At 51.5% G+C, this 41,532-nt stretch carries 35 protein-coding genes; 18 read left to right on the top strand and 17 right to left on the bottom strand.

Annotation, left to right across the window (positions count from 1 at the left end):
* Positions 1-373: 373 nt before the first annotated feature.
* From dcd to IOQ59_RS20250, 3 genes are all read left to right on the top strand, one after another.
* Positions 374-940, top strand: a complete 567-nt coding sequence (gene dcd, locus IOQ59_RS20240) for a dCTP deaminase (RefSeq protein ID WP_193955296.1) — start codon at positions 374-376, stop codon at positions 938-940.
* Positions 941-960: 20 nt separating this feature from the next.
* Positions 961-1,605 (top strand): hypothetical protein, encoded by a 645-nt coding sequence (locus IOQ59_RS20245; protein WP_193955297.1) that lies wholly within the window; start codon positions 961-963, stop codon positions 1,603-1,605.
* A gap of 329 nt (positions 1,606-1,934) precedes the next feature.
* Positions 1,935-2,735, top strand: a complete 801-nt coding sequence (locus IOQ59_RS20250; protein WP_193955298.1) for a hypothetical protein — start codon at positions 1,935-1,937, stop codon at positions 2,733-2,735.
* 25 nt (positions 2,736-2,760) lie between these two features.
* Here IOQ59_RS20250 and IOQ59_RS20255 read toward each other — a convergent pair whose 3' ends face one another.
* From IOQ59_RS20255 to IOQ59_RS20290, 8 genes are all read right to left on the bottom strand, one after another.
* Positions 2,761-5,604, bottom strand: a complete 2,844-nt coding sequence (locus tag IOQ59_RS20255) for a sensor domain-containing protein (protein WP_193955299.1) — start codon at positions 5,602-5,604, stop codon at positions 2,761-2,763.
* 584 nt (positions 5,605-6,188) lie between these two features.
* Positions 6,189-9,245, bottom strand: a complete 3,057-nt coding sequence (locus IOQ59_RS20260; protein WP_193955300.1) for an efflux RND transporter permease subunit — start codon at positions 9,243-9,245, stop codon at positions 6,189-6,191.
* A gap of 21 nt (positions 9,246-9,266) precedes the next feature.
* Positions 9,267-10,379 (bottom strand): efflux RND transporter periplasmic adaptor subunit, encoded by a 1,113-nt coding sequence (locus tag IOQ59_RS20265; protein ID WP_193955301.1) that lies wholly within the window; start codon positions 10,377-10,379, stop codon positions 9,267-9,269.
* Between the two features lie 208 nt (positions 10,380-10,587).
* Positions 10,588-11,883, bottom strand: a complete 1,296-nt coding sequence (locus tag IOQ59_RS20270) for a TolC family outer membrane protein (protein WP_193955302.1) — start codon at positions 11,881-11,883, stop codon at positions 10,588-10,590.
* A 20-nt stretch (positions 11,884-11,903) separates the two neighbouring features.
* The gene (locus tag IOQ59_RS20275; protein WP_193955303.1) at positions 11,904-14,954 is read right to left on the bottom strand and encodes an efflux RND transporter permease subunit; all 3,051 of its coding nucleotides are present in this window, start codon (positions 14,952-14,954) and stop codon (positions 11,904-11,906) included.
* A 5-nt stretch (positions 14,955-14,959) separates the two neighbouring features.
* Positions 14,960-16,018 carry an efflux RND transporter periplasmic adaptor subunit gene (locus IOQ59_RS20280; RefSeq protein WP_193955304.1) on the bottom strand — a complete coding sequence of 353 codons (1,059 nt, stop codon included), beginning with the start codon at positions 16,016-16,018 and terminating at the stop codon, positions 14,960-14,962.
* Between the two features lie 8 nt (positions 16,019-16,026).
* Entirely contained in the window at positions 16,027-16,635 is a 609-nt protein-coding gene (locus IOQ59_RS20285; RefSeq protein ID WP_193955305.1) for a TetR/AcrR family transcriptional regulator, read from the bottom strand.
* Between the two features lie 210 nt (positions 16,636-16,845).
* Positions 16,846-17,532, bottom strand: coding sequence for an MBL fold metallo-hydrolase (locus IOQ59_RS20290; protein WP_193955306.1), 687 nt, complete (start codon positions 17,530-17,532; stop codon positions 16,846-16,848).
* A 126-nt stretch (positions 17,533-17,658) separates the two neighbouring features.
* Here IOQ59_RS20290 and soxR point away from each other — a divergent pair, with 126 nt between their 5' ends.
* On the top strand, positions 17,659-18,111 hold the full coding sequence (gene soxR / locus IOQ59_RS20295; RefSeq protein WP_228051055.1) for a redox-sensitive transcriptional activator SoxR: 453 nt from the start codon (positions 17,659-17,661) through the stop codon (positions 18,109-18,111).
* A 78-nt stretch (positions 18,112-18,189) separates the two neighbouring features.
* On the opposite strand, the gene IOQ59_RS20300 is transcribed toward soxR, so the two are convergent.
* Positions 18,190-18,693 (bottom strand): disulfide bond formation protein B, encoded by a 504-nt coding sequence (locus tag IOQ59_RS20300; RefSeq protein ID WP_193955308.1) that lies wholly within the window; start codon positions 18,691-18,693, stop codon positions 18,190-18,192.
* 371 nt (positions 18,694-19,064) lie between these two features.
* Here IOQ59_RS20300 and IOQ59_RS20305 point away from each other — a divergent pair, with 371 nt between their 5' ends.
* The gene (locus IOQ59_RS20305) at positions 19,065-19,256 is read left to right on the top strand and encodes an RSP_7527 family protein (RefSeq protein ID WP_193955309.1); all 192 of its coding nucleotides are present in this window, start codon (positions 19,065-19,067) and stop codon (positions 19,254-19,256) included.
* Positions 19,257-19,396: 140 nt separating this feature from the next.
* Here IOQ59_RS20305 and IOQ59_RS20310 read toward each other — a convergent pair whose 3' ends face one another.
* From IOQ59_RS20310 to IOQ59_RS20325, 4 genes are all read right to left on the bottom strand, one after another.
* Positions 19,397-20,425: a TRAP transporter substrate-binding protein gene (locus IOQ59_RS20310; RefSeq protein WP_193955310.1), complete on the bottom strand. Its 1,029-nt coding sequence runs from the start codon at positions 20,423-20,425 to the stop codon at positions 19,397-19,399.
* 71 nt (positions 20,426-20,496) lie between these two features.
* On the bottom strand, positions 20,497-21,717 hold the full coding sequence (gene glcF, locus IOQ59_RS20315) for a glycolate oxidase subunit GlcF (protein ID WP_193955311.1): 1,221 nt from the start codon (positions 21,715-21,717) through the stop codon (positions 20,497-20,499).
* A 42-nt stretch (positions 21,718-21,759) separates the two neighbouring features.
* Entirely contained in the window at positions 21,760-22,887 is a 1,128-nt protein-coding gene (gene glcE / locus IOQ59_RS20320) for a glycolate oxidase subunit GlcE (RefSeq protein ID WP_193955312.1), read from the bottom strand.
* Positions 22,888-22,890: 3 nt separating this feature from the next.
* A complete protein-coding gene (locus tag IOQ59_RS20325; RefSeq protein WP_193955313.1) occupies positions 22,891-24,378 on the bottom strand; it encodes an FAD-linked oxidase C-terminal domain-containing protein in 1,488 nt (495 codons plus the stop codon).
* 127 nt (positions 24,379-24,505) lie between these two features.
* On the opposite strand from IOQ59_RS20325, the gene IOQ59_RS20330 reads away from it, so the two are divergent.
* Positions 24,506-25,432, top strand: coding sequence for a LysR family transcriptional regulator (locus IOQ59_RS20330; RefSeq protein ID WP_193955314.1), 927 nt, complete (start codon positions 24,506-24,508; stop codon positions 25,430-25,432).
* A gap of 407 nt (positions 25,433-25,839) precedes the next feature.
* Positions 25,840-26,073: an HP1242/YdcH family protein gene (locus IOQ59_RS20335; protein ID WP_193955315.1), complete on the top strand. Its 234-nt coding sequence runs from the start codon at positions 25,840-25,842 to the stop codon at positions 26,071-26,073.
* Between the two features lie 87 nt (positions 26,074-26,160).
* Here the strand turns inward: IOQ59_RS20335 and IOQ59_RS20340 are convergent, their stop codons facing one another.
* A complete protein-coding gene (locus tag IOQ59_RS20340) occupies positions 26,161-26,823 on the bottom strand; it encodes a YceH family protein (protein WP_193955316.1) in 663 nt (220 codons plus the stop codon).
* 257 nt (positions 26,824-27,080) lie between these two features.
* Between IOQ59_RS20340 and IOQ59_RS20345 the strand changes: the two genes are divergently transcribed.
* Both IOQ59_RS20345 and IOQ59_RS20350 read left to right on the top strand, forming a co-directional pair.
* A complete protein-coding gene (locus IOQ59_RS20345) occupies positions 27,081-27,290 on the top strand; it encodes a hypothetical protein (RefSeq protein WP_193955317.1) in 210 nt (69 codons plus the stop codon).
* Positions 27,291-27,792: 502 nt separating this feature from the next.
* Positions 27,793-28,980, top strand: a complete 1,188-nt coding sequence (locus tag IOQ59_RS20350) for a calcium-binding protein (RefSeq protein ID WP_193955318.1) — start codon at positions 27,793-27,795, stop codon at positions 28,978-28,980.
* A gap of 121 nt (positions 28,981-29,101) precedes the next feature.
* Here IOQ59_RS20350 and IOQ59_RS20355 read toward each other — a convergent pair whose 3' ends face one another.
* Positions 29,102-29,425 (bottom strand): c-type cytochrome, encoded by a 324-nt coding sequence (locus tag IOQ59_RS20355; RefSeq protein WP_193955319.1) that lies wholly within the window; start codon positions 29,423-29,425, stop codon positions 29,102-29,104.
* 437 nt (positions 29,426-29,862) lie between these two features.
* On the opposite strand from IOQ59_RS20355, the gene IOQ59_RS20360 reads away from it, so the two are divergent.
* From IOQ59_RS20360 to IOQ59_RS20385, 6 genes are all read left to right on the top strand, one after another.
* Positions 29,863-30,840, top strand: coding sequence for a hypothetical protein (locus IOQ59_RS20360; RefSeq protein WP_193955320.1), 978 nt, complete (start codon positions 29,863-29,865; stop codon positions 30,838-30,840).
* A gap of 187 nt (positions 30,841-31,027) precedes the next feature.
* A complete protein-coding gene (locus IOQ59_RS20365) occupies positions 31,028-31,510 on the top strand; it encodes an FKBP-type peptidyl-prolyl cis-trans isomerase (protein WP_193955321.1) in 483 nt (160 codons plus the stop codon).
* A gap of 566 nt (positions 31,511-32,076) precedes the next feature.
* Complete coding sequence (locus IOQ59_RS20370) at positions 32,077-32,382, top strand: hypothetical protein (RefSeq protein ID WP_193955322.1); 306 nt, start codon at positions 32,077-32,079, stop codon at positions 32,380-32,382.
* A gap of 97 nt (positions 32,383-32,479) precedes the next feature.
* Positions 32,480-33,400, top strand: a complete 921-nt coding sequence (locus tag IOQ59_RS20375; protein WP_193955323.1) for an AAA family ATPase — start codon at positions 32,480-32,482, stop codon at positions 33,398-33,400.
* Between the two features lie 16 nt (positions 33,401-33,416).
* Positions 33,417-34,385: a DUF58 domain-containing protein gene (locus tag IOQ59_RS20380; protein WP_193955324.1), complete on the top strand. Its 969-nt coding sequence runs from the start codon at positions 33,417-33,419 to the stop codon at positions 34,383-34,385.
* Positions 34,382-36,355: a transglutaminase TgpA family protein gene (locus IOQ59_RS20385; RefSeq protein WP_193955325.1), complete on the top strand. Its 1,974-nt coding sequence runs from the start codon at positions 34,382-34,384 to the stop codon at positions 36,353-36,355. Before IOQ59_RS20380 ends, IOQ59_RS20385 begins: the two co-directional genes overlap by 4 nt.
* Before the next feature lie 18 nt (positions 36,356-36,373).
* On the opposite strand, the gene IOQ59_RS20390 is transcribed toward IOQ59_RS20385, so the two are convergent.
* Positions 36,374-36,961: a uracil-DNA glycosylase family protein gene (locus tag IOQ59_RS20390; protein WP_228051056.1), complete on the bottom strand. Its 588-nt coding sequence runs from the start codon at positions 36,959-36,961 to the stop codon at positions 36,374-36,376.
* Positions 36,962-37,058: 97 nt separating this feature from the next.
* Between IOQ59_RS20390 and IOQ59_RS20395 the strand changes: the two genes are divergently transcribed.
* Both IOQ59_RS20395 and IOQ59_RS20400 read left to right on the top strand, forming a co-directional pair.
* On the top strand, positions 37,059-37,754 hold the full coding sequence (locus tag IOQ59_RS20395) for a M48 family metallopeptidase (protein ID WP_193955326.1): 696 nt from the start codon (positions 37,059-37,061) through the stop codon (positions 37,752-37,754).
* Positions 37,755-37,916: 162 nt separating this feature from the next.
* Positions 37,917-39,710, top strand: a complete 1,794-nt coding sequence (locus IOQ59_RS20400; protein WP_193955327.1) for a methyl-accepting chemotaxis protein — start codon at positions 37,917-37,919, stop codon at positions 39,708-39,710.
* Between the two features lie 78 nt (positions 39,711-39,788).
* On the opposite strand, the gene IOQ59_RS20405 is transcribed toward IOQ59_RS20400, so the two are convergent.
* Positions 39,789-40,244, bottom strand: a complete 456-nt coding sequence (locus tag IOQ59_RS20405) for a hypothetical protein (RefSeq protein WP_193955328.1) — start codon at positions 40,242-40,244, stop codon at positions 39,789-39,791.
* 202 nt (positions 40,245-40,446) lie between these two features.
* Between IOQ59_RS20405 and IOQ59_RS20410 the strand changes: the two genes are divergently transcribed.
* Positions 40,447-41,421: an MBL fold metallo-hydrolase gene (locus IOQ59_RS20410; protein ID WP_193955329.1), complete on the top strand. Its 975-nt coding sequence runs from the start codon at positions 40,447-40,449 to the stop codon at positions 41,419-41,421.
* Positions 41,422-41,532 lie beyond the last annotated feature (111 nt).

The raw sequence follows: 41,532 nt of genomic DNA on the forward strand, positions 1-41,532 counted from the left end.
TAGGTTGGGTACAGCCTCACCTGACCGGGGAGCTCTATCTAATCAAACAGAGCAGATGGAGAGATACAAGGTTGGGTGGCAACGCGATACCCAACATCGAGATATGAGCGCAGGCTGTGTTGTTGGGAATCGCTGCGCTCGTCCCAACCTACAATATGTGGTTCCCGAATATCATCTATAGATGAGAATTGATCCGTAGGTTGGGTGGAGCAACGCGATACCCAACATGGTCGAAGTCGATTTATTTTTGCATTGATCAAAAAATGTTCACTTAAACGCCGTGTTTTCGTCATGAAAGTGCGGCTTTTTTCTGTGGAAAAAGGTAGAATACCGCCTCTTTTTTGTATGCAGACTTTGTAAGCGGAAACTCTACATGGGTATAAAATCAGATTCCTGGATTCGTAAGATGTCGCAGGAGCACGAAATGATCTCGCCTTTCGAGCCTCAGCAGGTTCGTCACACGGACGGCGGTCGTATCGTCTCTTATGGTACATCCAGCTACGGCTACGATGTGCGTTGTGCAGATGAGTTCAAGATCTTTACTAACATCAACTCCTCCGTGGTTGATCCAAAAGACTTCGACGAAAACAGCTTTGTTGATGTGAAGTCTGACGTCTGCATTATCCCGCCAAACTCGTTTGCGCTGGCACGTACGGTTGAGTATTTCAAAATCCCACGTGACGTGCTGACGATCTGCCTGGGTAAAAGCACGTATGCCCGCTGTGGCATCATCGTGAACGTCACCCCTCTGGAACCCGAGTGGGAAGGCCACGTGACACTGGAATTTTCCAACACTACGCCACTGCCCGCTAAAATCTACGCCAATGAAGGTGTAGCGCAGATGTTGTTCCTTGGCGCTGATGAAGTGTGCGAAACCTCTTACCGTGACCGCGACGGCAAATATCAGGGACAGACCGGCGTTGTAGTTCCTCGTACCTGATAACTCTTCTGTATTGATTGATGAAAGAAACACGTAAAGACATAGTCTCATTCTGGAAGCAGCTGGAACAAACTATTGACCAGCTGCTGGGCAGTCGCGCGGAAGATCGCTTTGAAGCCGATACATTGCTCAAAGATTACCGCGACCAGCTCCAGAAAATCGACCGTAACCTGACTTTCCACTTCGAGCGTGACGATGAGTCCGAAGGCCCGGTGGAGATGATTTTCGGCTGCGACGGATTTCCTGAATCCATCGCTAACGTCCTGAGCCTGATCGGTGCTGCACCGGATGTGCAGGGCATTCACTTTAAGGCGTTTAACCATCGCTATGATCCGGTGCCAACACATGTGCACGTGGGTGATGAGCTGTGCGAACTGCGTGATTTTTGGTTCAGCCTGCGTGAAGTACGCGGTCGTCTGCATCTGGAGATCTATATGCAGGACGCGCCAAAAGTGCTGGATATGGATCCACGCGTAGAAGCGGTGATGATCTTTTTGGATGCATTGATTGGTGAATACGAACTGATGACCCGAATCTGGGCGCTGGATTGGTTCGAGTTGCCGGTGGCACCGGAAGACTACGGTTTTATTCCGTTAGGACGTTTGCGTGAAGTTTTTGATGAGATCAAAGGCGAATCTGTACCAGTAGGTATCACCCTACATTAAACAAAGGTGAGCTTTCACTCGCCTGAATGATAAACGGCCATCACCCGCGCAAGTGCTGGCCGCTCTTCCTTCAATTATCCGACAGGATATAAATCGTCCCTTCGCCTTCTTGTACTTCAATGGTATCGGCTGATGAATTGCAGATCAGATCGTGCATTGAAACTCCCTCCGTGAAAAATTTTGTAATGTGCCACACTGAATTAATCGGCCATACTCAAAGAAAGATTAGGGCCAGATTACGACCTCTGTTAATCTGGCAGCATCTGTGGATAAGCGCCTTCGATCGGTAAGTGGGTGTATCTGCAGGTTTCGAAACCTGAGGAGCTACAATGAGCGGTTTGCTGACACAGATTCTGGATGATGTACGTGTGGAGTATCTGGAGCGGATGCGGGAAAACGGTTTTACCCAACCTTATTTGACTGCTGAGCAACTCTGTCATGAAAAGTTATTTCTGGACACCGATCTGCTGGCCAGAATTATCGATCAGGACCCAACCCTACTGGCGGCGCGTGCTGGTAACCTGATTTTGAATAAGCAGGAACGTGAGAACCCGTCCGTAGGCGTGATTATTTGCGGCAATATACTGGCAGCGGCGTTAGAGGGTTTGTTGTCGGTTGCGGTAGATCACGACTGGATTGAAGTGGATGAAAGCGAGAATCTTCTCGTTGATGAGGAAGAGCTGAATCAGGATACCCAGTACCCAATACTGGTGGATTTCAGCCAATCCGAAATTGCCCGCCAAAATCTTACCAAGCCGGGAATCAGCGAGCTGAGTAAGTTGTTTGGCAGCGCAGAAGAAGCCTATCTCCGAGCATTGAAGCAGTGTTCCAGTGATGCTTACCAGAAGGCCCTGCAGATCTCTTCGGATTACTCGGTGTTTGCCCCACAGGATATTGCTCCGTTAGTGATGGAAAATCCATTGCTGCTGGGTTTGCGTCCGGATGACCTGATCGATGAAGATCTGTTTGAGGGTGATCCGCCAGCAGGTCTGATTATCAGCAGTCACCTGACCCGTATGTTGCTCAGTGAGTTGCTGGAACTCGGTGCGAAAGAAGGGGTGTTGGCGGTAGATAGCCACGGAAATGTGATTATCCCTGCTGATCCTGACGAGAAAACCATTCTTCACTAATCGTTAGATACGCTGCCGAGCTTGATCATGGGACACTGATGTAATCCAGAATGGTGCTTGCAGGGGGGTTGGTATCTACTTCAAAGCTTCGCTCTCTAAGTGCCGGTATCTCACTCGCAGGTACCGGACGTGAGAAAAGATAGCCCTGATAAAGCTCGCAGCCGTAACTGCGCATCAGGGCCTGTTGTTCATTGGTTTCGACGCCTTCTGCGATCACTTTCAAATTGAGATTGTGGGCCATTGAGATAATGGTTCGACAGATCATGGCATCATCAGGATCATTGGTGATGTCATTCACAAACGAGCGATCAATCTTCAGCTTATCCAGTGGAAAACGTTTCAGATAACTCAGGCTGGAATAGCCGGTGCCAAAGTCATCGATGCTGATCTGCAGTCCCTGCTCAGACAGTTGCTTCAGGGTTTTGATCGTTTCCTCGGCATTGCGCATGATCATGCTTTCAGTCAACTCCAGGTCCAGTCGTTCTGGCTGGATGCCGCAGCGCTTTATGATCTGACAAACGTCGCTCACGAAATCAGGTTGTTGAACCTGAAGTGCTGAAAGGTTAACCGATACTACAAAGCCATCCATGCCCTGATCGGTCCAGGCTCTCAGTTGTTGGCAGGCGCTTTCTAGCACCCAGCGGCCGATGTCGACGATCAACCCTGTTTCCTCTGCAAGCGGAATGAATGCGTCTGGTGGAATGATCCCTTTTTCAGGATGTATCCAGCGAATCAGGGCTTCTGCCCCAATCATTTTGTTGCTGCTGACATCAACCTGAGGCTGATAGTACAGTTGGAACTGCTGTTGTTTGAGCGCGTGATGTAGGGCGTTTTCGAGTCCAATACGTTCCTGCAGAGTGTCGTCGATACCGCGGGTGAAAAACTGGGAGCAGTTCCGCCCGTTGTCTTTTGCATGGTACATGGCGGCATCGGCATTCTTCATCAGCTCAATCGCACTCTTACCGTCGTTGGGGTAAAGCGCAATGCCAATGCTGGGGGTGATGTACACGTCCTGCAGGGCAAGCTGAATTTCCTGCTGAAATTCGGTATGTATTCGGTCGATGATGTGATTCACATCGCTTACGTTCTGGATGTTGTCTAATATGATCACGAACTCATCGCCGCCTAAGCGTGCGACCGTATCTGAGTGTTTAATCACCTCATGCAACTTATTGGCGACCTGAATCAGGAGCTGATCACCCTCATGGTGACCCAGTGAGTCATTAATGTGTTTAAATCGATCGAGATCGATAAACAGAACAGCCAGCTGGCTGTCGTTCAGTGAGGCGTTTTTAACGGCTTGCTCCAGACGTTCCTCCAACAATGCGCGGTTGGGTAATCCGGTCAGAGAGTCGTGCAACGCCATGTGTTTAACCCGTTCCTCGGCGATTCTTCGTTCGCTTATCTCAAGGTGCAGGTTTTCCACCACAGCGGCCAGTGCTTCTGTGCGTTCTTCTACCCGTTGTTCCAGTTCCTCATGGGCTTTGGCTAACGCAGCATCGGCTTCCTTGCGTTCGGTGATATCCATGGTGATCCAGATTGAGCCCTGATCCAGATCGGATGGATTGATGGCTTTACTGCGTACGTCACACCAAAGTGGAGAACCATCTTTGCGGGACAGTAGCATTTCGCCTCTGAACACGTTGCCTTCCGAGAGTGGTTCGTAGCAGTCAGCGCCGGCTTTTAGCCAATCTGCCTCGGACAGGTACCATTGTCTGGAGCAGCTGCCTTTCAGCTCGCCTTCGTTGTAGCCAAAAATCTCTTCAAAGCGGCGATTGCAGTGAGTGACTTTACGGTTTTTGAGGAACACGATGCCAACCATCGCATGATCCAGAATCAGCTGATGTTCGTGCAGTAAGGTTTTCAGGGTGTGGTTGGCGTGTACGTAGTCATTGATATCTTCGACTATCCAGATATAGCCAAGGTCTGGGTTTTCAGGGGATATCATTTTTCCACGGATCTGAGACCAGAACAGAGAGCCGTTCTTACGCTTCATCCTCAAGCGGCGCTGGAACAATGTTCCTTCCTTCAATTGAGGATAAGCCGAGTTTCCGATGGCGTAATATTCTTGGGTATCGGGATACAACATAGCGCTGCTCTGTCCGATCAGTTCAGTCGCCTGATAGCCATAAATTTCCGCGAAGGTGCTGTTACAACGGACGATTTGGCGGGGGCTATTGGGAAAGTCTTTGGTAAAGCAGACCCCTGTGCCTGCGTGCTCAAAAAGGACCTGTTGTTCGAGTAGGGTGTCTCTATAGCGCTCGTTTGTGCGTGCAAGGGGATCGATATCCGTCTCACGCATCTGATACAGCCAGCGTGTTGCGGAAACGTAGAACTTAGTTATTTGAATGAGGTGCCAGCGCTCCCCCTGAACAGTATGGACGCGATAAACACCTTCGCTATAGTCGGTCAGGTCTACCTGCTCTAATGCGGAGTGAGCCTCTTCGACATCAACAAAGCGATCAGTGATGCGTGATTCGCTCGTATTAAAAGTGAGCTGAGCAAGGTCAGAACGCTCGATAAGATAACCGGATTGATCATAGGACGAGATCAGGTTGTTTTGGTCAAATACCGTCGGTGTTTCATGCGCTTTGCATTCAGTCGTATCACGGAGTTTTTCTGTGATGAGATACGTTGAATCAGATAGTCTTTCGGCTTGAAAACACCGAATTTCGTGGTTTTCGGTAGATAAGCTAAAAGGTTGGTCGAGGTCCAGCGCCTGCTGGAGTTTGCTTAATCGTTGGGGAGTAAGGTGACTGAAACAGGTTTTCTCATCAAGGTTCCAGAAGCGACGCGCAGCTCGGTTACCCCATTGAATTTCCAGTTTCTCGGTGCTGTAGGCCCAGATCGCGATATCAGTTGACTGCATATATCCCGTGGTGAGTTGCTCTACGGATAGAGCGTTTCACATGCTTTTTATTCTTATAGTTTAATGACCATGTTCTTACGGTGTAGGTACTCAAGTATATGATTCATTAGTCTATGGATGATTATTTAAAGTGTATCGTGATTGATTTTTGGCGGGCGTAATCGTGAAGCAGCTGAGTGGAGCAAAGTGCTGTGTGTTGCTATTAGATGGGTTTGTTGGGAATCGCTACGCTCGTCCCAACCTACGGGGATTTATCGAAATCGGTGGTAGGTTGGGTTGAGCAACGCGATACCCAACATAAGGTGTGCCGGAATCGGTGTGTGTAGGTTGGGACGAGCAACGCGATACCCCACATAAAGTGTGTCGAGATCGGTGTGTAGGTTGGGTTGAGCAGCGCAATCCCCAACATAAGGTGTTTCGAAATCGGTGTGTAGGTTGGGACGAGCAACGCGATTCCCAACGTAAGGTGTTTCGAAATCGGCGTGTAGGTTGGGACGAGCAACGCGATTCCCAACGCGTTGATACGATACACAATAAAAAATGGCCGGGGTTACCGGCCATTTTGAGTGTTTCTGGACATAAGGTCAGGCTTCAGCTTTCACCGCTTTAACCCGAAACATCACGGCATACAGCGCCGGTACAAACGCGAGGGTGAGAATCGAGCCAACCGCGAGGCCTGAGATCATCACAACACCCAGCGAGCGCCAGAGTTCGCCGCCAAAGACAGCCAGCGGGATCAGGCCCAGAATCGTCGTGAGGGTGGTGATCAGGATCGGACGCAGGCGTTCGGCGCAGGCGTTGACGATGGCATCAAATCCTTGCTCACCCTGGCCGTAGCCTAGCTCTATCCTATCGATCAACACGATGCCGTTATTGATGATGATCCCTGCCAGACTGAACACACCCAGCATGCCGTTAAAGTCGAACACCGTACCGCTGGCGAGCAGGCCAGCGCTGGCGCCGATCAGCACCAGCGGGATTGTCAGCATGATGATGGCCGGGCGGCGGAAGGAGTTAAACTGCCATACAAGTAACACCACGATCAATGCGAGGCAGTGCGGCATGTAAGCGAAGAGGGCGGAGTTCGCTTCCTCGGAACCCTTAATTTCCCCTGCCAGTTCAATCTCATACCCGGCCGGCAGATTGAGTCCGTCGAGCGTGCTTTGCATCTTCGCGTGAAGCTCTTTGGCGCTCAGCGATTCATGCTTGCCTGAGATCACCATCGTCCGTTTCTGATTCAGGTGTTTGATGCGGCTGGGTTGAACCTCGCCGAGAAAATCAGCCACCTGAATCAAAGGTACCGGCGTGCTTTGGCTGGTGGAGTAAAGCTCAAGTGTGCGTAGGCGGTCCAGGTCATTACGTTGCTGGTCACCACGCAGCAGGATTGGGATGCTCTGATCGCCTTCCCGATAGTCACTCACCTTCACGCCTTTGTAGTAGGCGTTCAGTGCGCGTGCGATCTCTTCCGAGGTAACGCCTGCACGGCGGGCGCGGGCCTGGTCGATCTCTACGCGAACTTTAATGGTGGGTGTTTCCCAGTCATTCTTGATGTTCTGACTGCCATCAATTGCCCTGAAACCAGACTCAATTTGACTGCCCAGTTGAGAAAGAGTGCCGATGTTGTCGCCTTTGATCCGATATTCCACCAGACCTTTCTCGGTAGTGGAGAGCCACATCTTCTTGGCAGTGCCGTCGGCTTCTGGCAGTTGCTGTTTGATATAGCGGTTGGTGCGCTCGACAACCGGATCGACTGGTTGGCCTTCCTCTATGTTCACGACCAAAAAGGCCTTGCTTGGATCGGGATCAACCGGTTCAAGCGCGAGGAAAAAGCGCGGTCCACCGCTGGCGATGTAGGCGATGTTGCTGCTGACTTCGGGGTTTTCCGTATCGTTGTCGAGCCACGTAGCGAGTCGGCGTGTCACTGCGAGTGTTTCGTCGGTGGTACTGCCAGCGGGTAGGTTTATGTAGATCAGGAACTGATTACGATCTGATCCGGCCATGAGTTGCTGGTCGATAAACTTAAAGCCATAGAGTGCAACAACCAGAATACCGACCATCAGGCCGATAAAGCTGAGGCGGAAGCGCAGTACGGTTTCAACCAGCTTGCGGTAACCGGTCACAAAGCCGTGTTCTGCTTTAGTGTCTTCCTGTTGTGCGGTGGCATCCTGTTCAGGCAGAAACCAGTAGCAGAGGCATGGGATGGCAAAGATCGCCAGGAACCATGACGAGAGCAGGGTGGTAATAATGACCTGGCTGAGTGAGCGCAGATACTCACCCATCACATCCTCGGCCAGCATCAGAGGCATAAAGGCCAGAATGGTGGTCAGAGATGAGGTGAGCAGAGGTACTCCCAGTGACTGTGAGGCGCTGATAGCAGCATCACGGCGGTTTTCGCCCAGTCCGAGCCGGCGCTTAATGTCTTCGGCGATCACGATACCGTTATCAACCAACAAGCCCAGCGAGATGATGATGGCGGCAATCGACATCCGTTGCAGCGGGATATTCAGCGCACCCATCGCCAGCAGCGACAGCAGAATCGCGAGCGGGACCAGTGAGCCGACGATCAAGCCGGTGCGCAGGCCAAGGAATATCATGACCACGGCCAGTACGATACCAATCGTCTGATAAAGGTTGCTGGTGGCACCGTCGATCGCCTTTTGCACCATCACCGGCTGGTAGGTCGCAAAGGACAGTTCAACACCTAGCGGAACCTGCTGCTGCATCTTTGTGGTGAGCTGTTGTACGGCCGTATCAAATTCGAAGATATTGGCGTTGGCAACCATCGCAACCGATAACACCACGGCTTCGCGATTGTTGTAATAAGCAGGCTGGCTGAGTGGTTCGACATATCCGCGACGAATGTTCACCAAATCCTGCAGGTAAACGAACTCGGTATCGCTGGTGGCAATGGTGAGTAGCTTAATATCGTCGATGGATTCGAAGTTACCGGATGGCTCAATCGTAATGGTCACACCATCGGCGTCGATATCGCCACCGGGCAGAATGATGTTCTGTTTGCTCAGCGCCTGCGTGATCTGTGACGGTGAAATTTTGTAGTGGCTGAGGCGAACCGGGTCCATCTCCAGCCAGACACGCTCTTCTTGCAGGCCGAGAATATCAACCCGCGACACGGCGTCCAGCGCGCTGTACTCATCCTGCAGATCTTCAGCGATGACCCGCATATCCGCCATGGTGAAGTGATCGCCAACAATCGCGACGGTAGCTGACGCGGTACGGCCAAAGTCATCGTTCACGTACGGACCTTGCGCATCGCTGGGCAGTTCGCGCTTGATGTCATTCATCTTGTTGCGCAGATCCTGCCAGATCGGATCCAGTTCAAAATACTGGTCATCCAGCTCCACGTTGATCACCGACTGACCGGTGGTGGAGGTACTGCGGATCTCCTTCACTTCCGGAATCTGTTTCAGCGAGCGTTCGAGCGGTTTGGTAATCAGGTTTTCGATGCGTTCTGGACTGAGACCGGGCATGCGAGTGGTGACCGCGGCCGTACGTATGGTGATCTCCGGGTCTTCCTGACTGGGGAAGTTGAGAAATGAGGTGATACCCGTGATGACGATAAATGCCAGCAGCAGGATCGTCAGGCGCGCGTTATCAATAGCGAATGCGGTTAAGCGTCCCATAGGTTTATTCTCCTTATCCGCTTAAGGCTGCCAGAGCTGAACTTTCTGGCCGTCTTGCAGGAAGGCGACCCCGGCGATAATGACTTTTTCACCCGCTTTCAGGCCTTCCACCACTTCCAGTTTGTTGTGGCGGATATCGCGGGTTTTCACCATGCGGCGTTCTGCGGTGGATGTTTCCGGGTTAAAGACAAAGATCGGGATAGGAGCGTGCTTAGCAGCGCCTTTCTTTTCGCTGCTGGCATTGCGAATATCGATCGCGGAAAGGGGGATCAGGTAGACGGGCTGTTCGCTTTGGGTATCGCCAAACAAAAAGCTGACTTTAGCGGTCATTCCCGGTAGCAGTTGGTCATTGTTTTCCAGCAGATCAATGCGAACCGGATAAGCGTTGCCGGTGGAGACCTGAAAGCCCACTTCACTGACCACGCCTTTCTGTAAGGTATCCGGGAGTGTTGGAAACTCAACGTCAACGGCCTGGCCGTAGCTCACTTCACGAATAAGGGTCTCAGGGACCAGTACGCGAGCCTTTAGACTGTTCTCGCCCTGCAGTTCAAATAGGGTCTGACCGGCTTTGATTTCGGTGAATGGCTCGACTTCGCGACTGGAAATTTTGCCATCAAAAGGTGACTTCAGCGTGGTGCGGCTCATATCCAGCTCGGCATTTCGCAGATCAGAGCGGGCAACATCCACGTCTGTGCGCGCTGCTGCCAGTGCTGTACGGGCCTGATCAACAACTGTGGCGCTGGTGAAGCCCTTTTTAAGCAGACTGTTTTTACGGTTGTAGTCTTCCTGCTTTTCGCTCAGGTTCGCGCGTGCATTGCGCAGTTTGGCCTGACGGGAGGACAGTGTCAGCTGATAATCTTTTGTCGACAGTGATGCGAGTATCTGGCCTTGTGTCACCCGATCACCGAGGTTGACCAATACTTCTTTAACCTGACCGGATACCTGAAAGCTCAGTTCAGAACGGTTGCTGGATTCCAGCACACCGGAGATCTGGCGAATTCGGCTACCGGACGTTGCGCCAACCTCTTCAAACTTTACGCTGGGTGTTACGGGAGGGGCCGTGGCTTCAGGTTCCTTGCAGCCAGTCAGCGCAATAGTGGTGACAAACAAAAGAGATACAAATGTCAGTCGCATGATATGCCATCCTGTCATAGCGAAATTAATAGACTTCAGCTTAGCTTAGAGTGGCCTGATTTTGATGACCAAAACCACGTTAATCCGCTGAATTTATTCCAGATTACATGTAAAAAAGGCAGTAACGGGTAGTTACTGCCTTTTCTCATACGAGCTGAATGAGGATCTGGCTCATTCAGCTCGTGTCAGATGTGTCGTTGGATCAGGATCAGGGTTTCGTCAGCCACTGATCCAGAGCGTTCAGGTCATCGGGACTCAGGCTGCCGACCTGTTGCTTGAAGCTGAACAGGTTGAAGACGTAGTCAAAGCGCGCATTGGCGTAATCGCGTTGTGCGCTGTAGAGCTGCTGCTCGGCGTTCAGAACATCAACGACGTTACGTGTACCGACATTGAAGCCTTCTTCGGTTGCCTTCAGTGCCGTTTCGCTGGATTTGATGCTCTGCTTACGCGCCTGTACTGACAGCACGTCGGTACGCAGATCACGCAACAAGCTACGGGTCGATTGAGTCACTGCACGCAATGTATCTTCGCGATCTTGTTGAACAGCGATCATCTGTTGAGTTGTCTGGCGGCTCTGAGAGCTGGTGGCACCACCGCTATAGAGCGGCAGGCTAAACGTCAGACCGATCGAGTTGGTATCGTTGATGTTGTCAGCCGTTGCTGTGCCGTTATCGTAGTCATAGCTGGCAGCCAGACTCAGTGTCGGCAAGTGGCCTGAACGTGCTGCCTGAGCCGTGCGGCGGGAGGCTTCAACCGCAGCGTCAGCAACACGCAGGTTCAGGTTGCCTTTCCATGCTTTATCCAACCAGCGATCCGGGGTATCCGGGGTCGGTGTCTGCACCGGGTAATCTTCGCGGAGCAGGTCGGCTTTGCCCACTTCCTGACCGGTCAGTCGTTCCAGCGCTTCATAACTGTTTTCCAGATCACCTTCAGCTTCAATACGGGCAACGCGGGCATTGTCGAACGATGCCTGAGCTTCCTGTACGTCAGTAATCGCGATCAAACCGACTTCGAACTGAGCGTTTACCTGATCCAGGCGACGTTTAATCGCACGTTCCTGAGCTTGAGTCGTTTCCAGCGTGTTCTGAGCACGGAGTACGTTCAGGTAGGCTTCTACAGAACGTAGAATCAGATTCTGCTGTGCCAGATCAAACTGCAGGCGCGCCTGTTCAGACTGGGCCTGTCCACGTTTGAAGCTGAACCATGCGTTGGCATCGAATAGCGGTTGGTTCAGCGCAACGGTATAGCCGTTGTTGTTGAACGCCGCGGTGTCGCTTTCTGTCCAGGTTGTATTGGCGGACAAGCTGACATTGGGCAGTAGCCCTGCACGTGCCTGAGGTACGGCTTCAGTCCCGGCCAGATAAGTCGCTTCGGCGGATTTAAGCTGAGGATCGTTGGCGAGTGCTTGCTGATAAATATCAGCAAGCGCCGCAGCATTGACCTGCGTGCTCTGGAGTGCCAGAGCCAGCAGGGCAGATGCGGAAAGTAACTGTGCTGTTTTCACGTGTGCTTCCTTATGCAACGTTAAACTTCTTCGGGCTGAACTTCTTTGAACGTTCTTTTGCCCAGATAACTATAGACCGTTGGAATAACAAACAAGGTGAGCACGGTACCAAAGGTCATGCCGCCCACAATTACCCAACCAATCTGCTGACGGGATTCAGCACCTGCGCCGAAGGCCATCGCCAGTGGTACTGCACCCAACACGGTGGCTGCGGTAGTCATCAGAATCGGACGCAGTCGCAGTGTGGCGGCTTCAACAATCGCCTCCCGCAGGTCTCGACCCTGATCCTGTAACTGGTTAGCAAATTCTACGATCAGAATACCATGTTTGGTAACCAGACCAACCAGCGTAATCAGGCCTATCTGGCTGTATACGCTAAAGGAGCCTCCGCTGTACTTCAAGGCAAGCAGGGCGCCGAAAATGGCCGGTGGTACCGACAGCATAATGATCAACGGATTCTTGAAGCTTTCGAACTGTGCAGCCAGTACCAGGAACACAAAGACGATGGCCAGTGCAAACGTGATCATCAGTGTGCTGCTGGAGTTTTTGAATTCACGGGATGGGCCGGTGAAGTCAAATGTTGCGTCCGGGGCGATCTCTTTCAGGCTCTGTTCCAGATAATCCAGTGCTTCACCCTGAGAGTATCCCGGAGCCAGCAAGGTCTGGAATTTAACCGCTTTCACTTTGTCGAAGTGGTTCAGTTCGCGTGGTGCAACGGACTCTGTAACTTCAACCAGATTGGAAAGCTGTACCATGTCACCTTCCGGTGTACGGACGTAAAGCTCGGTCAGGTCACTCGGATCACGGCGTGCGCTGTCGGCGACCTTAACAATCACCTCATATTGCTCACCATTGCGCTTAAAGCGGGTCACATCACGGCCAGCCATGTAGCTTTCCAGGGTGCGGCCCACGGTCGCGACATCGATACCGATCTCTGACAACTTGTCGCGCTTAACATCCATCTGCAGTTCGGGTTTATTCAGCTTGAGATCGCTGTCAGGCTGCATCAGGCCTTTGTTGGCCATGATCTTGCCCATCATCTGGTCGGCAATGCCTTTCAGGTCGTCATAGCTGCCGTTGTACTTCACAACGAACTCGATAGGACGGGAGATAAAGCTCTGGCCCAGTGACGGCAGATCCAGTGCAAAACTCATGATGCCGGTAATGCCGCCATAGAGCTGAGGCGTCAGCTGCTGAGAGATCTCCTGCTGCTTGCGCTCACGGTCTTCCCAGCGATCCAGACCCACAAAGGTCATGGCGTTAGTTTCAGCCGGGAAACCCACGATCGAGAAGTAACGATCTGATTCAGGAACCTGACTGACCACGCCCTCTATCTGGCGGGAATAGCGATCGATATAGTTAACCGATGCACCATCAGGCGCCATCGCAAACACCAGAATGTCACCGCGGTCTTCGTACGGAGCCAGTTCTTGCGGAAGCTGGGTGTAATAGAACGCCGCACCGCCAAAGCTGGCGGCCATGATCAATACAGCCAGCAAGCGGGAGCGCAGAAGCTTATCCAGCAGACGACGGTAACCGTTAGTCAGGCCAACCAGCATGCCTTCGATCAGGTTGAACAGGGCGCTGTGGCGTTTCTCATGCTTCAGCATGCGTGAGGCCATCATTGGCGACAAACTCAGCGCAACAAAGGTTGAGACGACAACGGCCCCTGCCAATGTGAGCGCAAACTCGGTAAACAGCTTGCCGGTCCGTCCTTCAGAAAACACCACAGGTACAAATACGGCAACCAGTACGGCGGTGGTTGCGAGTACGGCAAACCCGATCTCTTTCGCACCTTTAAAGGCTGCCTGAACGGGGCTTAAACCCTCTTCAACGTGGCGGTAGATGTTCTCCAGCATGACGATGGCATCATCGACCACCAGGCCAATCGCAAGGACGAGCGCCAGCAGTGTCAGTGTATTGATGCTGAAATTCATCAGGTACATCATCGCAAAACCACCGATCAGCGACAGTGGAATCGTCACCACCGGAATCAGCGTTGCGCGTACGTTTCGCAGGAAGAAGAACAGCACCAGAATAACCAGTACACCGGCCTGTGCGAGTGTTTGGTAGACGGATTTGATCGATTCATCGATGAAGATAGATGAGTCGTACGCGACCTCTACTGCCATACCTTCAGGCAAGTTACCTCGGATGTTCTCCAGCTTGGCACGAATGTCTCGGGACACGTCCAGCGGGTTCGCCGTGGATTGTTTTACCACACCCAGTGCGACAGCACTTTCGCCTTTGTAGCGGGAGATCTGACGGTCATTTTCCGGTGCAACTTCTACCCGGGCGACATCCTTGATGCGAACCGGATAACCATCATCGTTACGGATGATGATGTTCTTAAATTCATCTTCATCATTGAGGTCGGTTTTGGTCAGCAGCGTGAACTCACGTTCGCGGCTTTCGATCCGGCCTGCGGGTACTTCGATGTTCTGACCTTTAAGCGCGGCTTCCACATCTTGTGGCATCACGCGGTAGGCAGCCATTCGTGCCGGATCCAGCCAGATACGCATGGAGTATTTACGTTCGCCAAAGATCAGGACATTGGCCACGCCGCCTACGGTTTGCAGCTGATCCTTCACGCGATTGTCCGCAACCTCAGTCATCTCCATCGCACCATGACGATCGGATGAGAAGGCCAGCCAGATAATCGGCTGTGCGTCCGCTTCCGTTTTCGTCACGACCGGAGGGTCAATATCGTCCGGCAGCTGGCCGGTAACACGACTGACACGGTCGCGCACATCGGCGGCGGCATCGTCCGGATCACGGGTAATTTTAAATGTGACGGAGATCTGGGATTTTTCGGTTCGACTGATGGAGTTCATAAAGTCGATACCTTCGATCCCGGACAGAGAGTCCTCGATGATCTGGGTAATCTGGTTCTCGATGATCGACGCACTTGCACCGGGGTAGGTGGTTTCCACCGTCACTACCGGCAGATCAATCTTCGGATATTCGCGTACGGTCAGCCGGTCAAAGGCGATGAGGCCGATCAACAAGACCAGCAAGCTCATCACCGTCGCCAGTACCGGGCGCTTGATGCTTATTTCAGACAGGACCATGTTGCTTATTCTCCCTGCTTAGCCTGCTGACTGCCGTCAACAAAGATCGGTGTAACCGGCATGCCCGGGAACAGTTTGATCTGACCGGCGGTAATCACCACGTCACCTTTAATCAGGCCCTTGGTGATCTGTACTGTGCCAGGGCGGCGCTGTCCCATCTCAACCGGCACCAGCTCAACCATGTTGCCTTGTGCGACACGCATGACGAAGAAACCGCCGTTTTGCGGGATGATCGCTTGCTCAGGGATCACAATCGCTGCATCTTCCTGTTTCATGACCAGATTAACCTTGGCAAACAGGCCGGGGCGCAGCAGGCCTTCATCGTTCGGGATACGGGCACGTACTTCGATATTGTGTGAGCGGGTATCGGCACTCGGAGCAATGGCATAGACCTCACCGGAGAAAATCCGGCCCGGGAAGGCATCGACTTCTACGTTGATTGCGCTGCCCGGCTTTAAAGCGGCAAGATAAATTTCAGGGACACGGAAGTCCGCTTTCATGGTTTTCAAGTCGGTCAGTTCAACCAGCTCCTGCCCCACATTCACGTAATCACCCGGGCTAACCAGACGCAGGCCGATGGAGCCTGCGAAAGGTGCTTTGATCGTCATCTTATCCAGACGGGTCTGTGCCAGCGCCTGCTGTGCCTGATCAACCCGCAGTTGGGCGAGGGTGCTGTCGCGATCCTGTTCGGAACCGACACGCTTTTTCAGCAGGCTTTCCGCACGTTTGTACGCAATCTGGCTCAGCTTCACGCGAGCCTGGGCCTGCTTGAGTTCTGCACGGTAGATGGCGCTATCCAGTACAAACAGAGAGGCACCTCGGTCCACTTGCAGGCCTTCTTCAAACAAAACCTTTTCAATACGGCCACTCTGATCCGGGCTGAGCTGAATGGTTTCATTTGCGCGCAAGTTGCCCACCGCATGGATAGAATGATCCAATGCCTGTGTCTGGACGGTGATCACCTCAGCAGGCAGTCCTTGAGGTGGTTTGTCTGCGGCAAAGGCGGACGGTGCGACAAGGCTGGTGGTCAGCAGCAGGCCGGCAATAATACGGTTGGTTTTCATATCCTTCCTTATCCTTTGGGATCGGGGGCTTCAATCAGTTTGAACAGAGTAGTTACGTGGCGGCGCAACGGCTCGGCGGAGCGTTCTACTTTCAATTGCAACAAGGCACCTTGCCAGCCGTTCCAGATCATTTCGGCGAGCTCGCGGGCTGAAAGGTCCTTACGTACAGTGCCTTCGTCCTGACAGATCTGCATGTCTTCCTCTATTGAAGACAAGACCTCCTGGCTGGAGGCGCGGATGGCGGCACTGAATAGCGGCGATGCCTGGCTGACTTCTCCTGTCAGGTTGGCCAGCAGGCAGCCGGTGCAATCCAGATCTTCTTCATACTTGCGAATTTCGTCGTTGATCATCCACTGTATCTTGCTCAGATAGGTGCCTGTCAGGGCAGCCATCTGCTCTTCCCAACGGGCAAACTCAATCGACTTATGGTGGTTGATGATCTCGACAGCAAACTGTTCTTTGTTCTCAAAGAAGTTATAGAAAGAGCCTTTGGATACTTCGCACGTTTCCAAGATCTCTTTCAGGCCAGTGGCGTTGTAACCGTTTCGGGCGAACAACTCGGCACCTTTTTCAAGAATGTTCTCCCGGCTGTGCTCCGGGCGTCTTCCGCGTGTCATAGGCGATACCTGTGCGGCTGTTTTGCAGGAACAACCACATTAATGATTTTTAACTAGACCGGTCGTGCTAAAAATAGTGGTGCATATTGTAATCGGGTTTTGTGCATAAACAAGTTAAGAAAATGTAAAGAATTGCAACAATGCGTTCCGTTCTTCGCTTTATGCCTGCGCGGCCCGGAAACTATGGTTTCTGGGTGTTTGCTGCAGGGTTCAAGGGAGCTTTTTAAAATACGACATCCACTGGTCGAAATCGGTCACGTAGTTAAATCCACAAACGGTACGCACTGTTCGCCGTCTGAGCAGGTGCCTTAAACGTTGAGCGGCTAGGCGGATTTTTTCTCTGTTTCCGAAGGGGTTAAAGCGCATATCCTCTGCGCTTCCAACCACCAGATCACACACAAACAGAACATCCTGATAGATATAAGCCGTAAACCCCGGAGTATGCCCACCCAGAACAAAGGCGTTGATCCCATGATATTCAAAGTCATTTGAAAATGGCTGGGTCACCTGATGATGGCATGCCAGTGGGTGTTGGTGCTCAGCCTCATGCAGATAGACTTCACTGCCCCAGTGCTGATGGTAGCGATCACTGGCACCCATAAAATCCCGGTGGGTAAACAGGATGGCATCAACCGCGGGGATATCCGGGTTGAAGGTCGGCAGGCAATCAATCAGCACTGATCTGTGTGGTGTTTCAACACGATAAACCGATACGCCGAGTGCCTCTGCTTTCAGTCGGGTCACTCGGTGGTTTACGCGCGTTTCTTTCAGGGTGCAACGTTCGTTGACGTACGCTTCGCTAACAAATCGGTCTTTGGGCGTGCCGCATAGCAAGCAGTGTGCGGGTATCTGTTGTGGCGGATTAAAACCGCAGCCACAGCATACAAGTGATGTCATAAATCAACCTCTCTTCATTGAGGTTGTGCATCGTACAACTTAAAGTTAACTTTAAGTCAAGCGATTGTCTTAAGATTAATGTGTGGTTAGAAGAAGAGGTTAAATATGGCCAGGGCTGTGCGGTATATGACAATTGGTGAGGCGGCAGAGCGTTGTGATATTGCAACCTCGGCACTGCGTTTCTATGAGTCTCGTGGCTTGGTGCACTCTGTGCGCACTGAAGGCAATCAGCGGCGTTACCATCCCGCGATGTTACGTCGGATTTCGGTCATTAAAGCGGCCCAAAACCTGGGCTTAACCCTGGAAGAGATTGCTGAGGCATTGGCGCGGCTACCGGATAATCGCACACCGACGAAAAGGGATTGGGAGCGCTTATCGACGAATTGGGGGCGTTTGCTCGATGAGCGTATTTTGCGGATGCAAAAGCTACGTGAGAGCCTGTCGACCTGTATCGGTTGTGGTTGTCTGTCGATGCGCAGTTGTGGGCTGTTTAACGCGGACGACTTTGTTGCGAAACGTGGCAATGGACCGCGCTATTTGATTGAAGATATGCCGGAGGAGGGCTGGCCAGAGGAATGAAGGGTGAGATCTTAGGTAGCGGCTATCAACCGGACGCGTTGATTGTGCCCGGTTGATAGATATCGTTAATGATGAATATTAACGACGTAGTGCGGTGTAACACATAAAAAGGCTTGTCAGAATCGCTACCACACTCAGCGCAATTAAGCCCTCTGCCATCGTGATGCCAAACAACAGTTCAGGGGTATAACCGCAGGGTTCCCAAGGTTCGAATACGGTCGGGAACCATTTATCCAGCGCAAACCAGTTGGGCAGGCCGCTGTCCATATCGCATGCGCCTTCGATAAAACCACGTTCAACACCCAGTGTTTTCCAAGAGCGTTCGGCGAGGCCAATTGCCAGACCCAGCCCCGTCACGCTGGTCAGAATATTCATCAATCGGCTATGACGGCTGAGTAGCGCGATCAGGGCGACTAGCATAAAGGCCATCACATAAATACGGACGTGGATGCACAATACACAAGGTCCGTAACCCAATCCGTATTGGAAATAGAGTGCGATACCTTCCATCGCCATTCCAAAAATCAGAACCAGCAGCCAGTAGACTGTGGTTATCCCCTTGCCGGATGGTGCGTGCATCATGCGTGTTCTCCTGATTGTACGGTTGTGCGCTAGACACTATCAGTCGCGCACTGTATCCGAACATTAAATGCTTGGCGAGTTCCCTCTGCATTGCGCTAAAGCATAAAACGCTGATCTGTATTCCTGTAGGTATAGATGAGGGAGAAAATAGAATGTCATGAAAAGGTGAAAAAAACTAATCAATAAGCTGAGAAAGAGTCGTTTTACGCCAAACTAAAGTGTTACTAATATACACATCATACCAAGCGCGGTAGCACTGAAGTACTGCAACGACAGTGTCTTGCTTGAAGGTTACATCATCGAGCTTTTAGTTTTCATCAGCGATGTGTGACAAAAAATTGAAATTTTCTCTCTTAATTTTGGGGACCAGAATGCCACAGGAATACGATCCATCCATTCGTCTTAATCAGTACGGTCAGGTAGATGCGGACTACTACGTACAGAAAGCTCATGATGCACGCAGTGAAGCGATGGCAGAGATGCTGCAAGCCGTTAAAGCTTGGATTAAAACGAAAGTGACGTTCGAGCGTATTCCTACACAGCAAACCTTGTTTGGACACTAAGCTTCTAGCTTGTTGTTGTTTTTTAGCCCACCTCTTGGTGGGCTTTTTTATGCCTGGGTGTTGGCTTTGGGCTGCGGGTCTTGAAGCTTATCGACATTAGGAACAAATCCATAGCAGCCCGACAGGTTTAGGCTGAACGCCTATTGTTGGTGGTAATTGCGTGCTATCTCGCGCAGTTCGTTAAGGGCGGCGGCAGCATCAACGTTTCGATCTGAAACCCGTTCAAGGTAATCTTCGTCGATCCCCTGAATCATTGTCTGGAACTCCTGATGGATTGGATCGCCGGATTTAACCTCAAGAATAGATACGCCAGCCTTGCGTGCGGTTTCCAGTCCTTTCGCGTCTCCCTCATCCCATGCGCGTCCTGCCAGTGCCGACAGTTTTTCACCTGACACAGCCATGATGGCGTCCTGATCTTTCTGGCTCAGTCCGCTCATAAAATCAGGGTTCATAAAGACGGAAAAGCTCATGACATACATGCCGCCCGGCAGTAATACCAGTTGTTTGGTCACTTCGTTGAGGCGCAGGGTTTTTTGTTCGCCTGTTGGAATGAAAACACCATCAACTACGCGCTGCTGCATCATTTCATACACTTTCGGTGCCGGTGCTCCCACAGGTGTTACACCCATGCGCTTACCCAGTGTGGATTGGATACCACCGCCCAGACGAATTTTACGCCCCTTCATTTCAGCCAGCGACTGGATGGGTTCAGCCAGATGGATCTGGCCCGGTCCGTGTGTGAAGAGAGCAGCGACAAGAAGTCCTTCATGCTCATTGGCTTGTTTGTAGTATTTCTGGTGTACGCGCCACAGGGCAACGGATGCGGCTTCCGCATTTGCGTTCAGATTTGGCAGTTCGGCTGATTCAGTCAGCTTAAAGCGGCCGGGCACATAACCGTGTACGCTCCAGCTGGCATCAACAGCGCCATCTTCTACCAGATCAAACATGGTTTTTGGGTGCCCCATGCCATATTCAACCTGCATCTTTACCCGTCCTTCCGTGGCTTCTTCAATCCAGTCACCCCAGGTGTTTAGCACAACGGCATTTTGCGGGTGAGTGGGGGGTAGCCAACTGGATACGCGCATAATGGTTTCGGCCATTGCGCTTGCTGATAGGGCCAGGCCAAGTGAAAGCGTGGCGGTTGCGGTCATGAGTTTTTTGAGTGTCATAAGGCGTCCTTCTTTTTATTGTTATGCCTTTTTTTATAAGGCGCTGGAGTGTATTGCATTGAACAGGGTTGTTAGTTGTTGCTCAGTGCTGCATCGACAAGTTGGATCCAGTGCTGGACCGGTTTGTCTGAATGTTCGGATAGATGGGCTATGCAACCAATATTGGCGCTGGTGTATGTCTCTGCATTGGAAGCCTTCAGGGCTTTGAGCTTTTTATCGCGCAGTTCGTGTGCCAGCTCAGGCTGAAAGATGGAATAGGTGCCAGCAGAGCCGCAGCAGATGTGTCCATCGGCGACAGGTTTCAGTGCAAACCCCAGGCGGCGTAACAGTTGTTCTACATGGCCGGATAAACCCTGGCCGTGCTGGAGGGAGCAGGGACACTGAAATGCGATGCTGGTGGGCGGTTGGATGTTCAGTTGTTCAACGGGTTCCTGCGAGAGTATTTCCGACAGGTCCCGCGTTAATGATGATACGCGCGCCGCTTTTTTTGCATAGAGCGGGTCATTCTTCAGCAGATCACCGTATTCTTTAACGGTGGTGCCGCACCCGCTGGCGGTCATGACAATCGCTTCGCAGCCGTCTTCGATGTAGGGCCACCACGCATCAATGTTCTGGCGCATGAAGTTGAGGCCGTCGCTCCGTTGATTCAGGTGATAGCTTATCGCGCCACAGCAACCCGCTTTCTTAGCGGTTTGCAGAGAGATGCCTAGTTTAGCCAGTACCCGTGCTGTGGCAGCATTGATGTCGGGTGCCAGCGCAGGCTGAACGCAGCCGTCTAATATGAGCATCTTGCGTGTCTGTGCGTTCAGGTGTTGTACGTGTGTAGGCTGTTTAGCTGGGATTTTGTCTTTGAGCCGTTTTGGCAGAACGGGGCGCAAGAGCTGTGCGGTGCGCAGTACCGGGGTGAATCGGCTCCTGTAGGGCAGAACGGTCAATATGGCACGGCGTAAAGCCTTTTGCTGCAGTGATCGCGGGATCTCTTGTTCCACGATCTGGGTGCCAATCTCTAACAGGCGGTGATAGGGCACGCTGGCTGGGCAGGTTGTTTCACATGATCGGCAATTTAAACAGCTGTCCAGATGTTGCTGAGTGCTGGCAGTGACAGGCTTGCCTTCCAGAGCCTCTTTAATCAGGTATATCCGACCGCGCGGACTTTCCAACTCGTTTTTGCGCACGCTGTAGGTCGGGCAGGTTGCCAGACAAAAACCGCAATGCACACATTTGCGCAGGATGGCGTCCGCTTCCCGGCCTAGTGGGCTGTATTTAATGTGTTCTGCGATGTTCGTCTGCACGGGTGTGGATTCCTTTAATCAGAGGGGCATTAGCTGAGGCATTCAAAGCCCAGGGTATAAGCGTTCAGGATTCAGAATATGCGCGGGATCGAAGCTGTTTTTTATACGCTGACTGAGATGGAGCAGGTCGGTGGTCAGAGGTGTGAACACCTGTTTCGACGTTTCTTTATGGTTGAAGCAGGTGGCATGACCGCCGTTCTCCTGGCACCAAGTCCGCAGATTCAGGCTGTTATCACGACTGTAGGCCCAGCGTTGTGCGCCACCCCATTCGATAATCTGCTCGCTTACGAGGGCATCAGGAATATCTGCGGCAGTGGGAGGAAGCGATAAGCGCCACACTGTTTCGCCTTCATGTCGGGCACGATCAAAGAAAGGATGTTGCTGTTCTTTTAGTTGCTGCCAGAACGCCGTGGCTGAATTCGGTGAATCGCCGCCGATAAGGTTGGCGGCCGCTCTCACCCCGGCATTTGCACCGGAGAAGCGCAGGTAGAGTTGGTCGCGATGCAGCAGGGTGGCTGACAGAGGGATTGGCTGGCAACCCAGCTTGGTCAGTAATGTCTGCATCTGCTGTTGGTTAGCGGTGATGATGCGTGTTTCTTCGTAGGCGGGTATCGGGATGACCTTTAAACTGATGTCTAGCAGCACCCCTAGCGTGCCTTGTGCGCCACACATCAGTCGTGAAGTATCGTATCCAGCAACATTTTTCATGACCTGGCCGCCAAACTTCAAGATTTCACCACGCCCGTTGATCATCGTAACGCCCAGTACAAAGTCGCGTGCTGCACCTGCATAGGGGCGGCGTGGGCCGGATAGGCCACAGGCGATGGTGCCGCCAATCGTTGCGTTGCGGGAAAAGGTGGGTGGCTCAAATCCCAGCATTTGTCCCTGTTCGGCCAATGCGGCTTCTACGACATATAGTGGCGTGCCTGCGCGAACGGTGATTACCAGTTCAGAGGGTTCGTAATTGATGATCCCTTGGTACTCGTTGAGGGCCAGCATCTTGCCTGATACCGCGCGGCCGTAATGGGCTTTGCTGCCGCCGCCAATAATCTTAAGTGGCTGGCGCTGTTCAAATGCCTGCTTAACAGAGTCGATGAGCTCCTGTTGTATTGCGGCGGGGTATTTGGGCTGTGTGGATAACGGTGTGTTTGCGGTTGCCTGGGCAGTCATGTCTTAAAATCGCTCCAGATGAGGGAAGGGCATGTCGCCGTGATGAACGTGCATGGCGTTAAATTCCGCACAGCGCGCCAGGGTGGGGATCTGCTTGCCCGGATTGAGTAGTGTTTTTGCGTCAAAAGCCTGCTTCAGTGCGTGAAACTGGGTGAGTTCCTTCTCTGAAAACTGCAGGCACATCTGGTTGATCTTTTCGAGGCCGATGCCATGTTCGCCTGAGATCGTACCGCCTACTTCAATACAGAGTTCAAGGATGCGGGTGCCCAGTTCAAATGCGCGTTTGTGCTGATCATCATCGGATGAGTCGAACAAAATGGAGGGATGCATGTTTCCATCGCCAGCATGGAAAACGTTCACAACCTGCAGGTTGTATTGGTCGGCTAGTACATTGATCTGTTTCCATACTTGAGCCAGCGCACGGCGTGGAATCGTGCCGTCCATGATGTAGTTGTCAGGTGCCAGTCGGGCGAGTGCCGGAAAGGCCGCTTTGCGGGCTGCCCATATGCGCTTGCTGTCTTCCGGGGTCTGTGCGATCTCAATGGCAGAGGCATTAAAGCGTTTCAGGATATCGATAACGCTGCTCAGTTCGTCGGCTACTTCTTCCTTGCCGCCATCCAGTTCACAGATGATGACTGCTGCCGCATCCGTCGGATAGCCCGCATGCATCAGTTCTTCAATAGCACAAATACCTGTCTGGTCGATCATCTCAAGTCCGGCAGGTATCAGGCCAGCGCCGATGATAGCGGCAATGGCCGTGCCCGCATCTTCAATCGTGGCGAATGCGGCGAGTAGAACGCTGGCGCAGTCTGGCTTAGGTAACAGTTTTACCCGCACTTTTACCACGATGCCGAGCAATCCTTCTGAGCCACACATCAGGGCCGTCAAATCGTAACCGGCACTATCAAGTGCGGCACTGCCGAGAGTGATCATAGTGCCGTCTGCGGTAATGATCTCCAGTTCAAGCACGTTGTGGACAGTCAGTCCGTATTTCAGGCAATGCACCCCGCCTGCATTTTCTGCGACGTTTCCCCCCACTGAGCAGGCGAGCTGGGAAGACGGGTCTGGGGCAAAGTAGAGGTTATAGGGTGCGGTCGCTTCGGAGATAGCCAGATTGCGCACACCGGGATCAACCAGGGCGGTGCGGTTGGCCGCGTCGATTTCATGAATCTGGTCGAACTTTGTCATGGCGAGCAACACACCATTTTCGACGGGCATTGAACCTGCGGTCAGGCCGGTGCCAGCGCCACGTGCTACGACAGGGATCTCCAGTGTGAAACAGCAGCGCATGACGTGCTGAACCTGCTCAATGGTTTCCGGCAGCACAGTGAGCAGTGGTTGCTGGCGCATGGTGGTGAAGGCGTCACATTCGTAGGCGCTCAGTTCTTCTGGATTGGTGATGATGGCGTGCTCAGGAATTTTTTTGCAGAGCTCGGGGCACAAGTCGCTCAGCAGTTGGTCGCGGTCGTTCCGAGTAGTGCTAGCTGACATGGTGATACCCCGTGTGGCTGGATTGAAGACTCGATTCACTGTAAAAGTGATTGGGCAATAAAAAAAATACATAATTGATATGGTTGTCCATATGTTTTCTATATGGCTTTTATGTGGGAGGGGTTGAGTGAAGTTTAACCAGCTGAAATATTTCCTGAAAATTGCTGAGGTCGGCAGTGTGTCGGCGGCAGCGCGTGAATTATTTATCGCGCAGCCCGCGCTAAGCCATCAGATCGCGGGGTTAGAAAAAGAGCTTGGGGTGGGTTTGTTTGTGCGCAGCGCCAAGGGAGTTCAGCTCACGCTGGCGGGCGAGAAGTTAGTTCACCATGCGCGTCTGATATTGCGACAGGTTGAAACAGCCAGAACGGATGTGATTTCGGATGAATTTTCACCGCGAGGCGAGGTGAGAGTGGTGATTGACGCGTCCAAAGCCTACACGCTGATACCGCCTTTGCTGAGTGAATGCGCCAAACGCTTTCCTGATGTTCAGTTGAAAATTCTGGATGCTATGAGTCTCGTCGCGGTACAGCGCATTGCGGACGGTAAGGCGGATCTTGGATTGATTCCGAACGCAGCAGATCTGGCTGAAGCCCACGTGATACCGGTGTATCGGGAGTCGTTGTATCTCGTGGGGCAGGGATTGGAAAGTGAACGTGAAGATGGCGCTATTCTGTTTGAGGAACTGTCGAACTATCCGTTGGTGGCGCCCTCGCGGCCGCATAACATTCGCATGCATATCGAGCAGACAGCGCTGGAGGCACGATGGCCGCTGAATATTCAGTATGAGCAGGATACCGGTTTGATTCTGCGTTGCATGATGAACAGCGGTATCGCTAATGCGATTATTCCACGTGATGTGATGAATGCGGAGTTGCGGCGGGGGGAGCTAAACGCGCTACGGATTATTTCGCCATCAATCGATAGAATTCATTCGCTGGTACGCCTGCAGGATCGTCCGGTTTCAACCGCTTGCCGGGCGTTGGAGGGATTGATTGTGGAGGTGATTCAGTCGCTGTGTGAGAGCGGCGAATTGGATGGTGAGGTGTTGCTCTAAGAGGTATTTAGATGAATATTCTAGTAATTTCTCTTATTTGTCAGGAGCGTGATGATGTTGGTTCAGGGCATCCAGAGGCGGTTGTACAGTAAGCAGCTAAATAGGTGCGTTAGCCTCGCTCCCAGCTGTACTTCATCAATATCGATCGTGCGAACGGTGGAATAGTTAAGCAGATTTAGCCGTCAATATTTAGCGCTGAGCGTTTCAGACGACTTCTTATCGCCCGCTTTATAGTGTGCTTTTTTGTGCATGGATTGTACGAGGGATAGATGGGCTGTTTTGGTAAGACAGAATGGTTATAGGCTTGTACGAATCGCCACTATGCCAGATTTGGTATCTTCTTCTTGAGTTACTAAACTTATCGTAGATGCCGCAAACTATGTTCTACCTGTGGCGGAGTTGTGTTTATGTCAGATCTGGATCACAGCCTGTATACCGACTTTCCTGAGTATCGCGAACGGATTCACCTGCTCAAATTAGAAGATCCTGTCTTTGCTTCCAAAGCAACCGAGTATCACAAACTAGACCATAGTGTGCGTGGTCTGGAAATGGCGTATTTGTCAGTGTCGAATGATTGTTTTCGAGATATGAAAATGCGCCGACTTCGGCTCAAGGATGAACTTTTCCGAATGCTGCAATAAAACGCAAGCATAGACAGGCTGGTTCGCCCTCTCGTTTGGGCGGGCTTGCTTGTCGCCTGACTATGTGTGCGTCCTGTTATTCCCTTTCTACGATTGAAGCTGTGTGAGTGCCTCTCGTAGTGCTTCTATTTCCTCTTGCTGTTGTTGAACCGTCGCCTCCAACGTGTTGATCCGGGCGTTCAGGTCTGAATTTCCGCTCTCCGCAGAGGTGGTTGTCTGAGCAATGGAGGAGGTATCAACCTCACCGCTGAAAAGGTGTGTGAAGCGAGACTCTCGTTTACCGGGTTCCCGTGGTAAGCGTACGACCAGAGCACCATCGGTGCGTTCGCCAAGTGCCTGAAGGGCAGATTCCACCTCCTGCACGTTATTGAACTCATGTATGCGTTGTGTGCGGGTGCGCAGTTCGCCTGGTGTTTGTGGACCGCGCAAAAGCAACACGCACACAATGGCACGTTGTCCTTCGGTGAACTGAAGTTCGCTAAATTCAGTATTGCAGAATCGATGTTTGTATTTCACGACGCGGCTACCAAAGCCGCTCTCTTCCCGGGTCAGTCGTTTAGCGGCAAGGTCATCCAGTATTTGCTGGACCTCGCTTTCATCGAGGTGCATGACAGGATCACGATTACTTTTCTGGTTGCAGGCAAGCGTCAGTGCGTTTAGGGAAAGTGGGTACTGGTCAGGTGTTGTGCTTTCCTTCTCTAACAGGCAGCCAATGACGCGAGTTTCGTTAAGGCTTAGCTCTAGATCCATAGTTAACAGTCCTGATGTGGTTGCTTCCGTATCATTTAGTTTCTGCTCTGATCGCGGAAAGATCAAGCGGCTAATAATTATTGACTGAGATGTAATTAAAACAATGTTAATATTTAAAAACTAATATTATCAGTAAGTTAGGTGTTTATTAGAACAAGGATTGTGGAATTGGCTTGCTGTGCGTGTTGTTTTTCAGGCAATATAGAGGGATTCAAACAAAAACATTTTGTCCGTCCTTATAAAAACAAGGGGTTATCATGATCCATTCAAACGTAAGTGGTTATGTTCATGAAGCCGGTACTGGCCTGGGTACCCATTGCGATGCAGTTCTTAGGGATTGTGCATCTATGCATGCGATAAAGGGGAGTGGGGTTGATGCCAATGTGGCCGCGACTGCTGACAAGGATGTTAAAGAAACAGGCGGTTCTGCAACGCGCGCATATTATTCACAATGGGTGCGCCGCTGACGGAAACGCTTGGCTTTCTATCATACGTATTATGAAACGCTCCTAAACAGGAGCGTTTTTTTATGCCTGCTATTTGCGGGTTCTGCTCTGTATTTCCCTATCCGTGATTTCGTGTCCCCGAACCCGTCTTCAGGCTTCTTCTAGTCGGATGAGGTCCTTGTCTGCTTTTCATGTCTTTGAGTGGCGTATCTGCTTCGATCGTAGTCCTGGTCGTAGTCTTGTGGACTTTGTTGGTTTGGAGGGGGATTTAAGATTCGATTCAGGTTGTGAGTGGCAGAATTCTCATGCCCTGATGCGAAGGCGGGGAGAAAATTGTTTAAATTTACGGGATTCTATAACAATTAAAACAGCATATAAATTTAAATTATAATAAAAACAATGGGTTATATTTTTATTAAAACGTATTTTAAAAATATGTGTTGATGGTTTGTTTGAATTGGGTATACTGGACTCATTCAAACATTAGTTCCCTTACGAAACGCCGGGAAAACAGGAGCTTACGATGACTGATTCAAACAACATTTCTGCAGTATGCGAAGATAATACAGAAGTAGTTACTGGTACTCAGTGTGATGATGTGATCGTTGATGAGTCTGGTCGTCAGATCATCAAAGCATTCGGCGGTGATGACGTTGTTAAGAGCGGTCAGGGCAACAACTCTGTTTATCTGGGTGCGGGTGACGATTTCTATAAAGCCACCGGCGAAGGCGACGACTTCGTTAAAGGCGGCGCAGGAAATGACGCGGTCGTTTCTGGTAATGGTAATGATGTTGTTAAAGCCGGTTCCGGCGATGATGTGGTGTATTCCGGTACGGGTGATGATGTCGCTCACGGTGGTCGTGGTGCCGATACGCTGGATGGCGGTGAAGGTAGTGATGTGCTGTTTGGTGGCCGCGGTGATGATGTGATGCGCGGTGGCGAAGGTAGCGATGTCCTTAAGGGCCGCGCCGATAATGACTATATGGAAGGCGGCAGCGGTGATGATTTCATCGTAGGTGGTCGTGGTGATGATGTTGCGCAAGGTAACGAAGGGAATGACACCATGCGCGGCGGTAAAGGTAATGACGTCTTTGACGGTGGTAACGGCGATGATGTTCTGCGCGGCGGTCGCGGTGATGACACGCTCAAAGGCGGTGACGGTGACGACACGCTGAAAGGTGGCAGTGGTAACGACACACTGAAAGGTGGTGATGGCAACGACTCTATGTATGGCGGTGCTGACAATGATGTGCTGCTGGGTGGAGAAGGTCATGACACCATGCGCGGTGGTCGTGGTGATGACGTATTGAAAGGCGAAGCCGGTAACGACATTCTGAAAGGCGGTCGTGGTGATGATGTCCTGAATGGCGGCGAGGGCTGCGATACGCTGAAAGGTGGCGCGGGTGATGATTTCCTGGTCGGCGGTAAGGATGCAGATATGGCTTACGGCGGTCGTGGTAATGATACCTACGCGTTCGCGGCAGGCGATGGCAATGACTACTTCAATGGCGGTAAAAGTGATTGCTGGACAGATACAGTTGAGCTGTGCGCGCACGGTAACGACTGGACATTGACTGTGGATGGTCAGGCAGTTGATGTAAATATGGCAGATCAGGCGTTGGCGCTGTCTGCTGATTCTAGCGGTGTTGTGACTTTCGCAGACGGATCTGAGTTGGTCTTCGACAACATCGAATTGGTTGAGTGGGCATAATCGCTTAATCAGACATTTCCCGATCGAGCAGAAGAGATCTTTTTAGCGCCCCCTTGGGGCGCTTTTTTTTGGGCAAAAAACGGTTCTGAGTTTGAAATTTAAATGGGTGTCAGCAAGAGAGTTATTGAGCTTTCAGAGTAAATAGCAGGTAATCCGCTACTTTCTGCGCCTGACGGGGACTGAGCTGTTTGCGGAAGTTCGGCATCGCTGGCTTATCGTCGCGGCCATAAAGCACCAAATTGATCACCTCCTGCCGGGTGAGAGCTGTATGGGCATTCGCAGGAATTCCTTGCAGAAATTTGCCGTTCCCGGTTTGGCCGTGGCAGCTTTCACAATAGTGTGCAAACAGTGCTTTGCCGTCCGCTTTGTCGTTAGGGGTGCTGTCGTTACATCCTGTTAATACAAGGGTGCATGTTAGTAATGTACCGAACCAAATGTAGTTCATTGGCGTAACTCCACTTCTAAGCCAACATTCTCACTTATTTTAGATAAGTCTCGAAATGATGCCCCGTGAGTGCCAGTTTATCTAGCCCTACTTAGGGAATTTTGTCGGAAAGTCACAGAAAAAAGCCGTGGGCACCCAAATGGTGCGCCACGGCATAAAAACAACGATGAAATCATTGAGAAATAGCCAGACGAAGCCGGCTACATTGAAATTATAACGTATTCAAATGAGTGAGATATTCCCAAAATGTATTGTGCGTTGCGGAATTTTGGTTCTGTTGGTGTGGTTTTAAAGAAGTGATCGGTTGACGAGGCAGAGGTTATGTATGGGATTTGAGAGAATGGTGAGCATTGAGCTGAAAATAGTTCTTTAACTCCATTACAGTGAACAAATATCGCTACAATACAGGCCTGCGACTTTCTAAGGATGTTTCGATCATGCTTCATATCACCAATGGCGATAACGCCAATCAAGTACTTCAGCACGCGGGTATCAGCGGGCGTTTTTTGTCCTGGGCTGATGTTCTTCATGACGGCCCGATCCCCGCAGGTTTAACGCTGGATGAGATGTCGCAGGTACGGGCAAACTTTATCCACCATTGTGGTTGGGCAAGTGAGTTTGAAGCACTGACCCACTTTCAATCGCGTGATGCGGTGTTCCTGTCGAGCGCTCGTGAAGGTGGGGTGGTGATCTGGAACTCACCGGAGCTTTACGATCAGTTGCACCTGATTCAGCTTCTCAGTTGGTATAACAGTGAGGCGGGCCGTCATTGTCAGCCGCCCGAGCTGGTATTGGTGCCGTTCCTGTTGGGATTGGCAACCGAGGAACATGATCTACCCGAATGCCTGAATCAGCGTCAGGTCGTCAGTACCGAGCAGTTGCAGGTGTCAGAAGAGGCTTGGTACGCGTTGACGGCATCAAATCCACGTATGTTGGCCGCGATGTTAAAACAAGACTTGAGTTGCTTGCCCTATTTGAAAAGTGGCCTTCAGCGTTTGGTTGAGGAATATCCGGATTTAAACGGTATTAACCGTACAGAGCGACAGATACTGTCGATTCTTTCAGGTGGAGAATCTGCGCCGGGTAGCGTGTTCAGGGATTCTCAGCAGCTGGAGAATCCTCAGTTTATGGGTGACTCCAGCTTCTGGTTGGTCATTAAAAGGATGGTTGAAAGCGATCGGCCTTTGATTGCTCTGGCGGATGGCAGTGCGTTCAAATTGCCGGGGATGTTTGGGGCGGATGAGGCATTTTTACAGCAGCAGCTGTTGATCACTGATCTCGGGGCTGAGGTATTGGCAGGAGATGCAAACTGGCTGGCTCAACGGCAAATTGATCGTTGGGTGGGCGGTGTGCATCTAAATCCAGAGAATATCTGGTGTTGGTGTGCTGAGAACGCCGAGTTTGTGCGCGTTTGAGGCAGTATTTTCGCTTTGACCTGTTTTTCGTCGGGTTTACGCTGGCAGACCCCATAATGCTTTGGTTATGATGGCACTTCCTAACTAATTTTTTGGAAGGTTCAAAGGTGTTTCCGCCTGCACACAGCTGACTGGCTGAGGTTTGAGCAACTTTGTGCATTTCCTTTCTCTAATGGAGAATTTCTCAATGCAGATCGCTGATAAAACAGTTGTCCAGATCAACTACACCCTGAAAAACGACAGTGGTGAGGTTCTGGATTCATCTGAAGGACAGGAGCCTCTGGCGTTTCTGTGCGGCGCTCAGAATATCATTCCAGGTCTGGAAAATGCGCTGCTGGGCAAGCAGGTTGGCGATAAGTTGGATGTACGTGTAGAGCCTTCTGAAGGTTACGGCGAAGTACACGAAGAAATGATTCAGAAAGTGCCTAAGGAAAACTTCGAGGGTGTAGATACAGTTGAAGTAGGCATGCAGTTTATGGCTCAGGCGCCATGGGGTGAGCAGCCAGTGACTGTCATCAAAGTTGAAGAAGATGGCGTTACGCTGGACGGCAACCACCCAATGGCGGGTCAGATCCTGAACTTCAGCGTTGAAGTTGTTGAAGTGCGCGAAGCATCTGAAGAAGAAGTAGAGCACGGTCACGCGCACGGCGCGGGTGGTCACCACCACTAAGATCGATGCGGTCGGTTAAATAACCGGCCATACATTAAAAACCTGTATGGAGTGATTCATACAGGTTTTTTTGTGCCTGCGATTTAAGCAAATCATGAATCGGATTATGACAGCGAAGCGAAACCTCATGATTTGATTAGGTTTTTAAGTGTTTAGTATTTGATCAAGATGGGCTGAGCCCTTGCTATACGGGGCGTCTTCCCCCGTTTATATAACTGGCACGGTACTTGTATTAAGTTGAGTCAGCCATGATGGCGGAGCGTTGATGCCTTAGCGCAGTGTTCCGCCTGTCTGGCTAGATTTCCAGCCTTCCTTGATAGGGCGTCACAGGGGCTGGAGGAAATCTTGCCTGTCTTATCAATGTGACACATAGCACTCTAGGTTCGCCCCGGCTTATGTCGGGGCTTTTTTTTATCAAGTATCTGATTTTTCGCGTGTAAATTTCCTCATACCCTTTTCTGCACCCTCAACTAAGCTTAAGTAGCTTACAGCGAGCTGGATCTGACCTGATCCAAGTCTGGCGCACGGAACGTACAGCCTGCTAATTAACGAGAGGAGCCTGTGCTATGAATATGTCTGAATTCATCACTCTGGCGGAACAGCATCGTCTGCGTAACGTAAATTTCATTGAGTCCGGTTGTGGTCCAATGGTGATTCAAGTTGAATACGGCAAGGACAAAGAGGTTGCAAAGGACCTGATTAAAGATAATGAAGGTGGTGTGATTACCTGTAGAAGTGTGACCGAAGCCTATGACATTTGTCATCGGGCCGGTGTGCATCGTGCCAATCTGGTACAGGTAATTCCCCATGATGAGGCTTGCACAAACAGCTTTGCTGACTACCACAGTGAATCTATTCCGTTGAGGTTCTGATCCATATTGAACTCCCGGATAGAGGCCGCTGTCTGTTTTCGGGAGTCATTTGATAATTGTCTGAAGTTCTTTTTGTGACAGGAACCAGGGAAGCGATATGCAGGAAAAGATAGACCATGCCATTGAGGTGATTGGTGGTGTGTTATACGGCAAGGAACGGCAGATTCGGCAGGCATTGACCTGTCTTTTTGCGCATGGGCACTTACTCATTGAAGACCTGCCGGGTATGGGTAAAACCACACTGGCACATGCTCTGGCGCAGGTGATGGGCCTGAACTATCAACGCGTCCAGTTCACCAGCGATATGCTGCCCGCCGATCTGTTAGGTGTGACCGTGTTTGATGCGGGTAACAGTGAGTTTCGTTTTCATCGTGGGCCCGTATTTACACAGCTGCTGCTAGCGGACGAAATTAACCGGACGACACCTAAGACCCAGAGTGCATTACTGGAGGCGATGGAGGAACATCAGGTTTCTCTGGACGGCCAGACCTATCCGTTACCGGACCCGTTTTTTGTGATAGCAACGCAAAATCCTCTGAGCCAGTACGGTACCTTTCCTTTGCCTGAATCGCAGCTCGATCGCTTTCTGATGCGAATTGAATTGGGATATCCGGCTCACGAAGCTGAGCGGGAGCTGCTAAAAGGTGGGGATGTTCGAGATCGCATTGGTGATCTGCCCGTGTGTATCGATCAGCAAACGCTACGCGAAATCTACCTTGCGTGCGACAAAGTACAGGCGTCAAACAGTCTGCTGGATTACTTGCAACGCTTGGTGCGTTACAGCCGTGAAGCGAAAGGCTTTGCATATGGCATTTCGCCACGCGGTGCGTTGGCGTTGCTGCGCAGTGCTAAAACATGGGCGTATATGCATGGTCGCCAATATGTTGTACCGGAGGATCTGCAAACGTTGTTGAAGCCCGTATTTGGCCACCGTTTGCGGGCGGCTGAAGACTATGCCGAGCATGGTGGGTTGGCGTTGGTTCAGCGATTGCTCAGTGAGGTCGATGTTGTCGGCTGAGGGACGGCGGTTTGTTATGTTCGCCAAGCTTAGAAAAAGCCTGCGGAGTCCATTTGATCGCTGGGCCGCCCGTCGGCGTCCAAAAGGTCGTTCTATTGAGCTGAACCATAAACGTATTTTTATCTTCCCGAGTCGTTCCGGCTGGGGGTTCATTTTCGTATCGCTCCTGTTGTTGCTTATCGGTGTGAACTACGAAAACAATCTGCTCCATGCGGTGGCGTTTTTACTGCTCAGTATCTTTGTCGTCTCAATAATCCATACGTACAGCAATCTCTCCGGCATTAACATCACTGCCATTAGAGGGTATCCCTGTTTTGCCGGTGAGCAGGCTGAATTTGAGCTGCGCTTAAGCGGCGACGGTAAACGTGAACGGGAAAATGTGCAGCTCGCCTGGAAAGGATGTCAGTCGCAAACTATCGAGATGATTGATCACTCCGGTTGCACCGTGCGCCTCTATCACCCTGCACCGGAGCGAGGGCGGCTGCATCCACGTCCGTTGCTGATCGAAAGTGTGTATCCGTTGGGGCTGCTAAGAGTCTGGAGTTGGCTTGAGGTCGATAGCAATGCGATTGTATATCCCAGTCCGAAAAAGAGCCTGCAGCCACAATCTTATATCCGTTCAGAGGGAGACGGGCGGATGCAGTCGCTTGACGGCGGAGAGGATTTTGCCGGGTTAGAGCAATATCACCCCGGTATGCCTTTACGTCACGTGGCATGGAAAACCTACGCCCGCGGACAGGGATTACACGCCAAAACGTTTCATGCCGAGGTGGATGAGCGAGTCTGGCTTGATTGGGATGCCCTGACCGGTATGTCCACAGAAACCCGTCTGTCCTGCTTATGCTATTTAGTGCTCCAGCTTGAGAAGCAGGGGGAGCATTACGGTCTGCGACTACCCGGCAGGGATTTTGAACCGGATCGGGGAGAAAACCATCGTCAGCAGTTGCTGACTGCGTTGGCACTCTTTCCGGGAGGGGTAGGATGAGCGATCAATTTCGTCTGAGTCGCCCGGCGTTGATGTGGCAGTTCATCGCGATCATAGCGGTGTTGTTGCCCCATTTGACTCACTTGCCGTTATGGGTGCCGGCGGCGATAGCGGGGACGATAGGCTGGCGGCTGATGGTCCACACGGGACGCTGGTCGTTTCCGCATTGGAGTGTGCTCGCGCTATTTTCATTTCTGGCGTGTGGCGGGGTGTTTCTCAGCTACGGCGGTGTGGGTGGTGTCAACGGGATGGTGGCGCTGCTAATAGCAGGGTTTGGCCTGAAGTCGCTGGAGATCTACCGCCAGCGTGATGCGCTGTTGGTGGTCTACGTTGCCTATATTGTGGCGGGCAGTGCGTTGTTGTTTGATCAAAGTATCTGGATGGCAGCTTATGTACTGGTGGCTGTCCAGCTGACCACGGCGGCTTTGTTGGCGATCTATCAAACGCATAACGTGGATATGGGGCGGCCATTCCGCAGCAGTGCAGTGATGATGATGCAGTCTCTGCCCCTGATGCTGGTGCTGTTTATTTTGATTCCACGAATGGGGCCGATATGGTCGCTAAAGATGGATGTGGGTGGGGCCAAGACCGGTCTTTCGGAGGTCATGTCGCCCGGTGATATCACCAATTTGACCCGTTCTTCGGATGTTGCATTCAGAGTGGAGTTTAAGGATGAACCGCCCCCGCAAAATGCGCTTTACTGGCGGGCGATGACGTACCCGGATTTTGACGGTGTCCGCTGGTATAGGGATAAGCGGCAAGACGAGCTTCAACAAGTGACTGAATCAGTACAGATGAAGGAGCCGACATACCGCTATTCACTGATGCTGGAGCCAACCGGACGGAACTATGTTCCCGCATTAGATATGCCGGTGTCTTTGCCGGACGGTTTGGCGCTAAATTCAGATATGACCTTCCTGCGGGATAACCCCATCAACACCCGAGAGCAGTTTGATCTTCACTCTGCTGCGCAGTATCGCTTGGCGGTAAAGAGCAACGCGCTGAACTACAGGCGTGAGTTGAGTTTGCCACTGACTAATCCGCGTAGTCGCGAAACGGCGCGTGAATGGTACACCCGCGCAGGTTCGCCAGAGTCCTACATCCGAATGTTAATGGCGTTTTACCATCTCAACTTCACCTACACGTTGAACCCCGGAAAACTGCAAGGAAACCAGATCGATCAGTTTCTGTTTTCCAGCCAGAAAGGGTTCTGTGGACACTTCGCCGGTTCAATGGTGTTTATGTTGCGTTCTGTGGGTATCCCGGCGCGTGTCGTTGCGGGTTATCAGGGGGGAGAGTGGAATCCTTACGAGAAGTATTTACTGGTGCGCCAGTATGATGCTCATGCCTGGGTTGAGGCGTGGTTGCCGAGAAAAGGTTGGGTGCGTTTTGATCCGACCGCTGCGGTGGCACCCGAACGGATCGTAAGACCGGCGGAGGAGCTGTTTTCAGAGCAGGAGAGTTTCCTTGAAGACACCCCGCTGGGAAGTTTACTGGTTGGTAGAAACAGCGTGCTCGCTGACCTGTGGTTAAAGTGGGATGCGTTGTCCTATGGCTGGCAGCAATGGGTGGTGAATTATCATCGCTATCAGAACGATTTTCTCACCCGGCTGTTAGGTGAAATCACACCCTTGCGGCTTGCCTTGGCGTTGCTGATCCCGTTTGTGCTGGTGATGACACTCGTTGCTTTACGGGTGTTCTGGCACAGCTGGAACAACCCGAAAGATCCGCACGATCTGGCGCTGGAAAAGCTGTCGCAGCGCTTGGAACGTAAAGCAGGGTTGGGTCGCAGTCCGGGAGAGACAGTAAAACGATACTGCGACCGCGTAGCTGATGTACGGCCCGATTTGGCGGAAGTACTCAGCCAGATTGCGGGTCGTTACGAGCAAATGCGATACGCAGAAACAGATCAACTGGATGCAGGGAAAGAACTGCTGGCATGGGTGCGTCGGTGCCACAGCAAAATTTAGAATGGTAACTTTTGGATCTTAATCTGATAACAGTGCAGCAACCCGCTGCTGTAACATCGGCACGACTTCATCTTCAAACCAGGGGTTACGCTTTAGCCACAACTGATTGCGAGGTGATGGGTGTGGCAGCGGAATGAAGCCTTCCCGGCACGCCGCCCATTGTTGTACCCGCTCAGTGAGTGTTTTGTAGTGGTCCTCAAGGTAGTACTTTTGTGAATACTGGCCAATCAGCAGAGTGAGTTGAACGTTTGGCATCTGGCTCAGCAAGCTTGGATGCCAGAGCGGCGCGCACTCCTTACGAGGCGGCAGATCCCCTGACTTTCCTTTGCCTGGATAGCAAAACCCCATTGGCATGATGGCAATTTGGGATTCATCATAAAACTGCTCAGAATCCAGATTAAGCCACTGGCGCAGGCGATCACCGCTGGGATCGTTCCACGGAATGCCGGTTTTGTGCACCCGGGTACCAGGGGCTTGCCCGATGATCATCAGCCGTGCGCTGGATGAAGCGCGTACCACCGGATTGCTACCCAACGGCAGTTGCTCTGCGCAGTGTTCACAGGCGCGGATTTCGGCGAGTAAATCGTCCATCGGAATCAGGGACATAGAGCAACAGGCCTCTGTAGGTTGTGGTTTAGCGATGTGCTTCTGGTTCAAGTCTACTATGATAGCCCTCGCAACAAACTGCCAGCAGATAAAATTGATGACAACTGAACGCTTAGCCTACGAAATTGTGCGCAGTAAAAAACGTCGCACCGCCGCCATTAAAGTGGAGCCGGGTCAGGTCCGTGTGCTGGTCCCGCATTGGGTGGATGATCATTGGATCGAAGGCTGGGTGGCGGAGAAACGTCACTGGATCTTACAGAAGCAACAGCGTCTCGCTGAGCAAGGGCAAGCGTTTGAAATTCGTATTGCACAGCAGTCCGAAATCCCGTTTCTCGGACAAACCTTACGGCTTACTTGGCAGTATGGGGCACGTAATCAAGTTGACCGTGTTGGTGATCAATTACACGTGACCTTATCCCGCCGTGGCAGCCGTCCTGAAGTTGAACGTGTGACCGATCTGGTCAAAAGCTGGTATCAGGGACAAGCCCAGAGCTATCTGTCAGAGCGACTTCAACACTGGCAGCAGATTACCGGATTGGTTGCATCGGGGTTGACGGTCAAGAGTTTTCGCCGCCGCTGGGGCAGTTGTGACAACCGGGGGCACATCTCTTTGAACTGGCGGCTGGTCATGGCACCGGCCGATCAGGTGGACTATGTGATCGTCCATGAGCTGGCTCATCTCAAGCATTTCAACCACAGCAAGCGCTTCTGGGCGTTAGTTGCTACTTTTGTCGCACAATACAATACCTTAAGACTAGGGTTACAGTGCCGATATCCTCTACTGTACTTCTGAAAGTACAGTTGCAAGCATCAGGTGCTGTGTTAGATTTTCTAATCACAGTTTCGAGGGAACGACGGCGTTAGTGTGTTTGAATACGCAAAATACGCCGCCTTAGAATTTTAAAAGTGCAGATAAAAAACATTAAATAAACGATAACAATAACGGGCATGTCACATGAGTCTTTACAGCAGTATTGAAAAGACGTTTTTTAATTCCCTCACCAAAAAAATAGTTGGCAACGTTGTTTTTCTATTGGGGCCGAACCTCATCGTTGCAGCCATCGGTTATTGGGTCTACCAAGATCTGAGTTCAATTCATGCTCAACTCGATACGAGTCAGGCGGCGAGCGCGGTACTGGAACAGAGTGCATCAACGCTGTCTATCGCGTCGCTGATCCTGCTGATCTACACGTTCCTTATCGGGACATTTACCATCTTCTTTATGCGGCATCTATTTCTGCGTCCAATTGGCAGTATCACCAACGTATTGCGTGCTGTAAAAGAGCGTGATGGTGATATATCTGCCACATTACCGCAGTACTCCCACGATGAAATCTCCAGCATGGCGGAAAGCTATAACGACTTCTCGCATAGCCTGAAGAAGATGATCTCTTCCACGCGTCAGCGCAGCGTACAGGTGGCGTTAAGTGCGACCCAGCTGCAGAAGGTGGTGAACGAAGCGCATACATCCGCACAGGAGCAGGAAACCCGCGCTCAGATGGTGTTTCAGGCCAGTCAGGAAGCCACTACGGCAATTGATGAGATCGCTGCGCACACGTTGGAGATCTCGGAGCGCAACAGCAATAACCTGGAAGAAGTACGTGGCTCTAGTAGTGAGATGACCCGCGTGCAGGATCAGGTGCAAGCGGTGGGCAAACAGATCAGCGAGTTTCAGAGTACGGTGCATCAGCTGTCGGAGAACTCTGAGAATATTATGCGGGTGCTGGGGATGGTGAAGGACTTCTCCGACCAGACTAACCTCCTGGCCCTGAACGCCTCCATTGAAGCCGCGCGCGCAGGTGAAGCGGGGCGTGGGTTTGCTGTGGTGGCGGATGAAGTCCGTTCGTTGTCTTTAAAGGTTAGCAGTGCAACCTCTGAGATCGATAAGAATGTCAGTGAGATGACATCGTTGGTCAGCAATACCCGCACGGGGGCCGACACGATCAAAGAGTATATCTCCGATACCGAGGTGTTCATCGGCAATACCAACACACAGTTTTCTAACATGGTGTCTGATTTTGAAGAGTTGAACAGTCAGCTCAGCAGTATCAGTGCAGCCATTGATGAGCTGGCATACACCAACCGCAATACCCATGAGCATGTTTCTGAGATCACCAAGATTTCAGAAGAGATCAAGGATGAGATGGAGGTGTCGAAGAGTCACTCCGGTGATCTGGAAACCGCGACTGAGGAAACGCAGGAGTTGCTGTCGCGCTTTATCATCGGCTACGGCGGCTTTGAAGGCATGATTCAGGCAGGACGAGGCTGGGCGCAAGAGACTCAGGATATTCTGGAAGAGATGATGCGTCAGGGAAGCAATTTGTTTGATACGAATTATCGTCGCACCAATGACGGTCAGCTACCTGAAAAGTTTGATACCTCCTATGTGGATGCGTATCAGTCACGCTTGCAGCCCGTGTTTGATCGCTTTATTACGGAGCGTTCAGAGTTTATCTACGCGATTGCGGTGGATCTGAACGGTTATGCGCCAGCACATCACACCAAGGTTTCCGATCCGATCACGGGTAATTTTGATGTGGATAACCTGAAGAGCCGAAACCGACGTATCTATGCCGGGAGCCGTGCAGAGCAACGTCGGGCAAGCCATACGTCGCCGTTTCTGTTACAGACCTTTATTCGTGATACCGGTGAAGTGCTGAACGACCTGTCTATTCCGCTGTACGTTAACGGTAAGCACTGGGGTTCGTTGATTATGGGCTTTGATCCGAAACACCTCCTGTCAGAGTGACGGCGTTCATCACGCTATCTAAACCACAAAAAAGGGAAGGTGTAAAAACCTTCCCTTTTTTGTGGCCCGGCTGAACGTTCAGCTCGCATCGTCGCTTGGGTTAAGCCCTTCCTGCAGTAACTGATAACACTCGTTGGCATTAATAAAGCCAGCCAGCTCCAGTTCCCGTTCGTCCTTGAGCGTGAGAATAATCGTGGTGTGTTTGCCTTTCTCTTTCTTTTCCAGCGACTCGATATCTCGGAACTGAATACGCTCTTCGCTCTCTTCCATGGGTTTGTTTAACAGCATAGAGCGCGGTGACAGGGTGATTGTCGCATCCTCGAACTCTTCACGGAGAGTGTCGACATTACGTTGCTGAAAGCTGACCCAGAATAGAATGGCGGCAAGTGGCAGTAGCGTGTAGATCTTTGTCAGGTCCATCAGCATCAGGCCAACAGCCAAACCAATTAAGCCCAACTGAATCTTGTTATTCAGTGAATGTCGCTGCTCAAAATAGTCATTGTCCCAGGTAAATAGAGGCTTCTCATTCGCCATGCGTAATGTCCCTTGCTCGGATAAATCAGGTCTGCGGCGGATGCCGTTTTGCGGCAAGCAGTGTGCAGCGAATGGCAGGTGATGACAAGAGAGGTGAGGTGCGACCATAGTCACCCAATGGTCTATTTATATGATATTGTTTTTAGCTTATATAATAAATGCATATAAAGCCGATATAAGAAAAGCTAAAGGACGGATCTCTATGTTTAATCTCAAACGCGGTGCGCGCGGTGTATTGTTGGCTGCAGCAGCCACGGCGGTATTGTCTATGCCTGCAATGGCAGCGTCACCGGCGGATAAGTACCCTGAGTCTCAGCTGTATTCTAAACCAGTGAAAATCGCAGAGGATGTGTGGAGCTCCATTGGTGCGACTCAGTATTACAGCTACGAAAACGGTGGCCACAACAATAACCTCTCCTTTGTAATCGGTGAAAAGGGCGTGTTGGTCGTTAACGGTGGTGCGGCGTACCTGTTGGCGAAAGCGTTGCATGAAGAGATTAAGCAGATCACCGATAAACCGGTTATTTACGTGGTGGATGAAAACGGCCAGTCCCATGCGATCTTAGGTAACGGTTATTGGAAAGAGCAGGGCGCGACCATTATCGCCCATGCTGAAGCGCTGGAAGAGGTCGAGGAAAAAGGCCTGAGTGGCTTGGAAACGCTGCAAGGTATCCTGAAAGAACAGGCGAAGGGCACTGAGCTGGTTGAAATTGACGAGACATTTGATGAGGAGATGGAACTGGATCTGGGAGGGATTACCGTAAAACTGATCCACTTTGGACCGGCTCACTCGGTTGGCGATATTTCAGTGTATATTCCTGAGCGTAACGTTGTTCTCGCAGGTGATATGGCGTTCCAGCAGCGTATGCTGCCGGTGTTCCCGGATACCGATACAGCGGCGTGGTTGGAAACATGGCATGAGAGCTTCGCCCCGTTTGCGAACGATAAAATCATCGTACCGGGTCACGGTGAAGCGACCGATTTCGAGACAGTCGATAAGTGGACCCGCGGTTATCTGGAATACGTACGTGCCAAGGTAGCGGTGTTGCTCGAAGACGGTGGAACCCTGGAAGATGCGTACAAGATTGACCAGAGCCCCTATGCGCATCTGGATACGTTCAAAGAGCTGTCAGCGAAAAATGCAGGCCGTATCTTTGAAGCAATGGAATTTGAATAAGGTTTAGACCTGTAAACGCGATCCCTGGAGTTGATGTTGGGTATCGCGTTGCTCGACCCAACCTTGTATCTCTCCATCTGCTCTGTTTGATTAGATAGAGCTCCCCGGTCA

The sequence above is a fragment of the Pontibacterium sinense genome (genome assembly GCF_015209595.1).
GTDB classification, from domain to species: domain Bacteria; phylum Pseudomonadota; class Gammaproteobacteria; order Pseudomonadales; family Balneatricaceae; genus Pontibacterium; species Pontibacterium sinense.

Bases quoted from the DNA above. Each gene is read 5' to 3' on its own strand.
- dcd (WP_193955296.1), top strand. From the start codon at position 374: ATGGGTATAAAATCAGATTCCTGGATTCGTAAGATGTCGCAGGAGCAC.
- IOQ59_RS20245 (WP_193955297.1), top strand. From the start codon at position 961: ATGAAAGAAACACGTAAAGACATAGTCTCATTCTGGAAGCAGCTGGAA.
- IOQ59_RS20250 (WP_193955298.1), top strand. From the start codon at position 1,935: ATGAGCGGTTTGCTGACACAGATTCTGGATGATGTACGTGTGGAGTAT.
- IOQ59_RS20255 (WP_193955299.1), bottom strand. From the start codon at position 5,604: ATGCAGTCAACTGATATCGCGATCTGGGCCTACAGCACCGAGAAACTG.
- IOQ59_RS20260 (WP_193955300.1), bottom strand. From the start codon at position 9,245: ATGGGACGCTTAACCGCATTCGCTATTGATAACGCGCGCCTGACGATC.
- IOQ59_RS20265 (WP_193955301.1), bottom strand. From the start codon at position 10,379: ATGCGACTGACATTTGTATCTCTTTTGTTTGTCACCACTATTGCGCTG.
- IOQ59_RS20275 (WP_193955303.1), bottom strand. From the start codon at position 14,954: ATGGTCCTGTCTGAAATAAGCATCAAGCGCCCGGTACTGGCGACGGTG.
- IOQ59_RS20280 (WP_193955304.1), bottom strand. From the start codon at position 16,018: ATGAAAACCAACCGTATTATTGCCGGCCTGCTGCTGACCACCAGCCTT.
- IOQ59_RS20285 (WP_193955305.1), bottom strand. From the start codon at position 16,635: ATGACACGCGGAAGACGCCCGGAGCACAGCCGGGAGAACATTCTTGAA.
- IOQ59_RS20290 (WP_193955306.1), bottom strand. From the start codon at position 17,532: ATGACATCACTTGTATGCTGTGGCTGCGGTTTTAATCCGCCACAACAG.
- soxR (WP_228051055.1), top strand. From the start codon at position 17,659: ATGACAATTGGTGAGGCGGCAGAGCGTTGTGATATTGCAACCTCGGCA.
- IOQ59_RS20300 (WP_193955308.1), bottom strand. From the start codon at position 18,693: ATGATGCACGCACCATCCGGCAAGGGGATAACCACAGTCTACTGGCTG.
- IOQ59_RS20305 (WP_193955309.1), top strand. From the start codon at position 19,065: ATGCCACAGGAATACGATCCATCCATTCGTCTTAATCAGTACGGTCAG.
- IOQ59_RS20310 (WP_193955310.1), bottom strand. From the start codon at position 20,425: ATGACACTCAAAAAACTCATGACCGCAACCGCCACGCTTTCACTTGGC.
- glcE (WP_193955312.1), bottom strand. From the start codon at position 22,887: ATGACTGCCCAGGCAACCGCAAACACACCGTTATCCACACAGCCCAAA.
- IOQ59_RS20325 (WP_193955313.1), bottom strand. From the start codon at position 24,378: ATGTCAGCTAGCACTACTCGGAACGACCGCGACCAACTGCTGAGCGAC.
- IOQ59_RS20335 (WP_193955315.1), top strand. From the start codon at position 25,840: ATGTCAGATCTGGATCACAGCCTGTATACCGACTTTCCTGAGTATCGC.
- IOQ59_RS20340 (WP_193955316.1), bottom strand. From the start codon at position 26,823: ATGGATCTAGAGCTAAGCCTTAACGAAACTCGCGTCATTGGCTGCCTG.
- IOQ59_RS20345 (WP_193955317.1), top strand. From the start codon at position 27,081: ATGATCCATTCAAACGTAAGTGGTTATGTTCATGAAGCCGGTACTGGC.
- IOQ59_RS20350 (WP_193955318.1), top strand. From the start codon at position 27,793: ATGACTGATTCAAACAACATTTCTGCAGTATGCGAAGATAATACAGAA.
- IOQ59_RS20355 (WP_193955319.1), bottom strand. From the start codon at position 29,425: ATGAACTACATTTGGTTCGGTACATTACTAACATGCACCCTTGTATTA.
- IOQ59_RS20360 (WP_193955320.1), top strand. From the start codon at position 29,863: ATGCTTCATATCACCAATGGCGATAACGCCAATCAAGTACTTCAGCAC.
- IOQ59_RS20365 (WP_193955321.1), top strand. From the start codon at position 31,028: ATGCAGATCGCTGATAAAACAGTTGTCCAGATCAACTACACCCTGAAA.
- IOQ59_RS20370 (WP_193955322.1), top strand. From the start codon at position 32,077: ATGAATATGTCTGAATTCATCACTCTGGCGGAACAGCATCGTCTGCGT.
- IOQ59_RS20375 (WP_193955323.1), top strand. From the start codon at position 32,480: ATGCAGGAAAAGATAGACCATGCCATTGAGGTGATTGGTGGTGTGTTA.
- IOQ59_RS20380 (WP_193955324.1), top strand. From the start codon at position 33,417: ATGTTCGCCAAGCTTAGAAAAAGCCTGCGGAGTCCATTTGATCGCTGG.
- IOQ59_RS20385 (WP_193955325.1), top strand. From the start codon at position 34,382: ATGAGCGATCAATTTCGTCTGAGTCGCCCGGCGTTGATGTGGCAGTTC.
- IOQ59_RS20390 (WP_228051056.1), bottom strand. From the start codon at position 36,961: ATGTCCCTGATTCCGATGGACGATTTACTCGCCGAAATCCGCGCCTGT.
- IOQ59_RS20395 (WP_193955326.1), top strand. From the start codon at position 37,059: ATGACAACTGAACGCTTAGCCTACGAAATTGTGCGCAGTAAAAAACGT.
- IOQ59_RS20400 (WP_193955327.1), top strand. From the start codon at position 37,917: ATGAGTCTTTACAGCAGTATTGAAAAGACGTTTTTTAATTCCCTCACC.
- IOQ59_RS20405 (WP_193955328.1), bottom strand. From the start codon at position 40,244: ATGGCGAATGAGAAGCCTCTATTTACCTGGGACAATGACTATTTTGAG.
- IOQ59_RS20410 (WP_193955329.1), top strand. From the start codon at position 40,447: ATGTTTAATCTCAAACGCGGTGCGCGCGGTGTATTGTTGGCTGCAGCA.